The following is a 57,671-nucleotide window of genomic DNA, read 5'->3' as shown; positions in this document are numbered from 1 at the left end:
CAACATGCCGTGAATGCGGGGGATATTGCTGTCTTGGTTAGAACCGGTAGTGAGGGTCGTCTGATTAAGAACGCGCTGTCTGAGCAAGGTATCGCGAGTGTGTATTTGTCGAACCGAGATAGTGTGTTTACCAGCTTAGTCGCACAAGATATCCAACGCTTACTACAAGCTGTGCTGACACCTGAAAACGACCGTGCATTGCGCGCGAGTTTGGCCTCTGAGTTGTTTGCTCTGGATGCCGCATCATTGGATGAACTCAACAACGATGAAGTGGTGTGGGAGAACGTCGTTAACGAATTTCGAGAATATCGTAAGTTGTGGCTGCAGCGTGGCGTGCTACCAATGCTGCGTAGCGTTATTAGTAAACGCCATCTCGCGGAACGCTTACTAGAAGAAGAAAATGGTGAGCGCTCACTTACTGATTTGATGCACATAGGCGAATTGCTACAACAAGCAAGGCAAGAGCTTGATAGCGACTATGGCTTGTTGCGTTGGCTAGCAGAAGCGATTTCCGATGCTCAAAATGGTTTAGGCGGGAGTGAGGATGACATTCAGCGTCTTGAATCAGAAAGAAACTTGGTTCAAATCGTTACCATTCATAAGTCGAAAGGTTTGGAATATGACTTAGTATTCCTGCCATTTGTTACGAGTTATCGAGAAGCGAGTGAAGGCAAATTCTACGACCATGATTCAGATACCACAGTACTGGATATTACAGGTAGTGACAGTGCCTTAGCCCAAGCCGATAAAGAGCGATTGGCGGAAGATCTACGCTTGATTTATGTAGCGTTGACTCGTGCGGTTTATGGCTGTTTCATTGGCATGGCGCCACTGCGTAAAGGGCGTTCAACCAAAGAGCCGACAGGTGTGCATTTGAGTGCGATGGGCTATTTGGTTCAAAACGGTCAAGAGCAGGGTATTGCCGAATTGCACCAAGCTTTAGCGGCTATTGAAGGCAAAAATTCAAGTGTGCTGTTAGCCGAAACACCAACCGCCCACGAGCAAGTGTTTGTACAAACAGAGCAAGTGAGTGAAGACTTACATGCGAACGAGCTCAAGGCTTCAATCGACAGGGCTTGGCGTATCACCAGTTACTCGGGGCTTGTAAAGCAAGGCAGTCACGGTGCGAGCCATGACGCGACCATTGAGGTGTCTGGTTTTGATATTGACTCGGCTGATGAGCAGGATGAGTCTGAGTTGATTGAGCCTGAACGCTCTATCTTTACGTTCCCTCGTGGTGCTCGCCCAGGTACTTTCTTGCACACCTTGTTTGAGGAGGTTGAATTTACCGAGCCAGCAACCAGTGAACATAACACGCAAGTAATCACTCACTTATTAGAATCAGAGCAATATGAATTAGAGTGGCTACCTGTGCTTCAGCAATTGGTCGATACAGTGCTGAACACCGCATTAGACGGCAAGAACTTAAAACTAAGCGAGAAAGACTCAACACAACGCTTAGTTGAGATGGAGTTCTTACTGCCAATTGAAGTATTGGCCTCATCAGAGTTGAATCAAACCATTCAATATCATGATCCATTGTCAGCCAAAGCGGGCGACCTAGGTTTTCAAACCGTGCAAGGTATGCTGAAAGGCTTCATCGATTTGGTGTTCGAGCATCAAGGTAAATACTATGTTCTTGACTGGAAATCGAATCATTTAGGTGATGATGTTGCTGTCTACCATGGCGAGGCATTGAAATCGGCGATGGCCGACCATCGCTATGATCTGCAATATCAAATTTATGCATTGGCGTTGCACCGTTTCTTACGCAGCCGCGTTGCCAATTACAGCTACGAACAACATTTTGGTGGCGTGTACTACTTGTTCTTACGAGGAATGGACGGCCAATCTCTGCAAGGTATTTTCTCGGCGAAACCAACACAGGCGTTACTTGATGAAATGGATCAATTGATTGACGGTAAAGTGATAGACAGACGTTCAGCACAATTGAATGACGATGAAACTGGTCAGATGGGGCTTTTATAATGACAACAACGACCACTAATACCAGCATAGAAACAGCGAACACAACGAAGTCAGTTTCACTTATTCCTGAGCAACTTATGGATGTACTCAAGTTTCTTGCAGATAAGGGTTCGATTCGTCAGTTGGATTATCAGTTTGCCCGTTTTATTGCTCAGCAAGCCACGAGTTACTCTCAAGAAATCGGCTTTCTCGCGGGGGTAGTGAGTCATGAATTAGGCAAAGGGCACATTTGTTCTCAGCTTATACAGCAGCATACGATAGGCCCTGCACAAACGGCAGATCTAGCCCAGTTACTTGGGTTGTATGGTGAAACGGCGCTGCAATTGAATCAAAAGCTGTTAGGTATTGATTGGTTGGCGGTACTTCAATCGTCCAATTTAGTTGGAGCAACCAATGACTGTGTTAAGCCGCTGATGTTTGATGGACAGCGTGTCTACTTACAGCGTTACTGGAACTACGAGGTTGTACTGGCTGACACCTTAAACCGTTTAAGTAAGCCTGTAGAGTTCAATATTGAACAGAAAAAGGCGCTGACGGAAACACTCAATCAGCTCTTTGCACGCAGCTATCACTTCCTGTTTAACGCCTTAGCCAAGGCTGAAGCAAGCCAACAAACGTCTCAGGTGTTACGCCAACAATTGGTGTGTGATCATCTTGATATTGTCGATGAGCAATCTTTGAATTGGGGCGCAATTGACCAAGCGATTATCCAAGCCAAGCAGGTAACAGACTTAGATGTGCTAGACAGCTTGGTACCGTTGTCGGCATGTTTGAATTGGCAAAAAGTGGCGGCAGCGGTGGCGCTGAGTCGTCGCTTTGCGGTGATTTCCGGTGGGCCGGGTACTGGTAAAACGACCACAGTAACCAAGTTATTGTCGGCGATGGTCGAGCAATCATTAAGCCAAGGAAAAACACCTACGATTAAGCTAGTGGCACCAACGGGTAAAGCGGCGGCGCGTTTAACTGAGTCGATTGGTAAAGCGATTGAACAGTTGCCATTAGCGCCTGAAGTGAAAGCCAACATACCAACTGAATCGAGTACCTTACACAGATTACTCGGCGCGATTCCTAACCGTGCTGAATTTAGACATAACCGACGCAATCCACTCCACCTTGATATCTTGGTGGTGGATGAGGCCTCTATGGTTGATTTATCGATGATGTATAAGCTGGTGGATGCACTTCCTGAACACGCAAGGCTTATCTTGTTGGGTGATAAAGACCAACTCGCTTCTGTTGAGGCGGGCGCGGTGTTAGGTGATATCTGCTCATTTAATTCAACAGGCTATAGCACAGTGCAAGGCAACTTGATTGCGGAGATGACAGGCTTTGATGCGATAGCCAATACACAACAAGCAAAAGCGGGAGCCGTTAATCCTCCGGAGATTGCAGATAGCTTGTGTATGCTGCAGAAGAGTTATCGTTTCGATGCACGTTCAGGTATCGGGCAGTTAGCAAAAGCAATCAATAACGGCTCTGCGAATCAAGTAGACCAAGTGTTTGCCAAAGGGTTTGGCGATATTGAAAATCATCCTCTATCGAGTGACAGCTACAACTTGATGCTACGTACTTTGGTTCATGAGTATGGTGCGTACCTCAATAGAATGAACGTGCCGTTGGAAGAATTAGAAACTCAAGAATCGAGAGCCAAATTGGTACTCGATTTGTTTAGCCAATGCCGACTGTTGTGCTCTATTCGTGAAGGTGATTTTGGTGTTAAAGGTCTCAACCATCGTATTGAAAGAGCGCTTGCCGCAAGACGTTTAGTGAATCCACACAACGATGAATTGTGGTATCACGGGCGACCTGTGATGGTAACGCGTAACGATCATGGCTTGGGTTTATACAATGGTGATATTGGTATCTGCATGCTTGAATCGGATTCAAGCCAACCTGATTCATCACCTCGCTTGAAGGTCTATTTTGAGTTGCCTGATGGTAGCGTAAAAGCGGTGTTACCAAGCCGAGTGCCGGATCATGAAACCGCTTATGCGATGACGATACATAAATCTCAGGGTAGTGAATTTGATCTGACCTTAATGATCTTGCCGCCGGATTTCAGCCCTATTTTAACGCGAGAGCTTATCTACACAGGTATTACGCGAGCGAAGAAGCAACTGATGATGTTCAGTGATACTAATGTATTAAAGCGTGGGATTAAGGTGAAAACAGAGCGAGTGAGTGGTTTAGGAAGCCGCTTAACTAGCTAAAGGTGATTGAGGTACATGTACAAAGCAACCATCCCTGGTTGCTTTGAGCGTGCTAGGAATCAGTGCCTAAAAACGCTCGAGTAAACGATATGTGGTTTATCTTGTATTTTGCTTGGCAATTCAAAATAAACTCTTTTAGATTCTCGCTCACAGGGAACACGCAGTGTACGTCTAGCCCTTCTAAGAATTGGTTATCAGCCATATCCCAAAAACTTTGCAGCGAGTTACAAACAATGGTTCTCATATCAATGTTGCTCTTTTTGCTGTTTATATTAACGAGCAGAGCTAATGTTAGCGTGCTGACCGTCAACGGGTATAGCAATCCGTGCAGTGACCACCTCAATGCATGTGATATGACAACCGAGATGGTAATTCCAATAAAAACATTTGTTATTTTGTTAAAGCGACTAAATTCTATACAATTTTGCGTGTGAGTTAAAGTGCATAGTTAATAAATCTCATATAGAAAACGATTACGTTTGCAATTATTTTTATTTTGAAGTGAGATTCCGCTCCAAAAACTTTATTTATACGTTGAGCGCCAGGATCTTTGAGTTTCTCTGATAGTTGTATAGCCCTTGTTTTTCCATCGGTAACTCATCAACTGCTATCTCGTAAAAACCTTGTTCACGAAACCAATGAAGGCTGTGTGTCGTTAGGACAAATATTTGGTCGATATCGCGAGATTTTGATTGGTGGCGCATGTAATCCAGCAGTAATTGCCCACGATTTCCATCACGATAATCAGGGTGGATTGCAACACACGCCATCTCTGCCATGTGATCTTCCGGGTAGGCGTATAGCGCCGCGCAACCAATGATCAGTCCGTCTTTTTCGATAATGGTAAAGCGGTGGATCTCCTGCTCTAATTGCTCTCTTGAACGACGAACCAAGATGCCTTGTTCTTCTAAAGGACGAATGAGATCAAATATGCCACCAATATCGTCAATCTGAGCTTGTCTTACTTGCTCTGCACTCGCCATGACCACTTGGGTGCCAATACCATCAAAAGAGAACAGCTCTTGGATTAATGCGCCGTCGACTTTGTAGCTGATTAGATGGCAACGAGGGACTCCGGCACGACAAGCCGAGATCGCACCTTTCAAGAAGCGCAGTGTTCCTGTGCTCATGTCTTCGGCAGGTTTTTGAGATTCTGTTAAGCGTTCTAGAATTTGTTTGGCGTCTTTAGGGAAGAGTTCGGCGAGTACATTGCCGCTTTCATCTGTTACCCCTTGCTCGGAACAGAACCCAATCAGCTTGTCGGCCTTTAAACGAATAGCAACCTGAGTTGCGACTTCTTCTGAAAGCAGGTTAAAGCTTTCGCCAGTCACGGAGCTAGCTATGGGCCCAAGAAGGACTATGGAACCTTGGTCAAGTGTGCGATTAATCCCTTCGATATCGATTCGACGAATACGACCACTGTGGCAATAATCTGTACCATCATCGACACCTAGCGGTTGCGCGGTGATGAAGTTACCACTCATCACATTGAGTTGAGTGCCTGCCATAGGGGTGTTGTTCAAGCTCATTGAAAGGCGAGCTGTTATGGCTAGTTGTAGCTGGCCAGCTGCCTGCATAGCGACACCCAGAGAGTATTCATCGGTGACTCTAATATTCTTGTGATAAGGCGTATGGCAATCTTGTTTTTCTAACAGTTGGTTGATCTGTGGTCTTGCCCCGTGAACGAGAACAATCTTCACGCCAAGACTATGGAGTAGGGCAATGTCGCTAATAATGTTACCAAAGTTTCTATCGGCAACAGCTTCGCCTCCCAGCATAATGACCATGGTTTTGCCACGGTGAGCATTCACGTAAGGGGTTGATTGTCTGAAACCTTTTACTAGCGCTGTACTTCTTAATTTCACAGAACAAGTCCATTTGTGTTTATTTATTCGTTAATTTAGCATTTAAATTCAAATGTAAACAACACCTTTTTGGAATAAAGCGCAAACTATTCTTATCTAGACTTCAATATATAAACTGTCTCAGTGTAGAATGCGCATAGCATCCTTATGAGTCGTAAACGAATGCAGCAAGTTCCAGCTACAAAGAACAAAATCGATGAGATAACCAAAGGCCTCTACAGTGAAGCAGATCAGCGCAATCAATCTAAGTTGAAGCGTAAGATCATTGAGCGCTGCTTAATGGTTTTAGCCTTGGTGGGTTCATTTGCTGTGGTTTCTTTATTCGGTGATGTGCTTTCCCGAGTGCAAGATGCGGCGACGCCTGATCATCTAATATATGGTACTTGGATAGAGCAGGATGTTGCACATTATGCGACAGATGAGTTTGTACTGAATGCTAATGGTGTGTCAGTTCGTGGGTCTGTTATCTCGACGAACTTTGACTTTGATGGCCACTACTTCGAATATAAGGCCGGTGAAAAGACCTATCGCTACCGCATGACTAATTCTGACAATACAGAAATGGTGCTCGATTCTGACAGCCACTACAACCCTATCTTCCGCCTTAAAGGTCACATCGATAACTCCGTCCGGTAGGTTATCTTATTGTAAACTCTTACAATCTAAGATTGTGTTATCTGACTGTTTTTGTCATCCTCGATGCATAGAATTTTTAGGATGACTCTTGTGATTAAAAAATGGCTTCCCCTTGTTGCCGCCTCTTTACTATTTGGCTGTGCTCAACCCACCGATCTTGCTCAACAACATCTTGATGATGAATTTCCTCGCACCTTAAATAAGGTCGATCAGGTTGAATCCAATAAGCCAAGAGACTACACCGCATTCGCTGAACAAGCTGAGATGGTGGTATCTAAATCTCCTTCGATGGCGAAAATCTATGAGCCGCTTTATCAGCAACTCAATGAGTGGGCGCTGCAAAGCGGTGATCCAAGCCAACTAGCAAACTTTGGCGTTCAGACTGCTCAACTGGGTGGTGGCGATAAGCAAGGCAATGTTTTGTTCACGGGTTACTTCTCTCCTGTAATGGAGTTGCGCCATGAAGCCAATGAAGAATATCGATTCCCTGTTTATGGGCTTCCTGACTGCGATAAAAATTGTCCAACTCGTGAAGAGATCTACAATGGTGCTTTAGAAGGTCAAGGTCTTGAACTTGGCTACGCTGCTAACCGAATCGACCCATTTATGATGGAAGTGCAAGGCAGTGGCTTTGTGCATTTCGGAGATGATGACACGTTGCAGTATTTCGCTTACGCGGGTAAGAACAATAAGGCGTACGTGAGTATTGGCCGTGTGCTGATCGAACGAGGTTTGGTTCCCCGTGAAAAAATGTCGTTGAAAGCAATCAAAGAGTGGGTATTGGCGAACGAGCCTGAAGTTGTCAAAGAACTGCTTGAACAAAACCCTTCTTTCGTATTCTTTAGCGCGAGAGATGACTTATCGGTAATGGGCAGCGCAGGCATCCCACTGTTACCAATGGCCGCAGTTGCGGGTGATCGCTCTATCTTACCAATGGGAACGCCGATTCTTGCAGAAGTACCGCTGCTAAATGCCGACGGTACTTGGAGTGGAGCACACCAATTAAGATTGTTACTGGTTTTAGATACGGGTGGTGCGGTTAAGCAAAACCATTTGGATCTCTACCATGGCATGGGCCCACGAGCAGGTACTGAAGCGGGTCATTACAAGCATTTTGGTCGTGTGTGGAAGCTCGGGTTAGATGGCAGCGCAACCGAAGCTCCTTGGGCTTTGCCTCCTGAAAAGGTTGAGTAAGCGACAATAAAATAGGGCATTGAAAGCGAATCGTTAATCCCCTAGACTTTTTATTCAAGAGTGCGTATAAAACGCACTCTTTTCTTTTTCTCAGAAATAAATTGGCGGCAACAATGCGTGAATTGACCACTCCAGCTTCAGAAAACTATGACCAACGATTTGGTGGCACTCGTCGCCTGTATGGCAATAGTGAAGTCGACATACTTAGAGGAGCACACGTGTGTGTAATCGGTATTGGCGGTGTAGGTTCATGGGCGGTTGAAGCGCTTGCTCGTACTGGTTTAGGTGAGCTGACGTTGATCGATATGGATGACGTTTGCGTGACCAACATTAACCGTCAGATTCATGCTATGTCGGGTACCGTTGGTAAGAGCAAAATCGAAGTGATGGCAGAGCGCGTCAAGCTGATTAACCCTGAATGCAAAGTTAACCTGATTGATGACTTTATCGGCCCAGACAATCAGGCTGAATACCTATCGAAAGAGTTCGACTTTGTGTTAGATGCTATTGATAGCATGAAAGCGAAGGCTTCGCTGCTGGCGTACTGTCGTAGCAACAAAATTAAGGTGATCACTACTGGTGGTGCTGGTGGTCAAATCGACCCAACGCAAATTAAAGTGGCCGATCTGACCAAGACAATTCAAGACCCGCTAGCGAAGAAGCTAAAAGACACCCTTCGTCGTCATCATAATTTCCCTAAGAATCCAGCACGTAAGTTTGGTATCGATTGTGTGTTCTCAACTGAACAGCTGAAATATCCTCAAGCTGACGGCAGTGTATGCGCTGCGAAAGCAACAGCAGAAGGTCCAAAGCGCATGGATTGTGCGACGGGTTTTGGTGCGGCAACGGTGGTAACGGCGACGTTTGGTTTTGTGGCTGTTTCACGTATTGTAGAAAAGCTGATTCAAAAGCACGCTAAGTAACGTCTTCTATTCAATTAATAATCGACTGGATATTAAAATGACCACATTCCCAAGCTCTCCATTCGGCACTGAAATTACCAGTGATGATATTGTCGCGAAAATGCAGACATTCAGCGGCTGGGAAGACCGTTATCGCCAAGTGATTCAATGGGGAAAAAAACTACCTAACATGCCTGATGAACTGAAAAGTGAGCAGGTGATTGTCTCTGGTTGTGAAAGCCAAGTGTGGTTGGTTTCTCAAAATATCGATGGTGTTTGGCACTTTTGTGCTGACTCTGATGCTCGCATCGTTCGCGGTCTGATTGCATTAGTGATGGCTGCGTATGATGGAAAAACATCAGTGCAGATTCAAGGGTTTGATATTGACAGCTACTTTGAAAAAATCGGTCTAATCACTCACCTAAGCCCATCTCGCGGTAACGGCTTAAAAGCGATTGTTGCTCAAATCCAAGAGCTCAGTGCTTAACATCTCTTAGATACACAGAAACAAAAAGGGTTGACGCTAAACGCCAACCCTAAATAATTTCGCTCGTGACTCGGCTAAAGCATATCAACGGCTTTTTCTATCGCCGCTACGAGCCTTTCAACATCATCCATGTTGTTGTAAATGCCAAATGAAATACGAACCGTTCCTTTCACATTAAGAGCATCCATCAATGGGTGAGCACAATGATGCCCTGCACGCACTGCGATACCTTGCTGATCCAGTAGAGTCGCTATATCTTGATGGTGAACGCCATCCATTACAAACGTAATCACACTGGCGTTGGGTTGATAGCCCAAAATCTGAATGTCATCCAGTTTACTGAGCGCAAGGTAAGTCTCGTGCTGTAGCTGGTGGATATGATTTTCGACATCTTGCTGTGTAAAACCACTTAACCATTCTATTGCAGTACTTAATGCTATCGCTCCGGCAACATTTGGTGTGCCTGCTTCGAACTTACCAGGCAGTTCAGAAAACGTGGTGCCAGAAAAAGAGACGCGTTCAACCATTTTGCCACCGCCATGCCACGGCGGCATCGCTTCGAGCAATTCTAGTTTGCCGTAAAGCACACCAATCCCTGCAGGGGCGTAGAGTTTGTGTCCTGAGAATACGTAGAAATCTGCGCCCAAAGTGGCAACATCCACTGGTTCATGGACAATGCCTTGTGCGCCATCGACGACAACCACGGCATTCATCTCATGTGCTTTCTCGATAACTTGCTCAATAGGTTGGCGAGAACCCGTCACATTGGTTATCTGAGCCAGAGCAACAATTTTGGTTCGTTCAGTCAGCAGAGTATCAAAAGCGGCAAGATTAAACTCACAGTCAGATGTCATCGGGATTTTGATGACCTTAGCACCGGTTTGTTCTGCCACAATTTGCCAAGGCACTATGTTGGCGTGATGTTCCATCTCACTCACTAAGATCTCATCACCAGGTTGAAGCGTGCTTCTTGCATACGTTTGAGCGATAAGGTTGAGTGCTTCGGTGGCACCGCGAGTCCAGATAATCTCTTTCGATGAGGTTGCGCCAATAAACTGAGCGACCTTGTCTCTAGCGCCTTCAAATTGGCTGGTAGCGTGCGCGGTTAAACTATGACTGCCACGATGAACATTGGCATTTTGTTTGGAGTAATATTGGCTAATGGCATCAATAACTACCTGAGGTTTTTGTGTTGTTGCCGCGCTGTCTAAGTAAATCAATGGTTGTTGATTGATGGTTTGTGATAGCGCAGGAAACTGCTCTCGGATGTGATTGATATCAAGCATCTGTTCTTACCTAAAATCTTGGAAATTGGTGCTAGCGTTGTGCTTAGCGGTATTGTTATTTTATCGCGACTTGTTAACCGTTGCTGACTAATCTTGATGATTCCAGCTATTTTCTCGTTCTTTAACCTGATCGAAGAGCTTTTGGTTAACCGGAACTTCTATCTGATGCTTACGCGCGTTTTTTATTAGGTGTCCGGTAATGAAGTCGATCTCTGTCTTGCGTTGGTAAAACATATCCTGCTTCATGGATGAGTTGTTCTGGGCTGTGGCTTGGATTACCTGTTTGACGCTCGCTTCTAACTCTTCGATCGAACAATCAATACCTTCTGCCTGAATAACTTTTGTGAGCTCTTCAACGATAGAGCTTAAAGTATCTCCAAACTTTTGCTCTGCAAGTTCGCCATTCTTGACTTGCTCTAACCCAGTCAGTGGGTTGATAGCACAGTTGATGGCGAGTTTAGTCCAAAGCGCGATTTTTATTTGTGGGTTCCAACTCACAGCCGGGAGAGCATTATCCAATACATCAACTAAAAAAGTGCACTGTTGCCCATTGAGGTTAAAAGCACCCAGTTGAGTTTGGCCAAGTCCAGTGTGAGATACACTATTACGATCAGGTTTGAATGCTGCTTGGGTGGTGGTTGCCAATACTATCGGGTGAGCATCAATCTGAGTGGCTATCTCATCTACTGCTCCCATTCCGTTGTGCATGAACATAAGAATGGTATCAGGGTCGAGATATTGAAGTAACGGAGTGGTGGCTTCTTTTACTTGCCAAGCCTTGACCGTGAAAATCACTAAGTCACTCGCTGATAGCTTTTCGATATTGTTGTTACTGAAGTGAAGTGAAGTTTGCTCATCAAGTGATAGGTCAATTGAGGTTTCAGGGGAGCGGCTCCACAAAGAGACATTATGACCAGCTTGAAGTAGTTTTATTGCCCATAAAGAGCCAATTGCTCCAGGTCCAACAATCGTGATGTTCACAGCAATACCAAGATAAGAAAGTGATGCTGCAAGGATAGCGAGGCATTAAATGAAAGCAATAAAAAATGGCACCCGAGGGTGCCATTTTGGAAATTTTCTTAGAAGTTTGATTAGAACTTGTAAGTTACTGCTAGGTAGTGGCTCACACCTGAAGTTTTACCTGCGAATCCACCGTCTTCTAGACCGTAAATAGTTTCGTAAGCTTTAAGACCGTAACCTACAGCATAACGGTCTGAGTGCCAGTAGATACCGTTAAACATTGCGCCGCCGCTGCTTTCTGCGCTGTACTCGTCTTCCATCGCAAATTGCCAATCAATGTAACCTTGGTAAGAGATGAATGAACCGTTCTCAAAGAAGTAGAATGGTTTGAACCAGTTAGTCGAGATTTGGAAACCGTTCCAGTCTTTAATGTTTGAATCGTATGTACCGTAAAGGTTTAAGCCAATTTTGCCTAACCAAGGAACCATTACGTCAGAACCTAGACCGATTTTTTGTTGGTTAACACCAAAAGTACCATTGTCACCATTTGCGTCCGGTGCAATTGTATTCACTCCATCCCACGTGATTTCAGATGCAACGTAAAGCTCTTGTACTGGACCAAATGAAAGGTCTTTACCTGTTAGTCCGTCAAGAGACATACGTGGAGCAAACTTCATGAACATTTTTGCTTGGCTGTCTGCTTTATCGCTACCTGGATCCGAAAGTAGGTTAAATACATCAACATAGCCATATAGGTCGAAGATTCCTGAACGACCGCCAAATTCCATCTCTAGGTAATCATGTGATGATTCACCTGGAAGCTCATCAAATGCACCCATAAGGTTGAATTGCATCCATTTGTAATCGTTCTTATGGATGTCGCCGTCAGAATAATCCGCTGCCATTACAGGAGCAGAAGTTGCTGCAAGTAGGCCAAGAGTTAAAAGTGATTTACGCATAATGGAACTCTCTATGTTTGAAATAAGTAACCCGCTAATCCGTGCGTGTTTATGATGTCCGAATGCCGAGCATAATAGCGATTTTGTTCTCAAATAAAAGTGAGACAGAGTGAAAACTACAATTATTAAGGTGAGGTTGATCACACTAACGATCTAAATGATGGAACTTTAAAGTGGCAATGCATCTAGATGCACCTCTAATTCTATTGATTTTGTGAAATTTGATTATTTTGTGGATAAATAGGTGAAATACTACGCTAAGCAAACGATTCTACTAATTAGAGTGACATGCATATCAAAATCAACAGTATTCTTTTCTATGTAATTTACCCCCAGAAAACGACTAAATCTCTCCTCAGTTAGATCCACTCTTTGATCTATTTTTAACCAGCTCCGTAATGGTGGGGGAATCAATTGATGAACAACTCATGTGATGAGTAATTTGGAATGTCAGCCTTATTACTTTTCCCATCACAGATATTATTGAGACAGTTCACTGCACTAAATACTGAGAGAGTATTTAAAGATTTTTTACTGAGCTTATCTTTTGTGTGACGAACTGGTCTAACTTTTTGGAGAGAAGACCGATGAAATATTCACCATTACTAGCGGTAGCAATATCAGCGCTGTTCATTGTTGGGTGTGACGATGACGATGAACCTACTACACAACTTCAAGCCGTTCACGCATCACCCGATGCACCTTTGGCTAATGTTATCGTCAACAGTCAAGCTCGTTGGACTGGCGTCGATTATGCTCAAGCGTCTGGGTACGCGTCAGTGTCAGAAGGGCAGACTTCAGTGCAAGTTGACGTTCAGCTTCCTGGAGAGGCCGTCGCAACCGTCATACCTCAAAGCCAATTTAACCTGAGCAAAGACCTAGATTACACCGTGATGGTGGTCGGCGATGCTGATGGTTCTAATAACCCGGTTGAGGCTTTAGTTGTTACTCGTCCTGCTGCGGGCACGGCAACAAGTTCAAGTTTAGATGTGCAAGTAGTCCATGCGGCGACAGGTGTCGGCGATGTAAACTTGTATGTCACAGGTCCTAGCGATCCATTGGGTGCACCGTTGGGGACGTTGGCTTATAAAGATTTTACCGATGTGCTCAATATTCCTGCTGGTCAATATCGCGTGAGACTTGAAACAGTCACTGGTAGTGCTATCGCGTTTGATTCAGGAGAGATCACTCTGTCTGGCGGTAGCGAGCTAACGATTGCAGCTGTGCCAAGAGCTGACTCAAACAGTGCATCTCCAGTTAAGTTGATGGTGATGGATGGTAGCGGTTCCTCTTTAATATACGACATGTCAGAAACTGCCGAAGTGAGAGTCGGGCATTTGGTCGATGGCGCACCAGCTGTAGATGTATTTGTTAATTCTGCTAAGTTTGCTCCTCTTGATGGTTTAATGTTTAAAGAAATTCGCGGTTTCTTAGATTTAGCAGCAGGCAGTTATGATATTGATATATACGAAACGGGAACGACGTCTCCGACATTTATTGATGTTGATGGATTAGCTGTATTTGCTGGCATGGATTACAGCGTCTATGCGGTAGGGACAGTAAGTCCACTGAATTTGGAACCTTTGGTTGTTCCTGAAAACCGTCGTCCGGTTGCGACCAGTGCGGTGTTAAACATTACCCACGCCGCTGCTAACCCAATTGCAGCTTCGGTAGATATTTACTTGACCGAGAACACGGGTATTGCTGGTAGCACTCCGGCGCTAAGTGATGTGAAATTCAAAGATTATGCGAATGGCATTTATGTTGCAGCGGGAACTTATTATGTAACGATTACCGTTGCAGGTGACCCATCAACAATCGCTGTTAATTCAGCACAGGCGACCTTGGCTGATGGCGTGGTGTATCAAGTTGTGGCGATCGACGATTCGGCTGGCACAGGCTTCAACCTTATTGTGAGTGATACAACAGACTAGCGTTTACTAAATCAGTAGTGACAAAGTAAAAGAGGGTAGCGTGAAGCTACCCTCTTTCTATTCTGTCTTCTTTTTCTCTTATTCGTGGTTGGTTTTAGCTTTTTCTAGTAAATCTGTGAAAAAGTGGCGCAACGAATAGAGCATGATCAAACTTGGTATCACCATGAGAGCAGTAAGTATAAAGAAGGTTGACCAGTCATTGAGGTAATCAACCAACTCACCGCTGAAGGAAGCTAGTGTGGTGCGACCGAAGTTACCTAAGGATGCGAGTAAGGCGTATTGTGTTGCCGAAAACGCTTGGCCTGTTAATAACGTTAAGAAAGAGACAAAGGCTACTGTCGAAAAGGCGGTCGTGAAGTTATCGACAATGATGGTTGCCAAGAACAAGGTTTCACTAGGGCCTGTTTGAGCTATCCAAGCGAACATTAGATTACTGGCCGCCATTGCCACACCGCCAATCATCAGTCCGCGTACAATACCGAATTTCACATTGAAGACACTGCCTACCAAAGTGAAGAATATGGTTGCTCCCCAGCCAATTAACTTGGAGTAGTGACCGATCTGTTCGTTACTGAAACCTATCTCTTTATAGAAGGTGATCGACATGCGACCTAAGAAGGCTTCACCTATCTTAAATAGGAACACAAACAGCAATAGAGTAATGGCAACTTGAACGCCGTTTCTTTTGAAGAAGTCATAAAACGGTTCAATTACCGTTACACTGAACCAAGCGACAAGCTTTGAGCCGACCACTTTATTGTGGCGCTGCTGTGCTTGCTCTTGTAGGGCTTCACGTTGTGTGTTTGGCTCTCCGACAAAAAGAGTAAACAGCATTAATACAACAACGACACCTGCCATGCCGTAATACACGCCATTCCAACCGATTGAGTCTGCATTAATAAAGGCAAGGTAGCCTGGTAGAGAATACCCTGTCCACCAACCAATTACGGCCATTGCAGAAGCTTGCGGCAGTTTTGATGCTTCGGATTTTGGGAAGGTATCAATACGAAATGCATCAATCGCGATATCTTGCGTGGCTGAGGCAATAGCAATAGCGAGCGCCAACATTGAGGTAAACGCCAAATTTTCTGCGGGATTGACGCCTGCGATGAATAAGGTGCCAATCAAAACAATGGTTTGGCAGAAAAAGATCCAACTGCGGCGCTGGCCGAGTATTGCGTGAAGCACCGGCAGTTTTACTCGGTCTACCAATGGTGCCCATAGAAAGTTAATCGCATAGACGGCAAACACACTACCAAAGTAGCCAATGGCTGCTCGTGTTAAACCTGCATCTTTTAACCAACCAGACATGTTGGATCCAATTAGAACCCATGGGAAGCCGCTCGAACAGCCGAGCATAAACACCCAAAGTAGGCGTTTATCTAGGTAGCTGCGAAAAGTCTGCATCCAAGAAAGAGAGGGAGTGCCTGATGACATAGGGCGTCCTTGTATAGAAAAACGCCCTTAAGAAATAAGGGCGTTGCATTGGATTACTTAAGAAGGGTCACTTTAGTGATGACGATTGGGTCGACTGGAATGTCTGACATGCGGCCCATTCGTTTAGTTGGAATTGTTGCCATCTTTTGTACAACATCAAAACCTTCAGTTACTTTGCCGAATACTGCGTAACCTGGGTTACCACCTTTTGCGTTCAAAAAATCATTATCAGAGAAGTTAATGAAGAACTGGCGAGTTGCAGAATCTGGCGCATTAGTGCGAGCCATAGCGATCGTTGCTGTATCATTCTTTAGGCCGTTGCTGCCTTCATTTTTGATAGGAGCATAAGTCGCTTGTTGATTCATCTCTTGATCGAAGCCGCCACCTTGCGCCATAAAGCCAGGAATAACACGGTGGAAGATAGTACCTTCGTAGCTGCCGTCAGCAACGTACTTTAAAAAGTTCTCAGCACTAACTGGTGCTTGCTCTTGGTTAAGCTCGATAGTGAAGTCGCCTAATGTTGTTTCTACGTTCACTTTAGGACCAGCCCAAACGCTCACGCTCACTAGCATTAATGCAATAAAAGATAGAATGCGACCCATTAGAAACGTTCCTTCATGTAAGTTTGTAGCTCTTGGTCATTGGCAATCTCTTTCAATACCAAGTTGATTACATCGTTAAGCACCATCGCGATATCATCGTTTGAAGCGCTTAATGCACCTGTGCGAGTAGCAGTACCGTTGAATGTTTTAACGAGCTTACCTTCCGGTGTTTCAGCGGTAACTTCAAGCGTTACTTTACCGTCCATTTTGTTTTCCATAATGGTGTGTTCTACGGTAACGAGTGCTTCTTGAATTTCTAAAACAATTGAGTTTTCACTGTTTACGCTTGCACGAAAACCTTGAGACTCTAACTGTTGAGCCACAGCGTTTTCTAGAGAAATACGCATGTTTTGCTTAGCATGAATTGGCTGAATGTTTGAACGGCCACTATCAACCAATGCAACATATTGAGCGGCACGAACATCTTTACTGGTTAGTGTGTATGTTTTACCTTGTACAAGGTTGCTTGAGCTTAGTGAAGCTTCTGGCATTACATTGATCTGTTCTTGCTGAGGGGCTGAACATGCTGTCAAAGCCATAATAGAAGCAGCCAAAATCAGTTTTTTCATTCCTTTATCCTTTCTAAATTCACACCAGAAGCTCGGTATCTTAAATTCTTGTGAAGTCGTTTCTGCTTATTTATTAAAATTCGCAGGTTCTCTTGTTGCTTGTAATATCTCAAATTTTTGGTTTAGTTCAAGCGTTTCAACGTTAGCTTCACCAAATAGTCTTGCTAGTTTGACATCGTATCCGAGGTGTCGGTTGCCAATAACAATTAATTTGCCTCCATTGCTTAGAACATGCTTTGCATCACAGAACATTTGCCACGCAATGTGATCCGTAATCGCTTGTTGCTGATGGAATGGAGGATTACACATCACTAAGTAGGTGCTGTTTTTCTTGAAGCCATCTAAACAGTTGTTGGCGATGAACTGGAAGTTGCCTTCTTCACCAAGGTTATCCTTGACGTTTTGGCGTGCTGATTCCACTGCCATAAAGCTTTCATCCACACAAGTGATACGAGCTTGTGGGTTCAATTGCCCAGCTTTTACACTCAATACACCGTTGCCACAGCCTAGGTCGATGATATGACGCAGCTCAGGATCTTGAGGGATGTGCTCTAGCATATAGCGAGCGCCTTGATCGAGTGCTTCCCCTGAGTAAACATTTGGTAAATTTTTCAGGCGGATATCTTCACCGTCCACATCCCATTCAACAAAAGGCTCTACCGTTTGAATTGGCTGGCAGTTTGGAGACGAGAATACTAAGCGGTGTTTTTTCTTCGCTAGTGATGTTTTGGTTTCGCCTAGGTACTTCTCGAACAGGTTAAGCGTAGAAGTGTGAATCTCTTTTACCTTGTTGACACCGATCACTTGGCAGCCTTCAGGCAAAGCTTGGCGTAGCTGACTCAATTGCCAGATTAGGTGACGATTTGTTTTCGGCAGCTGCATGATCACAAGATCGATACCGTGTGGGATATCATCCATTGTGTTCAAGAAGTTCACTCGGTTACTTTGATTACGCTGTAAGTTTTTCAGAGCACCACGGTGAGAGATAAATGAGTCGCTCATCATAGTGACATCATGGTCTTTCGAGAACCAAGTCGATAGAGCACCGAAGCTGTCGTTCATGATCAGGATGTGTTTACCAGGTTCAAGGTTCATCTCTTCAACATGACTGATCAGGTATTCGTCGCCCGCATCCCAAGCTTGAAGGGTTTCATTTGAACGTTTAGGGAAACGATGTAAGGTCAAAGTTCTGTCGTGAAGGGTAAATTCGGTTTTCATTGCTTGAGATACTTATGTAAGAAATAACAAAGATATTGTCTCAAATGCAGCCTGAACAAGATAGAAAAAACTCAACCAAACCTATGCCATTTGCTATGAAATACTCAGACACTCGACCTGTTAGGGTTTATACTCACCCCACGGATAATGCCAATACGTTATTAAGGAATCACAATGATCCAAGAAGTTATCGAAACAAAATTGCACAATGAGTTTTCACCAAGTCATTTAAACGTGGTCAATGAGAGCTATATGCACAATGTTCCGGCTGGTTCTGAGAGTCATTTCAAAGTGATTGTTGTCAGCGATGTGTTTGAAGGTTTGCGTCTTATTGCTCGTCATCGAGCGGTAAATAAAGCCCTTTCAGAAGAGCTGGCGAACAATATTCATGCATTGTCCATTCACACTTATACAAAAGATGAATGGATGAAGCAGCTAGATAACGTGCCAGATAGCCCGATGTGTATGGGCGGCGGTAAGTAAGAAAGCTTACGAATACAGAAGAGGTGGCGATGCCGCCTTTTTTGTCGTCAAATTCATCTGTTTTTCGTTGTTATATCACTCAAACTGATGGTAAATCGAACGGCTGAAAATACCTACAATGAGTAATGTTTTTATTAACAGTGTTTCAACATAACTCGTAAAATATTAGTTTGTGACAGAGTATTAATCTCTTGTTTAAAACACGATTCAAAAGCCAATTTATCTGTGCGGCTCGTCAAATTTATACATATTTGAGAGTCCATATGCTTCAAATCTCACCAAATAAAGGCCGTATTCAAGTTATTGGTCATGGCATCAAGTTGTCAAAAAATGCTAGAATACGGCACCTGATAAATCTCACATAATTAGTGTGATGAATTTATTAAGATAATGTTGCGATTTTGGTATTTCAAATCTACCGAAACCGGACACTGTAATGTCGTGTCTAAGGGCGATTTTAAAACGTCCCGAATTTACGCAATTAAAAGAATCTTTTTCCCGATAAAGTAGTGCAAGTGCGTATGATTACAATAAAGAAGGGTTTGGATCTTCCTATCGCAGGAACTCCATCCCAGGTGATTAATGATGGTAAGTCCATCACTAAAGTCGCCTTGCTTGGCGAAGAGTACGTTGGTATGCGTCCTACGATGCATGCTCGCGTTGGTGATGAAGTGAAGAAAGGCCAAGTTCTTTTTGCAGATAAAAAGAACCCAGGTGTTGTATTTACTTCTCCAGCAAGCGGTAAAGTTATTGAAGTGAACCGTGGTGCTAAGCGTGTTCTTCAATCAGTAGTGATTGAAGTAGCAGGTAATGAGCAAATCACGTTCAATAGCTATGAAGCTAACCAACTAACAAGTCTTGACCGTGAAACGGTTAAAGCTCAGTTAGTTGAGTCTGGCGCATGGACCGCTTTGCGAACTCGTCCGTTCAGCAAGGTTCCAGCAGTTGATTCTGAAACTCAGGCTATTTTCGTTACTGCTATGGATACTAATCCACTAGCAGCTGAGCCAGAATTAATCATTAACGAGCAGTCTGATGCTTTCGTTGCTGGTTTAGATCTTCTTTCAACTCTGACTAACGGTAAAGTGTACGTTTGTAAAAAAGGTACTAGCTTACCTCGTTCAGCTCAGTCTAACGTTGAAGAACATGTTTTTGATGGCCCACACCCTGCAGGTCTTGCAGGCACGCATATGCATTACCTATATCCGGTAAATGCACAAAATGTAGCGTGGAGCATTAACTACCAAGATGTTATCGCATTCGGTAAGCTTTTCCTTACTGGTGAGATTTACTCTGAGCGTGTTGTTTCTCTGGCTGGTCCAGTGGTTAACAACCCACGTCTAGTTCGTACTCAAATTGGTGCTAGCCTTGAAGAGTTGACAGACAGCGAGTTAATGCCAGGCGAAGTTCGTGTGATTTCTGGTTCTGTACTTACGGGTACTGAAGCAACAGGTCCACATGCTTTCCTTGGTCGTTACCATCAGCAAGTTTCTGTTCTACGTGAAGGTCGTGATAAAGAGCTATTCGGCTGGGCTATGCCTGGTAAGAACAAGTTCTCTGTTACTCGTTCATTCCTTGGTCACCTGTTTAAAGGTCAGTTGTTCAACATGACAACGACGACAAACGGTAGTGACCGCTCAATGGTTCCAATTGGTAACTACGAGCGCGTAATGCCTCTAGATATGGAACCTACATTGCTGCTTCGTGATCTATGTGCAGGCGACATTGATAGTGCTCAAGCACTTGGTGCGCTAGAGCTAGACGAAGAAGATGTAGCATTGTGTACCTTTGTATGTCCAGGTAAGTACGAGTACGGTCAACTACTTCGTGAATGCCTAGATACGATTGAGAAGGAAGGGTAATTTTCATGGGCCTTAAAAAGTTTCTTGAAGACATCGAGCATCATTTTGAGCCAGGTGGTAAACACGAGAAGTGGTTTGCGCTTTACGAAGCAGCAGCGACAGTGTTCTACACGCCAGGTCTTATTACAAAGAAAAGCTCGCACGTTCGTGATAGCGTTGATTTAAAACGTATCATGATCATGGTTTGGTTCGCGGTATTCCCAGCAATGTTCTGGGGTATGTACAACGCGGGTGGCCAAGCTATCGCAGCACTTAACCATATGTACGCAGGCGCTGAACTAGCATCTGTTATCAGTGGTAACTGGCACTACTGGCTAACCGAAATGCTTGGCGCCTCCTTAGGAGCCGATGCAGGTGTTGGCAGCAAGATGCTACTTGGTGCGACATACTTCCTACCTATCTACGCAACGGTATTCATCGTTGGTGGTTTCTGGGAAGTTCTGTTCTGTATGGTGCGTAAGCACGAAGTAAACGAAGGCTTCTTTGTTACTTCTATCTTATTTGCGCTTATCGTTCCGCCAACACTTCCTCTATGGCAAGCAGCACTAGGTATTACCTTCGGTGTTGTAGTCGCTAAAGAGATCTTCGGTGGTACGGGTCGTAACTTCCTGAACCCTGCACTTGCTGGCCGTGCGTTCCTATTCTTTGCATACCCTGCACAGATTTCAGGTGACGTAGTTTGGACTGCTGCAGACGGTTTCTCTGGTGCAACTGCTCTTAGCCAATGGGCTCAAGGCGGCGGTAGCGCACTAATGAACGTAACATCTGGTGAAGCAATCACTTGGATGGACGCATTCATTGGTAACATCCCAGGTTCTATCGGTGAAGTATCGACTCTAGCACTTATGATCGGTGCTGCGATGATCGTATACATGCGTATCGCTTCATGGCGTATCATTGCTGGTGTAATGATCGGTATGATTGCAGTGTCTACGCTGTTTAACGTGATCGGTTCTGATACTAACGCAATGTTCAGCATGCCTTGGCACTGGCACCTAGTTCTTGGTGGCTTCGCGTTCGGTATGTTCTTCATGGCGACTGACCCAGTATCAGCTTCATTTACCAACAAAGGTAAGTGGTGGTACGGCATCCTAATCGGCGCAATGTGTGTAATGATCCGTGTAGTTAACCCTGCATACCCAGAAGGCATGATGCTTGCGATTCTATTCGCAAACCTATTTGCTCCTCTGTTTGACCACGTTGTAATCGAGAAGAACATTAAGCGGAGACTAGCGCGCTATGGCAAGTAATAACGATAGCATTAAAAAGACGCTGTTTGTTGTTATCGCATTGAGCTTAGTGTGCTCAATCATCGTTTCAACAGCTGCAGTTGTTCTTAAACCTAAGCAACAAGCTAACGCGGTTCTGGATCAGCAAACTAAGATCCTTGAAGTTGCGGGCATTGAACTTGCGGGTAACATTCCAGCACTGTACGCAGAGAACATTGAACCTCGTCTAGTTGATTTCGCTACTGGTGATTTCGTTGACGGCGACGCTGCTGCATACGACCAACGTAAAGCGGCAAAAGATCCAGCTCAGTCAATTAAGCTTTCAGCTGAAGATGACATCGCTAAGATCATTCGTCGTGCTAACACAGGTACTGTATACCTTGTGAAAGATGGCGCTGAAACTTCTAAAGTTATCATCCCTGTTCACGGTAACGGTCTATGGTCAATGATGTACGCATTCGTTGCGGTAGAAACTGATGGCAACACAGTTTCTGGTATCACTTACTACGAGCAAGGTGAAACTCCTGGACTTGGTGGTGAAGTTGAGAACCCAACTTGGCGCGCTCAATTCGTTGGTAAGAAATTATTCGACGAAAACCACAAACCTGCTATTCAGGTTGTTAAAGGTGGCGCTCCTCAAGGTTCTGAGCACGGTGTAGATGGCCTTTCTGGTGCAACACTGACTAGCGTTGGTGTTCAACATACATTTGACTTCTGGTTAGGTGATATGGGCTTTGGTCCGTTCCTAGCAAAAGTTCGTGACGGAGGTCTGAACTAATGTCTAGTGCAAAAGAAATTAAAAAGAGCATCTTAGCGCCGGTGTTGGACAACAACCCAATCGCGCTACAGGTTCTTGGTGTGTGTTCTGCTCTTGCGGTAACCACTAAGCTAGAAACAGCATTTGTTATGACTATCGCGGTAATGTTCGTTACTGCTCTGTCTAACTTCTTCGTTTCTTTGATCCGTAACCACATTCCTAACAGTGTGCGTATCATCGTTCAGATGGCAATCATCGCATCATTAGTAATCGTGGTAGACCAAGTGCTTAAAGCATACCTATACGATATCTCTAAGCAGCTATCTGTATTCGTAGGCCTAATCATTACTAACTGTATTGTAATGGGTCGTGCTGAAGCATTCGCAATGAAGTCTGCGCCAATCCCATCTCTAATCGATGGTCTTGGTAACGGTCTTGGTTACGGTTTCGTTCTTATCACTGTTGGTTTCTTCCGTGAGCTTCTAGGCTCTGGCAAACTATTTGGTATGGAAGTACTACCTCTAGTGAGCAACGGTGGTTGGTATCAGCCAAACGGCTTGATGCTTCTAGCACCTTCTGCATTCTTCCTAATTGGTTTCTTGATTTGGGCAATTCGTGTGTTCAAACCAGAACAAGTAGAAGCGAAGGGGTAAGGTAGTCATGGAACATTATATTAGTCTGCTAGTTAAATCGATTTTCATCGAAAACATGGCGCTTTCTTTCTTCCTAGGTATGTGTACATTCCTTGCGGTATCTAAGAAAGTTAAAACTTCTTTTGGTCTTGGTGTTGCGGTAGTTGTAGTACTTACAATCGCTGTTCCTGTAAACAACCTTGTTTACACACACATCCTGAAAGAAAACGCGCTTGTTGAAGGTGTCGATTTAAGTTTCCTTAACTTCATCGCATTCATCGGTGTTATCGCGGCACTTGTACAAATCCTAGAGATGGTTCTAGACCGTTTCTTCCCACCTTTGTACAACGCACTAGGTATCTTCCTTCCACTGATCACAGTTAACTGTGCAATCTTTGGTGGTGTATCTTTCATGGTAACTCGTGACTACAACTTTGCGGAATCTGTTGTTTACGGCTTCGGTTCTGGTGTGGGTTGGATGTTAGCTATCGTTGCTCTTGCGGGTATCCGTGAGAAGATGAAGTACTCTGACGTACCTCCAGGTCTTCGTGGCCTTGGTATCACGTTCATTACTGTTGGTCTGATGGCGTTAGGCTTTATGTCTTTCTCTGGTGTTCAACTGTAGGGTAAGCACCCAGTAATAAGGAATAACAAATGCAAAGCATTATTCTTGGCGTAGCGATGTTTACCATTATTGTATTGGCTCTAGTACTAGTGATTCTTTTCGCTAAGTCTAAGCTAGTACCATCAGGTGACATCACTATTGCTGTAAACGGCGACCCTGAAAAGGCGATCGTTACTCAACCTGGTAGCAAGCTACTTGGTGCCCTAGCTGGCGCTGGTATCTTCGTATCTTCTGCTTGTGGTGGCGGTGGCTCTTGTGGTCAGTGTCGTGTAAAAGTTAAGTCTGGTGGTGGCGACATCCTTCCAACTGAACTTGATCACATCACAAAAGGTGAAGCTCGCGAAGGCGAACGTCTTGCATGTCAAGTTGCTATGAAAACTGACATGGAGATTGAACTAGACGAAGATATCTTTGGTGTTAAAAAGTGGGAATGTACTGTTATCTCGAATAACAACGAAGCTACTTTCATCAAAGAACTTGCTCTAGCGATCCCTGAAGGTGAAGAAGTTCCGTTCCGCGCGGGTGGTTACATTCAGATTGAAGCTGAACCACATCACGTGAAATACGCAGATTACGATATTCCTGAGGAATACCGTGGTGACTGGGATAAGTTCAACTTGTTCCGTTACGAGTCTATCGTTAAAGAGCACTCGATCCGTGCTTACTCTATGGCTTCATACCCAGAAGAGAAAGGCATCATCAAGCTTAACGTGCGTATCGCAACTCCGCCGCCAAACAACCCTGACGTAGCTCCTGGTGTGATGTCTTCATACATCTGGTCTCTTAAAGAAGGCGACAAATGTACTATTTCTGGTCCATTTGGTGAGTTCTTTGCTAAAGACACAGACAATGAAATGGTATTCATCGGTGGTGGTGCAGGTATGGCGCCAATGCGTTCACATATCTTCGACCAACTTAAGCGTCTTAACTCTACTCGTAAGATGTCTTACTGGTACGGTGCACGTTCTAAGCGTGAGATGTTCTACATTGAAGATTTCGATGGCCTAGCGGCTGCAAACGAGAACTTCGTGTGGCACTGTGCTCTGTCTGATCCTCAACCAGAGGACAACTGGGACGGTTACACAGGTTTCATCCATAACGTATTGTACGAAAACTACCTGAAGGATCACGAAGCTCCTGAAGACTGTGAGTACTACATGTGTGGTCCACCAATGATGAACGCGGCTGTTATCGGCATGCTGAAAGATCTTGGTGTAGAAGATGAAAACATCCTACTAGATGACTTCGGTGGTTAATCCATTTAAGTGATTGATATTATGGCTGACTCTCACGAGTCAGCCATTTGTTTTTCTAAGACTATTTTTGACAACATACTGGCTTATATAAGAAAGAGTAAGGCATTCAAAATACCTATTTTTTACTCTTATTTTTCCTTATATAAATCCTTAACATTAGACAGGAGTAAGCAAGTGAGAATTTGGCTTGTTGCATTAACTTCTTTGATTTTTCTTGCGGGCTGTGATCAGGCAAGAGAGCAAGTGCATTTAAGTGGCCCAACAATGGGTACCAGTTACAATATTAAATATATCAATGGTGATGAATTTCCTGAATCTAATGAAGTTCATACTGAGATCGATCGTCTACTTGAAGAAGTGAATGATCAAATGTCGACTTACCGTGAAGATTCAGAGCTGAGCCGTTTCAATCAACACAAAGGTGCGGACGCATTCGAAGTATCTGAACAAACTGCTATCGTTGTGAAAGAAGCCATTCGTTTGAACGGTCTTACTGAAGGTGCGTTGGATGTTACGGTTGGCCCATTAGTTAATCTTTGGGGTTTTGGTCCTGAAGCGCGTCCGGAAGTCGTTCCATCAGATGAAGAACTTGCTGCTCGTAAAGCTAAGGTTGGTATTCACCACTTGAGCGTTGAAGGCAACAAGCTAACTAAAGACTTGCCTAATTTGTATGTCGACCTGTCAACTATTGCAAAAGGTTGGGGCGTTGATGTTGTTGCCGATTACCTTGATTCAATTGGTATTCACAACTACATGGTAGAAGTAGGCGGTGAAATCCGTTTGAAAGGCCTAAACCGTGAAAGTGTAGGCTGGCGTATTGCCATCGAAAAGCCAAGTATTGACGAACGTAACATCCAAGAGATCATCGAGCCTGGTGATATGGCGATCGCAACGTCTGGTGACTACCGCAACTATTTTGAGCGTGATGGTGTTCGTTACTCACACATCATCAACCCAGAAACAGGAAAGCCTCTTCATCATAAAGTGGTTTCTGTGACTGTTTTAAACCCGTCTTCAATGACTGCAGACGGCTTATCTACTGGCCTTATGGTCTTAGGTGAGGAAAAAGGAATGGAAGTCGCAAACCAGCATAACATCCCAGTGTTCATGGTGGTAAAAACAGCAGATGGCTTTAAAGAAATTGCTTCTGAAGCATTTAAGCCATACTTAGGTAAATAAGGTAAGCGAGATAATTATGAATACATTTCTGATTACATTTGGTGTTTTTCTTGCAGTAATCGCAGCGATGTCAATTGGCTACATTATCCAAAAGAAAGTTGTGAAAGGTAGCTGTGGTGGCTTAGGTGCTGTTGGTATTGATAAAGTATGTAACTGCCCTGAACCTTGCGACGCGCGTAAGAAGCGTGAAGCACGTGAAGCTTACCGTGAAGAGAAGCTGGCTGAGCGCCAACAAAAAGAAGCGGCTTGGAGTAAAGACCGTATCGCTTAATGGGTGACAGTCATAAGGGGTAGAGTTATCTATGCCCTTAAATTGAAAAGCTCAAGATTATCATCTTGAGCTTTTTTGGTTTTGAGGCTTAGTCATTTATCTTGGCAGATTAACGATGGAAACAAAAACGAATGACTATTGTTCGATTTGCATGCTGTTACGCGCAAACACTAGCTGATTCCTACCTTGCTCTTTTGCCGTATAAAGAAGCTCATCAGCGGCTTTGATCTGCTCATCTAACTTGGCGTCTAAATCGGTTACGCCGATGCTAATACTGACCTTGATTCTTTGAGAGTCATGCTCAACAACATGGCTTTCAATGGCTTCTCTCATGGACTCTAAGTTGTCAACAAAGCTCTCAAATGCACCGCATGACTGAATACAAAACTCTTCACCACCGAAGCGCACAGCGACATCGTCTTTGAAATGATCTTTGATGATTTTCCCTACATCGATCAGCACGGCATCACCACCATCGTGGCCAAAGGTATCATTCACTTTCTTAAAGAAGTCGATATCCATCATAGCGATGTTTCGTTGATCGCAGCCCTTACAAGGATGATTAAACAGGTAGCGACGATTCCATAAGCCAGTAAGAGCATCCTCGTTGGCATGTCGAAATAGCTCATTGGCCGCTTCTTTCATATCAAGCAGTTGATGGATACGGCAGAAAAACTCTTCTTGGTTAAAAGGCTTGTAAAGGAAATCGTTAGCACCCGCTTTAAGGAATCGCGCTGTCATGGTGCGGTCATCGCTACCTGATAGCCCTAAAATAGCCAACTGGTTTCTATCGTGATCGCGTCGAATTTCACGGATCATCGCTATACCGTCTTTGTTCGGCATATCATGGTCTGTAACAACGAATGTAATATCGGGATCGTTATGAAGAAGCTTTAATGCTTGTTCGCCGTCTTCGGCTTGGATAGTTTGGATATATTGGTGTTCTAGAAGTTGAGCTATGTAACGGCGAACAACCGCTGAATCATCGACAACCAATGCTTTGTGGTGGCGATTATTCGAAATTCTTTGAACCAGAGGGAGTAGGTAGCTTACTGATGACATACTGTCTTTAAGTATGTAGTCAATAACGCCTTTTGCTAGGACTTGCTCTCGCAGTTGATTGTCGAACATCCCGGTAAGAACAATTATTTTCTGTTGATAGCCTAATACGAGATCAATGATCTCACCGTCTTGCCCGTCAGGTAAGCAGTAATCTAATACGGCACATAAGAAATCCGTCTCTTGTTCCAAGATGTTTTTTGCTTCTGCAATAGATTCAGCAAGTGCGACCTCATAACCGCTATTTTTAAGCTGTTGGTACAGGTAGTTGCGGAATGCTCGGCTATCTTCCACCACTAGTATTTTTTCACTCACAAGCGATCCCTACTTATAGACTAAATACTCGTTAACAATAGTATCAGAAGAGCTTATGACTATTGAAGCGAAACCTTTTTAGCTGGACTCGAGATCGTTTTAAATCTGATAAAATTTGGATTATACTGTTTATTGATACAGTTGTAAGGTCGAGTCATTCCTAGATGTGTAGCGCAGGCGAAGAGAAAATAAGAAAAATAATTCATGTCGATATGGATTGTTTTTATGCGGCTGTAGAAATGCGTGATAACCCTGCTTACCGAAATCGCCCGTTAGCTGTTGGTGGGCATGAGAAGCAACGCGGTGTTTTGAGCACATGTAATTATGAAGCCCGCAAGTTTGGTGTTCGCTCTGCAATGCCGACCGGAAAAGCGCTACAGCTTTGTCCTAATCTATTGGTTGTGCCGGGAAGAATGTCGGTCTATGTCGAGATATCTAAAAAGATCCGTGAAATCTTCTCTCGATACACGTCTGTCATAGAGCCTCTTTCCTTAGATGAAGCGTTTCTTGATGTCACCGATTCTACGCAGTGTCATGGTTCAGCAACACTTATTGCTGAGTCGATTCGCCGTGATATCTGGAATGAACTCAACCTGACCGCTTCGGCTGGCATTGCCCCGATCAAGTTCTTAGCCAAAGTTGCCTCGGATCTGAATAAGCCCAATGGTCAGTTTGTTATCCCTCCACAAGACGTACAATCAGTGATTGATGAGTTGCCACTAGAAAAGATTCCCGGTGTCGGCAAGGTGAGCATTGAAAAGCTGCATCAAGCAGGTTTCTTTACTTGTAAGGATATTAAAGAGTCTGACTATCGAGACCTCCTACTCAAGTTTGGCCGTCAAGGTGCATCACTCTGGAAGCGCAGTCATGGCATTGATGATCGAGAAGTTATCATCGAGCGCGAGCGAAAATCGGTAGGCGTAGAGCGCACCTTCACTCAAAATATTTCAACTTACGCTGAATGTTGGCAGGTGATAGAAGACAAGCTATTTCCTGAACTCGAAACTCGCTTAGAAAAAGCCAGCCCAAGTAAAGCGATCATCAAGCAGGGAATCAAACTCAAGTTCGCCGACTTTCAGCAAACCACGATTGAACATATCCACGCCTCTTTAGATCGTGAACACTTCAAAGAACTGCTAAGTGAAATACTGAAAAGACAACAGGGGCGAGAGATACGCCTGCTTGGTTTAAGCGTAATGCTGCAACCCAAAGACCAAATGCGTCAGTTGAGTTTCTTTTAGGGAAAGGCTCTGAGAGGTTCGGCTTAGAAATATTGTTGAAAGTGTTGTTGGTGTTTGAATACCGACTAGACTTCACAGCCTAATCGGTTTTTACCTAAGTATGGAAGTTGGCTTACCTAGGAAGCTGTTTAACTCGCGTTAAGGTATCACTGAATGGTTGTTGCTCTAACTTTCCGTAGCCAACCATTTTGCTGGCTTTGAGTTTGGTTGAAAGTGGGGTGGCGATTCCACATAAGAAGCGAGTAATTGCCTCGTCGGTAATCAGTTGTTGGCTAGCCGAAACAAACTCATGTATCCATGTCATCACCCTCTCATCATCGACAAGTTCAACATCAACGGTTGGTAAGATTGCCACTTCTCCTCGACATACAGAGCAATGACCGCAGTTTGCTGGCGCCTTATCATCGGCAAAGTAACTTGCAAGGCGCGAGCTTAGGCAGGTGTCGGCTTCAAAGAAGCTCAGCATCTGATTAAGACGATTGATTTCACTGTTCTCTTTTGCCTTAAACAACTCAGTTAGACGCTCTGACAGCTGCATCATATCTTCTGAGGTATTGTGGATCGCATAGACATCCGTGATCTGTTTGCTTTCCAGTTCAATCCAACCTTGTTCATTGAAGTAGTCGATAGCCGCAATCACGCGCTGACGATCAGCTTGGAAATGAGTCCAAAGCGCATCGAAGTCGACTTGGCACCACACTCTTGCCTGAGGAGAGCATTGGAAAATCGCTTCGACAAATTGACGGCGTTCACTTTGGAACTGTTCGGTGATTTGCTGTTGCGGGCGAATGAACTTAAATTTGTAATCCGCAAAGTAGCTGTACTTTGGCTCAATCACCCCTTCAATTTCGAGATACACCAGCAGTGTTTTTAGCGGTAACTGACGAATGTTGGATTCACGTGATAGTTGGTTAAGCATGATCTCCCATTGATTAGAGCCAGAAGCGCCAATGTTTTGATTTTCGTAGATCTCTTTTAATACCGCTTGGATCGATATGTTGTCGGGTGTATCACCAAAAACGAAGTTCTCGAGTGTGCTTAAACCATGTTTGTTAGCGAGTAGAATACATTCAGACGCTTGTCCGTCTCGGCCAGCTCTGCCGATCTCTTGTGAGTAGTTCTCGATCGATTTTGGTAAATCAAAGTGAATCACTCGGCGAATGTTGGACTTATCTACGCCCATACCAAACGCAATGGTTGCTACGATACAGTTCACGTCATCGTTCATGAATTGATGTTGAATAGCATCTCTATTTTCAGGCTTAAGACCCGCATGGTAAGCCACCGCATTAACGCCAGCATTACGAAGTTGCTGAGCCACCATCTCTGCTGTTTGTTGGAGGGTGACATAAACAATAGTCGGAGCGAGAGAAGCTTGGTTAGCGACGTTACACAAGGTTTCTAGCTTGCTGGTTTGTTCGCAAGGTTGAATCGACAGGTCGAGGTTTTGACGATAGAACCCCGTAACCACAACGCGTTCCTCATCAATTTCAAACTTCGACTTCATATCTTGAATAACAGATGTCGTCGCGGTTGCTGTCAGTAGCAGCACTTGAGGAATATTGAGCTGTTTCTGGTATTGAGGAAGCTTCAGGTAATCGGGTCTGAAGTTGTGTCCCCATTCTGAAATACAGTGCGCTTCATCGACCACAAGCAGTGAGATCGGTACTTGAGAGATAAACTGACGAAAGCGCTCGTTCTTCAAGCGTTCAACGGAGATCATGAGGATTTTTGTGTCACCGTTACGTACCGACTGCATGACCTGTTGTGTGGTTTGTCTGTCTTGGCTTGATTCGATTGCTGCCGCGCTAATGCCTTTACTGTGCAGGAAAGCGAGTTGGTCTTTCATCAAGGCTAACAGCGGTGATATCACCAAGGTTAAGTGCGGCAATTCTAATGCTGGTAATTGATAACACAGAGATTTACCTGAGCCTGTAGGGAATATGGCCGCAGTTGAGTGACCAGATAGAACATTATCAATGACTTGCTTTTGCCCATTACGCAGTGAGTCGAATCCGAATACTTGTTTTAGCTTCTGCTCAATCATTTATGTTCTACCTGAGTTATTAAGTGTCGTATTGATGCTAAAGCGGGCGCCTATTCATGATAGCGTCGCTTGATGAATCAAATGTCTTGCACCTGATTGTACCTAATTCTATTCTGTAGCTCCTATAGAAAAGCACCCCAATAGTATGAATAAGTCTGAGCTTCGCCAAATAATTATAGAGCAACTCGAATCCCGATTACGTATCGCACAGTCTGCCACTCAACGCGCGATTGACGCTGCGACAGATGAAGAGACAGTGCCTGAGCATAAGTACGATACATTGGCGCTAGAAGCTTCATATCTTGCCCATGGTCAAGCGGTGAGGGTGCAAGAGTGTGAGGACGACATTCAGTGTTATCGTAACTTAGTGCTGCGTGATAGTGAGAAGATTACGGTGAGCAGCTATGTTGTGGTCATTGACGAGCGAGATAAATATAAACACTTCTTTATGGGGCCGAGAGTTGGGGGGCTGTCTGTCACGTGGAATGATAATGAAGTCGCTATCGTGACGGCAAATGCACCTTTTGGTCAGGCGTTAATGGGTAAAGAAGTCGGTGATGAAATTGAATTTAAAGTTGCTGATAAACAGTTTTGCTACGAAGTGGTATCGGTTTGCTGAATAATTGGCTAAGGAATATAAGACGTTGCTCTGACAAAGAAGCATAAACCCAAGGTATAGTAATTCGTCAGATTGATGAGAGGATGTTATGAAAAGCAATGTATTTATGAAAAACAATCTATTAATCGCATCGTTAACAGCGGTAATCTCTGTTGTGAGCCTGCCAACTTTTGCTGCTCAGTGTCGCGTTGATTTGAAGAATGAATTACGAATCGATGATCAAAAAGTCGAAATCCATCAAGTGAATGGCGATACTGCCGTTTTTGATGGTAACAACGATCTCTATATTCATGGTGAGAAGGTTGAGCTTGATGCCAACCAACAAGCGGCGATAGAGAAATACCGCGAAAACATGAGTGAGTACTTACCACGCGCAAAACAAATGGCAAACGATAGCCTAGCGTTAGCTAATGACGTGATTGATGATATTGCGGCTAGTCTGGATTCACCTGAGTCATTTGATAATGTAAAAGAATCAATGAAAACCTACTTTGCTGAGCTGGAAGCGCGTTACTATAAAGATGGCGAGTTAGTGCTACCAGCAGAAAGCTTTGATTCGATGGCCAATGGTTGGTCTGAAGATTTCGAGAAGGCGAAAGAAATCTTTAACCAAGAATTTATCTCTAGTGCTTTTAATGCGATGTCAGAAAAAATGAAACAAGACGGTGGTCTAAACCTTACCGAACTGGCTGACAGTATGGCTGAATTAAAGCTTAAAGTTGAAGAGCGAATGAAAGAACACTCTCAACAAGTACAAGAAGAAGCAAACGAGTTCTGTGATTCTCTTGATGAGATGGCGGAACAAGAGCAAGAGTTGCATGAAATCATTCCGAACCTAAAAGACTATCAAGTCTTCACGATCTAATTCGAGTCTAGTGATGAATAGCAAGAGCACCGATGGGTGCTCTTTTTGTTTGTATAAATGGAACCACACGGCGAGTATTTATCTCAATTTAATCCATTCCCTTATCAAGCCTGCCACCTCGCTTTATTGCTTTTAATTGAACGATAAGACTGGTTATTTGTTAATTTTGTGGTTCTAAATAGCGCATTGATTGTAAAAATCAGAGAATTGTTCATTTATTTGTTGTGCCTATCATTGCTTTTTATTACTGTACTCCTCAACTAGTTCACTGATTTTTAATGCGGGCGATATGGACCAACAATCTTCCTCTTCAAGAGAGCACTTTAGCTCTCGTTTAGGCTTCATTTTAGCAGCGGCTGGTGCAGCGGTTGGCTTGGGTAATATTTGGGGTTTCCCGACTCAAGTTGCCAGCAATGGTGGCGGTGCTTTCCTTTTGGTCTATTTGATCATGATCTTCGTGGTTGCTTTCCCTATGCTGGTGGTAGAGATGGCTATCGGCCGTCACGGCCAAGCAAACCCAGTTGATAGCATGCGATCTTTGACGACAAACCCTTTGGGTAAGAAAGTCGGTGAGTTTGTCGGTTGGATTGGATTGAGTGTACCAAGCGCCGTGTTGGCGTTTTACAGTATTGTTGGTGGCTGGTTAATCTGCTTCCTAATTGGTGCAGTCGCGGATCTTATCGGTCTAGAGGCTGCTGCTGATTGGTTTAAAGGCTTCAGTGTTGAGCGAAACGTATTTGGTACCGTCGCGTTCTATGTTCTGACTATCTTGATTGTTCAGGGCGGTGTTAAGCAAGGCATTGAGAAATGGTCGACTCGTTTGATGCCTGCGCTATTTGTTTTATTTGGCTTATTGTTTGTTTACATTATGACGCAATCTGGCGCGATGGAAGGCTTAAAACATTACCTAGTGCCAGACTTTGAGAAAGTGTGGGATAGAAAACTGATTCTGGCGGCAATGGGACAGGGCTTCTTCTCGCTCACTATTGGCGGTTGCTCTATGTTGGTTTATGGCTCTTACTTAAGCAAGAAAGAGAACCTGCCAAAAATGGCAATGAACGTTACTCTGGTTGATACCGCGGTTGCTTTTATTGCTGGTTTAGTAGTGATGCCTGCGATGTTTGTTGCGATGCAAAAAGGCGTTCAAATCTACGCTGAAGACGGCTCACTATTAAGTTCTGACACGCTAGTGTTCACGGTTCTGCCGTTGATGTTTGATAGTTTAGGTGTGCTTGGCCAGATCTTCGCAATTGTGTTCTTCTTATTACTAACGATTGCTGCACTGACTTCTTCTATTTCGATGCTTGAAGGCCCGGTTGCGCTAGTGAGTGAGCGTTTCAATACTAGACGTACGCCAACAAGCTGGGTAATTGGTGGTGCTATCGCGCTGTTTAGTGTGGTGATTGTTTACAACTTTGCTACGATGTTTGGCATGGTAGCGATGATTGCAACTCAGTACCTTCAACCAGTCGCTGCTCTGATGTTCTGTGTGTTTGGTGGTTGGGTATGGAGCCGATCTTCAAAAGTGAAAGAGCTTGAGCACGGTTGTCCTGATTTCCAATTGGGCTGGTTTGGTAAGGTTTGGCCAATGTATGTGAAGTTTGTGTGCCCAATCTTAGTCGCAACGGTTATCTGGGCTTCTTTCGGATAGTGACCAGCTAACGGCTACATCATTATATTTGCTATTCAAGGCCACTCTTAATGAGTGGCTTTGTTGTTTTTAGCGGCACCAAGAAGATAGAAAAAAGGCGCTGAACATAATATTCAGCGCCTTTGTATTTTTAGTTAAGCAATCGTGATTACTTAATTTCCATACCTTGAGCTTGTAGATCTGCATGGTAAGAAGAGCGTACAAACGGGCCACAAGCTGCGTGAGTGAAGCCTAGCTCTAGAGCAATCTCTTTCAGCTCATCAAACTCAGAAGGCGGCACGTAGCGTTCTACTGGTAAGTGGTGGCGGCTTGGTGCTAGGTATTGGCCTAGTGTCAGCATAGTCACACCATGTTCGCGAAGGTCTTTCAGTACTTGAACAATCTCTTCTTTCGTCTCACCAAGACCCATCATCACACCTGATTTTGTTGGGATATCAGGGTGCTGTTCTTTGAATTTCTTCAGTAGATCAAGAGACCACTTGTAGTTCGCACCTGGACGCGCTTTACGGTATAGACGTGGCGCTGTCTCTAGGTTGTGGTTGAAAACATCTGGCGGGTTGTCTTTCATTAGATCAAGCGCAACATCCATACGACCGCGGAAGTCTGGAACCAGTGTTTCGATACGAATATTTGGGTTTAGTTCGCGAATCTCACGGTTACAGTCAGCAAAGTGCTGAGCACCGCCGTCACGCAAGTCATCACGGTCAACTGAAGTGATTACTACGTACTTCAGTTTCATGTCTTTAATCGTCTTAGCCAGTTTCTTCGGCTCTTCTGCTTCAGGAGCAACAGGACGACCATGGGCAACATCACAGAACGGGCAGCGACGAGTACAGATAGCGCCAAGAATCATAAACGTTGCCGTACCGTGGTTGAAACACTCGGCTAGGTTAGGGCAAGACGCTTCTTCACAAACTGAGTGCAGGTTGTTTTTGCGCATTGCTGATTTGATTTCTTGAATACGATGGCTGTCTGATGGAAGTTTAATCTTCATCCATTCAGGCTTACGTAGAACTTCTTTCTGTTCAGCAGGCATATTCTTTACGGGAATTAATGCCATTTTGTCAGCGTCACGATATTTAACGCCTTTTTCCATTTGGATTGGTTTGCTCATGATTTTATGCTTCTGCTGTAATGTTACTGGTGGCTTGAATGTCTACTTGGTCATAGCCGAGTAGATCTACGAGCTCTTGTATTAACTGTTGCTCAACGTCTTCTAGTTCACTTGGTCCGCCAAGTTGGCTGACCTGCGCCATTTCCATACCTTGGTAACCACATGGGTTAATGCGTAGGAATGGAGACAGGTCCATATCGACGTTGAGTGCTAACCCGTGGAACGAGCAGCCACGTCGAATACGTAATCCAAGTGAACAGATTTTCTTGCCATCGACATAAACACCAGGAGCGTCAGGTCGGGCAGCTGAATCTATATTGTAAGCTTTCAGAGTATTGATTACGAGGTTCTCGATATGAGTAACCAAATCACGTACTCCGAATTTCTTGCGGCGGATGTTAATCAGAAAGTAAGCAACTAATTGGCCTGGGCCGTGGTAAGTCACTTGGCCACCGCGATCGCTTTGTATCACAGGGATATCACCGGCATTTAATACATGCTCAGCTTTGCCTGCTTGTCCTTGAGTGAAGACAGGGTTGTGTTCAACCAACCAAATTTGGTCTACGTCTTCTTCCGTGCGTTCGTCTGTGAACTTATGCATGGCTTTCCATACAGGTTCGTAATCCTGACGGCCTAATTTTTTTACGATTAGCTTATTTTGCAAAGCGGCACTCCCTCAAGGATTAATAAAGTGAACGCATTATAAACGCGAAACATGATTCTAACTACAGACGGACTGCAAGGTTTTTCAACTTTCTTTGTGTTTATTGAAAATTAAGTTGAATGAATTTGAACTCGTTAGGGGGCTTTAAACAAAAACAGCGGCAATAAGCCGCTGTTTTTCATGTGTAATCGGAGATTACAGAACCATACGAACGATTTCGATCTCGCCCAGTTCTTTATAAAGAGTTTCTACTTGCTCGATTGAAGTCGCAGTAATATTGATAGAAACAGAGTGGTAGTTACCTTTCGCACTTGGTTTTAGTGTTGGGCTGTAGTCACCAGGAGCATGGCGCTGGATCACTTCTAGCACTAGCTCAGTTAGTTCTGGCTTAGCGTGGCCCATTACTTTGTAAGTAAATGAACAAGGGAACTCTAAGAGATCTTTTAGTTTTGCATCAGAATTGATGTTCATGATTAGCTCCAAAAGGCTAGACTCTCGCAAATTGGCGAAATGTCGATAAAAAGCGTGTTCGGTCAACAGACACGAGTAATAAGGCGGAATATTACGTGTAAATATCACTGAACTCAAGATCAACAAAAGCCGCACATGGCGGCTTTTGGCTCACTAATGAGTAAATCATGAACTTACTCATTAGGTTAGCTATACAACAAGCTTAGGTTTTACTTAGAACAAACCTTTGGCTGGTTTAGAATAACCCCTTGAACAGAAGAACTAGGTAGTCCCATAGGCGGCTGAATAGGCTGCCTTGGTCTACATCTTCAAGTGCTAGTAGTGGGTATTCAGCAACGTCTTCACCGTCGACTTGGTAGAATAGTTTACCAACTACATCGCCTTTGCTGATTGGCGCTTCTAGCTCTTTCTCAAGTACGAAGCTTGCTTTTAGGTTCTTAGCTTGGCCACGAGGTAGAGTTACGAAAGTATCTTCATCGACACCTAGCGCAACTGTGTCCTTGCTACCCATCCAGATTTTCTCTTCTACGAAGGTTTCACCCGCTGTGTGTGGTGCCACTGTTTCGAAGAAACGGAAACCGTAGCTAAGCAGCTTTTTACTTTCTGTTTTACGAGCATTAGCATTCTTGGTGCCCATAACTACAGCAACTAGGCGCATTTTGCCTTCGGTCGCTGAGCTTACTAGGCTGTAACCTGCATTGCTTGTGTGGCCCGTTTTGATGCCATCAACGTTCATGCTCTTATCCCATAACAGACCGTTACGGTTGTATTGGGTGATGCCGTTGTAAGTGAATTTTTTCTGCGAGTAGATACGGTACTCATCAGGAACGTCACGAATCAGCGCCTGACCAAGTAGCGCCATATCGTAAGGCGTTGAGTATAGGTTCGGGTTGTCTAGACCGTGCACGTTAGCGAAGTGCGTGTCTTTCATACCGATAGAGCTTGCCCATGCGTTCATTAGGTCAACGAATGCATCTTCAGAGCCGGCGATGTGTTCAGCCATGGCAACACAAGCATCGTTACCTGACTGAACAATGATACCGCGGTTCAGTTCTTCAACTTTAACCGTTGTACCTACTTCAACGAACATCTTAGATGAATCTGGGAAGTTTTTAGCCCAAGCATTTTCACTGATTACAACATCGTCGTTTAAGTTGATGTTGCCACGCTCTAGCTCTTGGCCTATTACGTAGCTCGTCATCATCTTGGTTAAACTTGCTGGAGAAAGTTGAGTATTCATCTCTTTCTCTGCTAGTACTTTGCCTGAATGGTAATCCATCAGAACAAAACCTTTAGCGGCGATTTGAGGTGCATCAGGAACAACAATAGGAGCGGCGAATGACGATGTAGCTATCGTTGCAGAAAGAGCAACAGAAGTAGCAAAAATCGATTTAACAAGTTTATTAGATTTAATCATTTTGAATGCAATTATTTGGTGAACTATTCATATATTAACAGAATCACTCTGTCACACCAGAGCGCTGATTACCAGAAGTAACTGTTAGATTAATTAGCGAGTTAGGGTGTGTTTTTTTATATAAGCTGACGGGTAACCCATTAGCTTAACTTGTTCTAATTTTTCTTGAGTCAGAGCATAGTCATGAAATGGCCCAATCATCAGACGGTAGTTGTCATCATTTGACTGCAAGAACGTTGCTACTTCTAGTTTTTCGGCTAGATCTTTAGCTAACTTCTCTGTTCTATCTTCATGTGGAGATGTGGCAACTTGAATAATAAATTGTGGCAAAGCGGCCTTTTTCTTAGCGTCGGTTGGCATAGCTACAGTAATGACTTCTATCTCAACATTTGCAGTGCCGGTTCTTAATACATCGAGCTTGTAAGCGGCCGCATAACTAAGGTCAATGATTCGGCCTTCATGGAATGGACCACGATCATTGATACGAACAATAGTGGTTTTGTTATTGTCGGTATTGGTCACTTTTACGTAGCTTGGAATCGGCAATGTTTTGTGTGCTGCAGACATCGAATACATGTCGTAGATTTCGCCATTAGACGTTAAATGACCATGAAATTTCTTACCGTACCAAGAGGCTTTTCCTTTCTCGGTAAATCCTTCCGTCTCCTTGACGATCTTATAGTCTTCGCCACGCAGAGTGTAATCCGTGTTACCACCTAAACTATAAGGTTCATACTGAGGGTGAGCATCTTCTAAATGCTCTACCGAGATCGGTGCGTCTGGCGCAATATCTGAATCAATATCGTAGCGACCTGTTGGCTTCTGCGAAGAACACCCATTGATTAAAATCGCTAGCCCTAAGATAGAGACTATTTTTTTGATTGGCAGCTCATCAACCAGGGATGCTTTTTTTGAGAACGTTGTAATAGACATCGATTAGGTCGCCTTTGAGAATGCTTTTCTGTGTGTATGGATTGACATTAAAATACCAAAACCAGCCATAAGGGTAACCATTGAAGTACCGCCATAACTGACTAGAGGAAGAGGAACACCAACCACAGGTAGAATGCCACTTACCATGCCAATGTTTACAAAAATGTAGACGAAGAAGCTCAGTACAATACTGCCGCCCATCATTCGGCCGAATGCGGTTTGAGCTTGGCTAGCAAGCACTAAGCCACGTCCAATAATAAACAAATAGATAGCAAGCAAGAACAAGATACCAATCATGCCCCACTCTTCGGCAATTACCGCAAAAATGAAGTCGGTGTGGCGCTCTGGGATGAACTCTAGTTGAGATTGAGTACCTTGCAGCCAACCTTTTCCTGATATACCACCAGAACCTATCGCAATCTTACTTTGAATGATGTGGTAACCCGCACCTAATGGATCTGATTCAGGGTCAAAAAGGGTTCTTACACGTACTTTTTGATATTCACGCATCAAGAAGAACCATAAGATTGGGATAAACGCCCCCAACGCGATTGCCGCACTAGCAATGATTTTCCAACTGATACCTGCCAGGAATATCACGAAGATACCGGATGCGGCGATAAGGATAGATGTGCCTAGGTCGGGTTGCTTTGCGATTAGAATCGTCGGTACAAATACCATCACTAGCGAGATCGCTAATGTTTGGAAGGTGGGGGGAAGTGAGCGCTTACCGATAAATCGCGCCAACATCAAAGGTACCGCCAGCTTTAACAGCTCTGAGGGTTGGAATCGAACAAAGCCGAAGTTTAACCAACGCTGAGCACCTTTCGAGGCTTCACCAAAGAACAACACACCTAATAGCAAGATGACGCCACCCGCAAACAGCAGTGGTGCCAAGGTCTCGTAAGTACGAGGTGAGATTTGCGCTAGGAAGATCATTACACCTAAAGACAGAGCCATACGCATCGCTTGGCGATCCATCATCGCAAGGCTTTGTCCGCTTGCGCTGTACATGATCAGTAGGGCAAAGCCCATTAAAACCAGAATGCCAAGCAAAAGCGGCAGGTCGATATGCAGCCTTTCGAATAGGGCTCTATTTCGTCCAGTTGAAGGATCAAGTTTCATTATTTAATTGGCTCACTTTGATAATCTTCTGCAAGGATAATATGGTCTAAAATCCTTCTTACTACTGGTCCGCCGTTAGACGAACCGCCACCTGCGTTCTCTAGAACGATAGTCACGACGGCTTCAGGATCTTCAAAAGGCGCATAACCCGTAAAGAGGGCGTGATCGCGTAAGTGCTCTGCGATTTCATCCGCGTTGTACTCTTCATCTTCTTTCAGGCCGAATACCTGCGCGGTACCCGATTTACCCGCGGTTTGGTAAGACATCTTCTGGAATGAACGTCTTGCGGTGCCTTTCTTACCGTGGTTAGCCAGCCTCATGCCTTCCTGAGCGATGTCCCAATACTTCTTCTTAACCCCAGTTAGCGGTGGGTAAGTTTCAATATCCGACATAATTTGTTCATCGAATGGGCGGCCGTTATCAATGGTTGAACGAAGTAGATGAGGGGCTGTTACTTCACCTTCATTCACCAAAACTGATGTGGCTTTTGCAATCTGCATTGGTGTTGCTGTCCAGTAGCCTTGTCCAATGCCAACAGGGATGGTGTCACCTTGGTACCAAGGCACACGGTGTCTTGCCATTTTCCAATCACGAGTTGGCATATTGGCTTTGCTTTCTTCATAAATATCGATGCCAGTGTAGTCACCAAAACCGAACATCATCATCCATTTGGATATGCGGTCAATTCCGAGATCATAAGCAATTTGGTAAAAGAAAGTATCCACTGACTCTTCAATCGCTTTCTCTATATCAACGACACCGTGCCCCCAACGCAACCAGTCACGGAATGGTCTGGTTTTTGAATTAGGGATCTTCCAATAACCTGGGTCATTACGCGTTGTATTTGGCGTAATCACACCTTCTTGCAAAGCCGCAACAGCAATGAATGGCTTGATCGTCGATGCTGGTGGATAAATACCTAGCGTTGCACGGTTAACTAAAGGTCGGTCTTTGTCTTGGAGTAGTGCGTTGTAACCTTTAGAGGATATACCATGTACAAATGCATTTGGGTCGTAGCTTGGGCTAGATACCATAGCTAACACGCCATTGTCTTTCGGGTCGAGAACGATAGCTGAACCACGGCGGCCATCAAGTAACTTATGTACGTATAGTTGTAGCTTGATGTCCAAGTTGAGCACGATATCTTTACCCGGAACCGAAGGTACAAACTTAAGGGTACGGATCACTCGTCCACGGCTGTTTACTTCGACTTCTTGATAGCCAGCGGTACCGTGCAACATGTCTTCGTAGTAGCGTTCAATGCCAAGTTTACCGATGTCGCGAGTCGCTTGGTAATTGGCGTCTTTCTCTTCTCGTGCTAGGCGCTGCATATCACGGTCATTGATGCGCGATACATAACCAATAACGTGAGTCAGCACATCACCATAAGGGTAAAAACGTTTTAACGTGCCAGTGACCTCAACACCAGGGAACTTATGTTGGTTTACAGAAAAGACCGCAACCTGTTCTTCTGTAAGTTGGTTCAGAATCGGTACTGACTTGAAGCGTCGTGAATTACGACGATCACGATTAAAACGCTCGACACGTTCTGGTGGGATCTCGATTAACGCTTGTAGGCGGGCGAGCGTGTCATCCATATCTTTTATTTTTTCTGGTGTGATTTCTAGATTGAAAACAGGGCGGTTTTCTGCAAGAAGTACACCGTTGCGATCGTAAATCAAACCTCGGTTGGGTGCGATTGGAACGACCTTGATACGGTTGTCGTTAGAGCGGGTTTTATAATCCTGATATTGGTTGATTTGAATGTTGTAAAGATTCATAACCAACATCGACATCATCACTATGATCCCTGCAAACGCAACAAAAGCACGGCTAGTAAATAGTCGTGCTTCTGCTTTGTAGTCACGGATTTGGCTACGTTTACGTAACATTAACGCTTATTCTCGATGATAAGGGTGGTTAGCAGTGATGCTCCAAGCTCGATACAAGCTTTCAGCCATGATAACGCGTACTAATGGGTGAGGGAGAGTAAGTGCCGATAGAGACCAACTTTGATCTGCTGCCGCTTTACATGCAGGTGCTAGTCCTTCAGGCCCGCCAATAAGGATAGAAACGTCGCGTCCATCCAATTTCCAACTTTCCAATTGCTCTGCCAGCTGAGGGGTATCCCATTTTTTACCTGGGATATCAAGCGTGACAATGCGGTTACCTTTCGGAACCGCTGCCAACATTGCTTCGCCTTCTTTTTGAAGAATACGTGCAATATCCGCATTTTTACCGCGTTTACCCGCAGTGATTTCAATGAGTTCTAATGGCATATCATGAGGGAAGCGGCGTTTATATTCTTTAAAGCCTTCTTCAACCCACTTTGGCATTTTTGTACCAACTGCGATTAACTGGATCTTCAAAGCTTAGCCCCAAAGTTTTTCTAGTTGGTACAGTTCACGATGCTCTTCTTGCATAACGTGGAGCATGCTTGTGCCCATATCTAGAACAACCCATTCACCTTCTTGCTGGCCATCCATGCCTAGTGGTTGCATGCCTGCTTTACGTACTTCATCAGCAACATGCTGTGCAATAGAAGCAACATGGCGCTTAGAGGTGCCAGTACAAACAATCATGTAATCAGTCACACTTGATTTGCCTTCTACATCGATAGTCACAATCGATTCTGCTTTCATGTCGTCGGCTTTGTCTGCAAGAAAATCTTTTAGTTCTTCACGTAACACGGGGTGTTCCTTTAATCTGAATTTAGCTTTTTAGGGGCTGTTGACCCTAGAATATACCACGCTTTTATGCGTGAAATGGTATTGAAGCTGAAGGGATACAAAACTCTACGCTTAACTGATGAATTAGTGGCCAAGGCGACTGCTCATATTGAGTCTTTGTCATCAATTCAGCTTGGGTGAGCAACGCGAACAAAGAGTGCAATTGAGAAATCGAAACTCTTGTTAGCGCGGCGTTATAAAGAGGCTTTTTAGATTGCCAGATGCGGTGTTTGTCGAAGACTTGACCAATCGGCATCTGTTTCATTTGTTGCTGCATTTGCAACAACAGGGCAAGTTCACGTTGGATACTACGCAGTAAAATGACTGGCTCTATACCCTCGGCTTCTAGCTGACGCAGGATCCGTTGTGCTCGGTTTCCTTTGCCTGCTAATAACGCATCACTCCAATGGAATGGAGTAAAATGGTTATGGCGACTCAGCGATTCTTCTAAGCGTACTAGTGTGAGCTTTCCATCTGGGTATTGGAGAGCCAGTTTTTCTAGGCTTTGGGTTAGTGCAAATAGGTTACCCTCATGCCATTGTGCCAGCATTTGAATCGCTTCAGGATCTGGCGTCAAACCGATTTGACGGCAGCGAGCTTGGACAAACTGAGGAAGTCGACTGACATCTGGAGTCAAGCAACTGACCCTGTGACCTTGATTCGAGAGCGCCTTAAACCACTTCGCGCTCTCTTGAGCTTTGGTTAGCTTAGTGCCGACCAAGATCAATAGGATATCACTGTGGATATGCTCGGAGATCGCGAGTAGCTCTTTTGCTATCGCGGCATTGACGCCTGACTCTGGTAATTCAAGTTCGATGACTTGACGGCTAGAGAATAAGCTCAGTGCTTGAGTGCAGTCGTAGACTTGATTCCAGTCCAGACTGCTATCAATAGCAAAGCGGTGACGTTCTTCAAAACCTTGTTGTTTTGCAGCTTTTTGAATTGCTTCTCGGCTTTCTTGTAATAGCAGAGGCTCGTTACCAAAAATGAGGTAAACACTGCTTAGCTGTTTAGCAAGTTGCTCTGATAAGCGGTCAGCAAAAATACGCATCAAATAAACCTATTACTCAGTCGATTCGCTAAGTGTTGGTTGCTCTTCTGAAGCCGGTACGATCTCAACGTCTTCAACTTCGATGTTTTTAATGTTGTATTGCTTTTCAAGTTCTTTTACTTCAACGTGCTCTAGTTCTTCTAGGTTCATGTTACCAGCGGCAATAGTCGCTTTAAGGCGAGCCATTTGGCGAAGAATTTGGCTTGTTGCCAACTTGCGCATCTCATCTTCAATCATGTCTCGTTCAACCGACTTCGCAAGTGCTGTCAGTGGGTTGTCTAGGTAACTGCGGGTTACGCTGGTTGAGAATGTCTTTGAGCCTAGATCTGGGATCGTTACGCGATATGAAGCGCGAAATGTCAGTTCTTTTTCTGCTGCACGAGTGTTTTGGTATAGAGAAAGGGTACGCTCACCAACGCTCTCACTAATAATGTGTAGGTTAGGGGTATTTTCAGCAGGTGGCACGATTTCTACATCATTCATGCGTAGCTGACCTTTCATCATACGTGTAAACGTACTGTATTGGTCATAACTGGTTACGGAGATCTTGTTGAGTTCTTCTGGTACGGAGTAATCACCACGCAGGTGGAAACCACACGCACTTAACAGGCTGACGGTTAAAACAACAATAGTAACTTTCAATGAAGATAGTGAAATCAGGCGCATTATTTGATGGCTCTCATGAAGGTAGAATACTTATTTAAAGGCTTTAGCTAGATTGAGTTGTTAGGCTCAAATCTAAAGCGCTTAAATAAGTAGACAGGGCAATTAGCTCCCCTGTCTACAGACTGCTTTTGATGAATTAAGTTCGTTAATTCTTTAGCAATTGCACTGTACTAACGAAATTAGTTAGCAACGATGTTTAGAAGCTTACCAGGAACGAAGATAACTTTACGAATCGTTAGGCCATCTAGGAACTTCTTAGCGTTCTCATCGTTTAGACCAAGTTCACGAACTTGCTCTTCTGTCGCGTCAGCAGCAACCGTTAGCTTCGCTCGTAGCTTACCGTTGATCATTACAACGATAGTCTTCTCGTCTTCAACTAGCGCTTTCTCATCGAAAGTTGGCCATGTTGCTGAGTCTACGTTTGATTCACCAAGTGCAATCCACATTTCGTAAGAGATGTGTGGAGTCATTGGGTAAAGCATACGAACTACTGCTTTTAGCGCTTCATCAAGAATTGCACGATCTTGTACAGACTCTTGAGGTGCTTTCGCTAGCTTGTTCATCAGTTCCATGATTGCAGCGATAGCTGTGTTGAACGTTTGGCGGCGGCCAATATCGTCCGTTACTTTCGCGATAGTCTTGTGGATATCACGACGAAGTGCTTTTTGGTCGCCAGATAGCGCAGAAGCGTCAACAGATTCAGCTGCACCTTTAGAAGAATGAGCGTGAACCAATTTCCAAACACGTTTAAGGAAGCGGTTAGCTCCTTCAACGCCAGACTCTTGCCACTCAAGCGTCATGTCTGCAGGTGATGCAAACATCATGAATAGACGTACTGTATCAGCGCCGTACTTGTCTACCATCTCTTGTGGATCGATACCGTTGTTCTTAGACTTAGACATTTTGATCATGCCTGAGTGTTCAACTTCGCGGCCTTGATCGTCGACTGCTTTTTCGATGCGACCTTTACCGTCACGTTCAACCGTTACGTCAGTCGGTGCAATCCACTCTTTGGTGCCTTTTTCGTTTTCGTGATAGAACGCGTCAGCCAGAACCATGCCTTGACATAGTAGTTGCTTGAACGGTTCGTCAGACGTCACGTAACCAGCATCACGTAGAAGCTTGTGGAAGAAACGAGAGTAAAGCAGGTGCATACAAGCGTGCTCGATACCACCAACGTATTGGTCAACTGGTAGCCAGTAGTTTGCTTTCTCTGGATCTAGAATGTCGTCTGCTTGTGGTGAACAGTAACGTGCGTAGTACCAAGAAGACTCCATAAACGTATCGAACGTGTCAGTCTCACGTAGAGCTGGTTCGCCGTTGAACGTTGTCTCAGCCCAAGATTTGTCTGCCTTGATTGGGCTAGTTACGCCATCCATTACCACATCTTCAGGAAGAATTACTGGTAATTGGTCTGCTGGGACAGGGTGAACTTCACCGTCTTCAGTGGTTACCATTGGGATTGGAGCACCCCAGTAACGCTGACGAGATACACCCCAGTCACGTAGACGGAAGTTTACTGTCTTTTTACCTTTACCTTCAGCTTCAAGCTTCGCAGCAATTGCATCGAATGCTTCTTGGAACGCAAGACCATCGAACTCACCAGAATCGAACAATACGCCTTTCTCGGTGTAAGCCGCTTCAGACACATCTAGCTCAGAACCGTCTTCAGGTTTGATTACTGGGATAATGTCGATGCCGTACTTAGTTGCGAATTCGTAGTCACGTTGATCGTGAGCAGGAACCGCCATTACCGCACCTGTGCCGTAATCCATAAGAACGAAGTTTGCTACGTAAACAGGAACAACACGACCGTTAAGAGGGTGGATAGCCGTTAGGCCAGTATCCATACCTTTCTTTTCCATCGTTGCTAGTTCAGCTTCAGCAACTTTAGTGTTACGACACTCTTCAACGAATGCAGCAAGCTCTGGGTTGTTCTTCGATGCTTTCTCTGCAAGAGGGTGACCTGCAGCGATACCCACGTAAGAAACACCCATCAGTGTGTCTGGACGAGTTGTGTAAACTTCCAGTGGCGCTTCTTCGCCGTTGACAGCGAAAGACAGCTCAACACCTTCAGAGCGGCCGATCCAGTTGCGCTGCATGGTCTTAACCATTTCAGGCCAACCTTCAAGGTTGTCGAGATCGTCTAGTAGCTCTTGAGCGTACTCCGTGATTTTAATGAACCACTGTGGAATTTTCTTTTGCTCTACTGGAGTATCACAACGCCAGCAGCAACCGTCTTCTACTTGCTCGTTTGCTAGTACTGTTTGGTCGTTTGGACACCAGTTAACAGAAGATGTCTTCTTGTAAACCAGGCCTTTTTCGTAAAGCTTAGTGAAGAACTCTTGTTCCCAACGGTAGTACTCTGGAGTACATGTTGCGAATTCACGGTTCCAGTCGTAACCAAAGCCTAGAAGTTTAAGCTGGTTTTTCATGTACTCAATGTTTTCGTAAGTCCATGGTGCAGGCGCTGTGTTGTTTTTAACAGCTGCGTTTTCTGCAGGTAGGCCGAATGCATCCCAACCAATTGGCTGCATTACGTTTTTGCCTTGTAGACGTTGGAAACGAGATACCACATCACCGATGGTGTAGTTACGCACGTGACCCATGTGCAGTCGGCCACTTGGGTAAGGGAACATAGAAAGACAGTAGAATTTTTCTTTGTTTGGGTCTTCACTTACAACGAAAGTTTCGCTGTTATCCCAGTGTTGTTGAACCTTTTGTTCAATCTCTTGCGGGTTATATTGTTCTTGCATCGATGGTATCCGGTTATCTTGGAATTTGTGAGTTCGGTTAGAACAGAATCTTACAGATCGTCATAGAATACCTAAAGGAGCTGAGTACAACAATAGTTATACCCTTCATACTTGCAGTTGCTACCTAGTAGATTGTGTAATTTTCACTGAATTTCGCAGGGCAACTATACTTAAGAGTATGAATTGCATTTGTTTGTGAGCGGGAGTGCATTGCAGCGCACCCGTTTGCTCACTAAAAGGTTGGTTATCTTAAGGAGGTTGTTATGCCGAAGAAAAAAGCGCTCTATGAAGAAGTAGTCGAAGAGGTGATTGAAACGCTGAAGCATAGTCCTGAAGAGCTCAACAACAAAATCGAAACGTCAGGCAAGTATGCGAAAGCAGCCAACGACATGACCAAAGATGAACTATCGCTGATTTCTGCCTACGTGAAGTCGGACTTAAAAGAGTTTTCTGAAAGCTATGAAGAGAGTAAAAGTGGTCCATTCTATTTGATGATTGCAGACTCTATTTGGCAAGGACTGTTGGATATCACTGACCGCACTAAGGTGGAGTGGGTTGAACTGTTCCAAGATTTAGAACATCAGGGGCTGTATCAAGCGGGTGAAGTCATAGGCTTAGGAACCTTGGTATGTGACGAGTGTGGTCACCAAACTGAATATAACCACCCAACCAATATCATTCCATGCATTAAATGTGGTTCTAAAGGGTTTAGTCGTAAAGCCCTTAAGCCGTAAGCTCCTGAACCATAATACAGTATCAACGTAAAACCACAGCAATAAAAAGGGTTGACCCAGTCAGTCAACCCTCCAATCACCTTTCGTCGAATCTCGAATCTCGAATCTCGAATCTCGAATCTCGAATCTCGAATCTAGCTTTTTGGCTTTCTTATTAGCCAACCAATCACCAAGCTGAGCATCGCCCATATATACAGTGGCCAAGTACCTATTGTGTGATAAGGCGTTTGACCATCCGTTGAAATGAGTTCAGCTTTTAATACGGCCGTTTCAAACTGAGGCACTTGTTTGATGATGTTGCCTTTGTAATCTGTCACCGCCGTCACACCATTGTTGGTAGAGCGAATAAGCGGCTTACCAAGCTCCAGAGCCCGCATTTGTGCGATTTCCATATGTTGCAATGGCCCAATCGAACGACCAAACCACGCATCGTTGGAGAGCGTGAGGATAAAGTCAGTCTCATCAGTCACATTCTGTCTAACTTGATCATTAAAGATGATCTCGTAACACAACGCAGGCGCAAGATGACGACCGTTGGCCACGATGTTTGGTTGGATGAAATCACCACGACTGAACGAAGACATTGGCAAGTTAAAGAATGGTGCCAATGGGCGCAATATGTCCTCAAACGGTACAAACTCACCAAATGGCAGTAGGTGATGTTTATGATAGCGCTCGTCTGGATCGTAGCTGTATTCACCGTATGGGTTTACACCAAGTGAGAGAACGCTGTTGTAGTACTTCTTGTCTTCAGACTGATTCAGTACACCTGTGATGATTGAGCTGTTATTCATCTTAGCAGCGCTGTCTAAGTTGCGCAGAAAAGAGGGTATCTCGACTTCAAAAGCAGGAATAGCGGCTTCAGGCCAGATGATGATATCCGCATCCCAGTTTTCTCTGCTGAGGTCGGTGTATTTCATCATGGTCGGCCAGCGATGACTTGGTAGCCATTTACTGTCTTGATCGACGTTGCCTTGTATTAAAACGACTGACGTAGTTTTTTCCGGGTTCGGCGTGACCCAATCGATATTTCGAATACCAAAACCTGCGCTAAATACGACGGCGGGAATGATAGCGATACTCCAAGCCCTGTTAACAATCGCATAAGCGAATGCAGAGGCTGAAACAATGATCGCTAGAGTTACTAGCTCTACGCCGCCAATCGGTGCAAACGAACTTAATGGCGAATCGATTTGGCTGTAGCCCAACCAAAGCCAAGGGAAGCCCGTCATTACCCATCCACGTAGCCAATCACTGACTAACCACAATGCTGGAGCAGCGAGGAAAAAGCGGCTTAGATTATTAACAGGGAAGAACTTGTTCAAACTCCAGGTAAACAGACCTGAATAAACAGCTAGGTAGCCAACGAGCAATGCCATCAAAAATAGATTAGCCGCCAGTGGCATGCCACCAAAACCATCAATGCTGACGTATACCCAGCTGATACCTGTCGTGAATTGGCCTAAACCCCATGCGTAGCCAATCCAAAGCGCGCTTTTAGGAGAGCGGTTGTGGATCAGTAACAGCAACAAAGCTGGGCTGAGAATAGCAAGAGGCCATATGGAGTATGGAGCGAATGAAAGGGTGGTTATAGCGCCAACAAAAACGGCCGCAAGCGGCCGTAATAGGCGATGAATAAAGGTCTTAGTCATCTAATTTCTGTCATCTCTTTAGAGAGAAGTTGTTATTCTTCGATAGTCGGAAGAGGCTGTTCGTCAGGAATGGTTACCTGTAGCTGAATTACACGACGGTTATCTGCTGATGTTATCTTGAAATGGTAGTTTTCAATTTCTACAATTTCGCCACGAACCGGCAGGTGACCGAGTGCTGTCATAACCATGCCGCCTACTGTATCTACTTCATCATCACTAAAGGCAGTGTTAAACGTATCGTTGAACTCTTCAATAGTGGTTAAAGCTTTTACAGAAAAGGTATGCTTACTCAGCTTACGAATATCTAACTCTTCTTCATCGTCGAACTCGTCTTCAATTTCACCAACGATTTCTTCGAGGATATCTTCAATGGTTACTAGGCCAGAAACTCCGCCAAACTCATCGACAACGATAGACATGTGGTAACGCTCTTCTTGGAACTCCTTAAGCAGGCGATCAACTCGCTTACTTTCAGGAACAACTACGACAGGGCGAATCACTTGTTCGATATCAAATGGGGCACTTTCTGAACCCAAATACTTAAGTAGGTCCTTCGCTAATAGAATGCCTTCAACATGGTCTTTATCTTCACTGATCACTGGGTAGCGAGAGTGTTGAGCATCAGTAATAAGCGCAATCAATGTATCTAAATCATCGGTGCGTTCAACTGTAACCATTTGAGAGCGAGGCAGCATGATATCGCGTACTCGCATCTCTGAAATTTCCATTACACCCTCGAGCATGTCGCGCGTGTCGTGGTCAATTAGGTCATTAATTTCTGAGTCGCGGATTACATCCACGAGCTCTTGGCGATCTTTTACTTCACCTTGAAATAGTTGGCCTAGGCGTTCAAAGAAGGACTTTCTACTCGGACCTTCAGATTTTTTACTTCCCTCAGAAGTGGGGGGGTTACCTTCGTTCATGATTTCTCAAAAAATAACGCTATCAGAAGTGTGATAGCACACGTTACAACTCAGATTCCTGCGGAAATCACAGGTTCGATGAGTTATTGTTTCTCTGCAACCTACTTTACTAGAATCAATTTACTTTTCTAGAATATACGGGTCTTCAAACCCCATAGTTTGCATGATTTCTGTCTCGAGTGATTCCATCTCTTCAGCTTCATCATCTTCGATATGATCATAACCTAGCAGATGCAGACTGCCATGTACAACCATATGAGCCCAGTGTGCTAGCAGAGGCTTACTTTGCTCTTCTGCTTCTTTTTCGACAACTTGACGGCAGATAATGAGGTCGCCTAGCAGATCTAGCTCGATCCCTGGAGGAGCCTCGAATGGAAAAGACAGCACGTTAGTTGGCTTGTCTTTGCCACGGTATTCATGATTGAGCTGGTGGCTTTCTTGCGTATCAACGATACGAACCGTCAACTCAGCGTTCTCTTGAAACTGAGGAATTGTCTTGTCCAACCAAAGCTGAATATCTTGCTCAGTTGGAAGACCTTGCTCATTTTCGACTGCTATTTGCAGGTCTAGTTCAATAGACATCTATTTATCACCTTGTTCTGTAATCACAGAACTATTTTGTGTTGCTAATTGTGTCGTAACTGCCTGCTGAGCCTCAAGAAGTTTGGCTTCGCGCTCTTCACGTTTACGCTTTTCAAACTCTTTGCGCTCTTTCTGGTCTTTCGCTTCCCATTTCTCGTAGGCGTTGACGATACGAGCAACAACAGGGTGACGAACCACATCTTCAGACATGAAGAAATTAAAGCTGATGTCATCCACTTCACTCAGCACTTCAGTTGCATGACGTAGACCAGACTTCGCTCCACGAGGTAAATCGATTTGCGTAATGTCACCTGTGATAACTGCACGCGAATTAAAACCGATACGGGTTAAGAACATTTTCATCTGTTCTACCGTGGTGTTTTGGCTCTCATCAAGAATGATAAATGCATCATTTAGTGTACGGCCACGCATGTAAGCCAGTGGAGCGACTTCAATCACGTTACGTTCAATCAGCTTTTCAACACGCTCAAAACCGAGCATCTCAAACAGTGCATCGTAAAGTGGGCGCAAATATGGGTCGACTTTCTGGCTTAAATCACCCGGTAGGAAACCAAGCTTCTCACCGGCTTCTACAGCAGGGCGAGTCAGTAGGATCCGGCGAACCTCTTGGCGTTCAAGTGCATCAACTGCTGCTGCAACGGCTAAATAGGTTTTACCTGTACCTGCTGGCCCAATACCAAAGGTGATGTCATGGGTGACCATGTTCATTAGGTACTGTGCTTGGTTTGGCGTACGAGGTTTGATGACGCCTTTTTTAGTCTTAATGGTCACTTCTTTGCCGTAGTCGATTTCAGACTCGACGTGTTGTTCCAAAATGCCAGATTCGGTGACCGCCAGATGCACTTGCTCTGGTTCGATATCGATTATGTTGCCTTTAACTGGAGCCGTTTCAACATAGAGGTGTTTGATGATGTCTAAAGCAGCGGCTGCTGTGTGAGGCTTACCAACGATGGTGAAGAAGTTGCTTCGGTAATTAATCTCAACGCCAAGACGACGCTCAAGGTGCTTGATGTTGTCATCGAATGGTCCGCATAAGCTAGCCAAGCGCTTGTTGTCGGCTGGCTCTAGATTTATCTCTAAGGTAACGATTTTATTGCTCAAATTAGCCTCTCATTTTGTGCCACTCGCTCTTAAATAAAACAAAGAGCAAAAAGCCCGATTTAGACCGGGCTTTTGATTGTGATATCCCTATTTCTAAGATGGTCACTTAGTTAGGTAATTTCAAGCTTTGTGTTTGCGCTTTGTGCTCAAACAGTTGTATTGCCTACGGCGTAAATGTCGCTACACCTAGCTCGTCTTCACGTTTTGTTTTTTCCATCATTTCTGCTGGAGTCATAACAACGCGTAGACCCATGTCTTTTTCTGTGCGAACTAGCTCACCACGTAGTGAGTTGGTGTAAACCTCAGTGATCTTCACATCTACGAACTGGCCGATTAGGTCTGCAGAACCTTCGAAGTTCACAACACGGCTGTTTTCTGTACGGCCGCGAAGTTCCATTAGGTTCTTTCTTGATGGACCTTCAACAAGGATACGTTGCTCTGTGCCTAGCATTAGACGAGAGAAGCGCATAGCTTGTGTGTTTACCGTTTGTTGCAGTTCGTACAAACGATCTTTCTTCTCTTGTGCTGGTACGTCACATGGGTAATCTGCCGCTGGCGTACCCGGACGAGGAGAGAAAACAAAGCTGAAGCTCATATCGAAATCAACTTCTTTAATTAACTTCATTGTATCTTGGAAGTCTTGTTTAGACTCACCAGGGAAACCAACGATAAAGTCAGAACTGATTTGAATATCAGGACGAGCTTTACGCAGCTTACGGATAATAGACTTGTACTCGATAGCCGTGTGTGGACGCTTCATCATCGTAAGGATACGGTCACTACCACTTTGTACTGGTAGGTGAAGGAAGCTCACTAGTTCAGGAGTATCTTTGTAAACTTCAATGATGTCGTCACCAAACTCAAGCGGGTGGCTGGTTGTGAAACGAATTCGGTCGATACCATCGATAGAAGCAACAAGACGAAGCAGTTCTGCGAATGAACAGATATCGCCTTCGTGTGTTGGACCGCGGTATGCGTTTACGTTCTGACCTAGTAGGTTAACTTCACGTACGCCTTGCTCTGCAAGTTGAGCCACTTCGAACAGTACATCATCCATTGGACGGCTAACTTCTTCACCACGTGTGTATGGTACAACGCAGTAAGTACAGTATTTAGAACAACCTTCCATGATAGAAACGAATGCCGTCGCACCTTCAGCTTTTGGCTCAGGCAGGTTATCGAACTTTTCGATCTCTGGGAAAGAGATGTCCATTACTGGCTTTTCGTTAGACAGTGATGATTTAATCATCTCTGGCAGACGGTGCAGTGTTTGTGGGCCAAAGATAACGTCTACGTAAGGTGCACGTTGACGAATGTGATCACCCTCTTGAGTCGCTACACAGCCACCCACACCGATCACCACACCTTCTTTCTTATCTTTAAGCGTTTTCCAACGACCAAGCTGGTGGAATACTTTTTCTTGTGCTTTTTCGCGGATAGAACAAGTATTCAATAGTAGTACGTCTGCTTCCTCAGGTACTTCAGTTAGCTCATAGCCATTTGCAGCGTTAAGCAGGTCGGCCATTTTTGATGAATCGTATTCATTCATCTGACAGCCCCAAGTTTTAATTAGCAGTTTCTTACTCATTATATGTTCGCTCGATCGTTAGTTTAATTTAAGGGAGCAAATCGCCCATTATTCATCCGCTAGCTCCATATGTCATAATTCAGTATTCAGTTTTATGACAGGCTCTAGCGGCAAGCGGCGTATTGTACTGGTTTCAAAACCGACTGACTAGTAGTCTGAACAAATCTCTTATGTAGTGGTTTTTATTATCGTTAACGCCATATGCCATAAGGGATAACCCTTTTTTCGAATAAGGTTTTTGGTTACAAGTTAGTTATGAAAAAGTACAATCAAAAACAGTCAAAGAATCAAACTGATAAGTACAAAATATGAACAGTTACGATATTGTAGTAGTCGGTGGCGGCATGGTTGGCGCAGCAACAGCTATCGGTTTTGCAAAGCAAGGTCTGAGTGTTGCGGTAATCGAAGGTTTTGCCCCACAAGCTTTTGATGAGTCACAAACGATGGACATTCGTGTGTCAGCGATTTCTCAAGCATCGGTCGAGTTGCTTGAAGATCTTGGTGCATGGCAAAGTATTGCAGCGATGCGAGTGTGTTCATATAAGCGTTTAGAGACGTGGGAACACCCAGAGTGTCGTACTCGGTTTGATGCTGCATCACTGGACCTTCCTCGTTTGGGCTATATCGTTGAGAACAGACTCATTCAATTAGGTTTATGGTCTCAATTTGCTGAACACGACAACCTCGAATTGCTATGTCCAGAAAAGCTCGATGAGATTGAGTTTGGTGAAATCAATATCGTTAAGCTTCAATCTGGGGCTGAGCTATCCGCGAAATGGGTGATTGGCGCGGATGGCGCCAATTCAGCCGTTCGTCAACAAGCTGGTATCGGTATTACTGCTTGGGACTACCGCCAGCACTGTATGCTTATCAACGTAGAAACCGAGCAGCCTCAGCAAGATATTACTTGGCAGCAATTTTTACCAAGTGGTCCTCGTTCATTTTTGCCTTTGTGTTCTCTAACCTCTGACGGTCAAGAAATCGGGCAGGGGTCATTAGTTTGGTATGATTCTCCACTGCGTATTAAGCAACTGTCAGCAATGACCCCTGAAAAACTACGTAACGAAGTACTTTCTCACTTTCCTAAAGAGTTAGGTGATATTAAAGTCTTGAATTCGGGTTCTTTTCCTCTGACACGACGTCATGCTCAATCATATTCGAAGAATAACTGTATTTTAGTCGGGGACTCTGCACATACGATCAACCCATTGGCAGGGCAGGGTGTTAACTTAGGCTTTAAAGATGTATCAGTACTGTTGGATGTCACCAACGAAAAGGGTGAATTGAATCAGTTTGTAGCAAGACGTTATGAAGTGATGAGAAGAGGCGACAACCTAATGATGCAGAGTGGCATGGATTTTTTCTACAAGACATTCAGCAACGACATTGGTCCGCTCAAGTTTGCACGTAATGCTGCGCTAAAATTAGCAGAGAACTCTGGGCCGATTAAAACCCAAGTATTGAAATACGCCTTAGGCCTTTAATTTATTAGTTCAGATTATCTATATAGAGAAGGAGAGCAGATGCTCTCCTTTTTTGTTTGGTGCTGAGTGCTATAACTGCTGTGTAACGCAAACCGGTGCATCGATCTCTAAAGAGTATCCTGTATAAACCAAAGACCCATCCTCATTATTTCGTTTGAATGAGGTGATGTTATTGGAGTGTTGGTTTGCTGCGATAACCCATCGTCCGCAGTCAGTAATATGAAAATCGCGAGGGAAGTTGCCTTCAGTATTATAGCTATCAATAAAAATAGGCATTTTTGTTGTAGGCTCGATTCTGAAGCAACTGATCCTTGATTGGTGTCGACAAGATACATAGAGGAATTGCTCATCCGGCGATAGTTTTATCGCAGCCGTAGCTTCTCCTTTCTCCATATTGGGAAGCGCATCAATTTCTTCTACGATATTCCATACACCCAAAACCTTTTCCAACATAAGTATTGATTCAGAGAGCTCGCAGATCACATAGGCTCTGTCTTCTGCTTTGTTAAAGATTAAATGGCGAGGTCCATTGCCAGCTGGCACTTTAATAGACTGCATAGGCCCGTCTAGAAACTCTTCCTGTTCTTCATCGAAGCAATAGAAGTTGATTCGATCGGTGCCGAGATCGACAGTCACAAACTGTGGCGAGTTTTGTAAGAACAGACATTGGTGGGCGTGCGGGCTAGTTTGTCTCTCTTTGTTTGGCCCGGAACCAACCATCTTGATTGTTTTGAGGCGCTTATCGATGTTGCCATTGATACTTAAGCTAAAAATATCGAATGTGCCTGATGAGTATTGCGACGTGATAGCAAACTTATTGTGTGGATCTATCGTGATGTGACAGGGGTGACCGCCAGCGATAGTACCGAAGTTCTTAACCGTCTTTGAGTTAGGGCTAGGAATATGAATCAGCTGCGGCTGTTTTGGCTGATCAATTTCAGACGCGGTATAGATGCCAAGTTTTGTCGCTACGACAAAAGACGGGTTAGTGCACTCTGCAACGAGCTCTAAAGGTAATAGCTTTCCGCTTTCCAAGTCTAATTGAGCCTGATATACGCCTTGGCTTTTACTGGGAGTGTCTGTGTAGCAACCGAGCGTTAGAGTGAGGTTTTTCATAGGGAAGTCATACTCAATTAGAAAATGGAGCAGACATTGTCTTATAAAAAAGTCATGAAGTGATTAGATAGAGAGAAATACTTGGTGACGGAGTTATCAGATTTACATATTCCAGATAAAACAAAACCCAGCTAAAAAGCTGGGTTTCATTCAATGATGGTGCGGTCGGAGAGACTTGAACTCTCACACCTCTCGGCGCCAGAACCTAAATCTGGTGCGTCTACCAATTCCGCCACGACCGCAGCAAATCTTTGTAGTCATATCGAATATTGGTGCTTCAATAAGACATTGTATAAGTGGTGGCTACTGCGGGATTTGAACCTGCGACCCCATCATTATGAGTGATGTGCTCTAACCAACTGAGCTAAGTAGCCATAATAAATCTAATAGATTCATTATTTGTTCTCTAATTAAAGAGAAATAATGGTGCGGTCGGAGAGACTTGAACTCTCACACCTCTCGGCGCCAGAACCTAAATCTGGTGCGTCTACCAATTCCGCCACGACCGCAGCAAAGCTTTATAGTTATATCGACATTGGTGATTCGATGTAACGTTGTGCTCTTAGTTAACTACTTAAGTAATAAAACAAAGAGTTTAAATAGTGGCTGGGCTACCTGGATTCGAACCAGGGAATGCTGGCATCAAAAGCCAGTGCCTTACCGCTTGGCGATAGCCCAACAATGATATCATTTAAGATATCTAAATAATGGTGCGGTCGGAGAGACTTGAACTCTCACACCTCTCGGCGCCAGAACCTAAATCTGGTGCGAACTCTCACACCTCTCGGCGCCAGAACCTAAATCTGGTGCGTCTACCAATTCCGCCACGACCGCAGCAAAGCTTTATAGTTATATCGACATTGGTGATTCGATGTAACGTTGTGCTCTTAGTTAACTACTTAAGTAATAAAACAAAGAGTTTAAATAGTGGCTGGGCTACCTGGATTCGAACCAGGGAATGCTGGCATCAAAAGCCAGTGCCTTACCGCTTGGCGATAGCCCAACAATGATATCACTTAAGATATCTAAATAATGGTGCGGTCGGAGAGACTTGAACTCTCACACCTCTCGGCGCCAGAACCTAAATCTGGTGCGTCTACCAATTCCGCCACGACCGCAGCAAATCTTTATAGTTATATCGACATTGGTGATTCGATGTAACGTTGTGCTCTTAGTTAACTACTTAAGTAATAAAACAAAGAGTT

General features: G+C 44.4%; 51 protein-coding genes and 7 tRNA genes (1 of these 58 running past the window's edge). 22 read left to right on the top strand and 36 right to left on the bottom strand.

The annotated features are described in order from the left end of the window. Positions 1 to 1,989, top strand: the 3' portion of a protein-coding gene (gene recB, locus CWO08_RS15545) for an exodeoxyribonuclease V subunit beta (protein ID WP_108020739.1). Its footprint begins 1,686 nt before the window's first position; only the last 1,989 of its 3,675 coding nucleotides appear in the window; its start codon lies beyond the left edge, outside the window; its stop codon occupies positions 1,987 to 1,989. Continuing rightward, positions 1,989 to 4,199 (top strand): exodeoxyribonuclease V subunit alpha, encoded by a 2,211-nt coding sequence (gene recD, locus CWO08_RS15540; RefSeq protein ID WP_108020738.1) that lies wholly within the window; start codon positions 1,989 to 1,991, stop codon positions 4,197 to 4,199. Before recB ends, recD begins: the two co-directional genes overlap by 1 nt. Positions 4,200 to 4,251: 52 nt before the next feature. On the opposite strand, the gene CWO08_RS15535 is transcribed toward recD, so the two are convergent. Beyond that, entirely contained in the window at positions 4,252 to 4,443 is a 192-nt protein-coding gene (locus tag CWO08_RS15535) for a hypothetical protein (RefSeq protein ID WP_008223046.1), read from the bottom strand. Positions 4,444 to 4,726: 283 nt separating this feature from the next. Further along, a complete protein-coding gene (argA, locus tag CWO08_RS15525; protein ID WP_048663694.1) occupies positions 4,727 to 6,064 on the bottom strand; it encodes an amino-acid N-acetyltransferase in 1,338 nt (445 codons plus the stop codon). Positions 6,065 to 6,226: 162 nt separating this feature from the next. Between argA and CWO08_RS15520 the strand changes: the two genes are divergently transcribed. The 4 genes from CWO08_RS15520 (at position 6,227) to csdE (ending at position 9,283) form a co-directional block, all read left to right on the top strand. Then, positions 6,227 to 6,700: a DUF2850 domain-containing protein gene (locus CWO08_RS15520; protein ID WP_048657893.1), complete on the top strand. Its 474-nt coding sequence runs from the start codon at positions 6,227 to 6,229 to the stop codon at positions 6,698 to 6,700. A gap of 81 nt (positions 6,701 to 6,781) precedes the next feature. Continuing rightward, positions 6,782 to 7,894, top strand: a complete 1,113-nt coding sequence (mltA, locus tag CWO08_RS15515; RefSeq protein WP_108020737.1) for a murein transglycosylase A — start codon at positions 6,782 to 6,784, stop codon at positions 7,892 to 7,894. 113 nt (positions 7,895 to 8,007) lie between these two features. Further along, a complete protein-coding gene (gene tcdA / locus CWO08_RS15510; RefSeq protein ID WP_048657895.1) occupies positions 8,008 to 8,817 on the top strand; it encodes a tRNA cyclic N6-threonylcarbamoyladenosine(37) synthase TcdA in 810 nt (269 codons plus the stop codon). Between the two features lie 37 nt (positions 8,818 to 8,854). Then, a complete protein-coding gene (gene csdE, locus CWO08_RS15505; protein WP_107899048.1) occupies positions 8,855 to 9,283 on the top strand; it encodes a cysteine desulfurase sulfur acceptor subunit CsdE in 429 nt (142 codons plus the stop codon). 74 nt (positions 9,284 to 9,357) lie between these two features. Here the strand turns inward: csdE and csdA are convergent, their stop codons facing one another. The 3 genes from csdA to CWO08_RS15490 all read right to left on the bottom strand — a co-directional run bounded on the left by csdA (position 9,358) and on the right by CWO08_RS15490 (position 12,488). Beyond that, positions 9,358 to 10,569 carry a cysteine desulfurase CsdA gene (gene csdA / locus CWO08_RS15500; protein WP_108020736.1) on the bottom strand — a complete coding sequence of 404 codons (1,212 nt, stop codon included), beginning with the start codon at positions 10,567 to 10,569 and terminating at the stop codon, positions 9,358 to 9,360. An 87-nt stretch (positions 10,570 to 10,656) separates the two neighbouring features. Continuing rightward, complete coding sequence (gene panE, locus CWO08_RS15495; RefSeq protein ID WP_108020735.1) at positions 10,657 to 11,550, bottom strand: 2-dehydropantoate 2-reductase; 894 nt, start codon at positions 11,548 to 11,550, stop codon at positions 10,657 to 10,659. Positions 11,551 to 11,660: 110 nt separating this feature from the next. Next, positions 11,661 to 12,488: an outer membrane protein OmpK gene (locus CWO08_RS15490; RefSeq protein WP_108020734.1), complete on the bottom strand. Its 828-nt coding sequence runs from the start codon at positions 12,486 to 12,488 to the stop codon at positions 11,661 to 11,663. Positions 12,489 to 13,075: 587 nt separating this feature from the next. Here CWO08_RS15490 and CWO08_RS15485 point away from each other — a divergent pair. Next, positions 13,076 to 14,422, top strand: coding sequence for a DUF4397 domain-containing protein (locus CWO08_RS15485; protein WP_108020733.1), 1,347 nt, complete (start codon positions 13,076 to 13,078; stop codon positions 14,420 to 14,422). A gap of 78 nt (positions 14,423 to 14,500) precedes the next feature. Here CWO08_RS15485 and CWO08_RS15480 read toward each other — a convergent pair whose 3' ends face one another. The 4 genes from CWO08_RS15480 to CWO08_RS15465 all read right to left on the bottom strand — a co-directional run bounded on the left by CWO08_RS15480 (position 14,501) and on the right by CWO08_RS15465 (position 18,248). Beyond that, positions 14,501 to 15,859 carry an MFS transporter gene (locus CWO08_RS15480; RefSeq protein ID WP_048657901.1) on the bottom strand — a complete coding sequence of 453 codons (1,359 nt, stop codon included), beginning with the start codon at positions 15,857 to 15,859 and terminating at the stop codon, positions 14,501 to 14,503. Positions 15,860 to 15,912: 53 nt separating this feature from the next. After that, entirely contained in the window at positions 15,913 to 16,461 is a 549-nt protein-coding gene (locus CWO08_RS15475; protein WP_102480753.1) for a peptidylprolyl isomerase, read from the bottom strand. Next, positions 16,461 to 17,030, bottom strand: coding sequence for a YajG family lipoprotein (locus CWO08_RS15470; protein WP_048663688.1), 570 nt, complete (start codon positions 17,028 to 17,030; stop codon positions 16,461 to 16,463). The genes CWO08_RS15475 and CWO08_RS15470 overlap by 1 nt, the downstream gene beginning before the upstream one ends. A 66-nt stretch (positions 17,031 to 17,096) precedes the next feature. Then, the gene (locus tag CWO08_RS15465) at positions 17,097 to 18,248 is read right to left on the bottom strand and encodes a methyltransferase (protein ID WP_108020732.1); all 1,152 of its coding nucleotides are present in this window, start codon (positions 18,246 to 18,248) and stop codon (positions 17,097 to 17,099) included. Positions 18,249 to 18,422: 174 nt separating this feature from the next. Here CWO08_RS15465 and bolA point away from each other — a divergent pair, with 174 nt between their 5' ends. From bolA to nqrM, 9 genes are all read left to right on the top strand, one after another. Next, positions 18,423 to 18,731, top strand: a complete 309-nt coding sequence (gene bolA, locus CWO08_RS15460) for a transcriptional regulator BolA (RefSeq protein WP_017064186.1) — start codon at positions 18,423 to 18,425, stop codon at positions 18,729 to 18,731. 521 nt (positions 18,732 to 19,252) lie between these two features. Next, positions 19,253 to 20,593 (top strand): Na(+)-translocating NADH-quinone reductase subunit A, encoded by a 1,341-nt coding sequence (locus tag CWO08_RS15455; RefSeq protein WP_048657905.1) that lies wholly within the window; start codon positions 19,253 to 19,255, stop codon positions 20,591 to 20,593. Between the two features lie 5 nt (positions 20,594 to 20,598). Next, a complete protein-coding gene (locus CWO08_RS15450) occupies positions 20,599 to 21,843 on the top strand; it encodes an NADH:ubiquinone reductase (Na(+)-transporting) subunit B (RefSeq protein WP_017067139.1) in 1,245 nt (414 codons plus the stop codon). Then, positions 21,833 to 22,600, top strand: coding sequence for a Na(+)-translocating NADH-quinone reductase subunit C (locus CWO08_RS15445; RefSeq protein ID WP_004735209.1), 768 nt, complete (start codon positions 21,833 to 21,835; stop codon positions 22,598 to 22,600). Before CWO08_RS15450 ends, CWO08_RS15445 begins: the two co-directional genes overlap by 11 nt. Further along, a complete protein-coding gene (locus tag CWO08_RS15440) occupies positions 22,600 to 23,232 on the top strand; it encodes an NADH:ubiquinone reductase (Na(+)-transporting) subunit D (protein WP_008223083.1) in 633 nt (210 codons plus the stop codon). The genes CWO08_RS15445 and CWO08_RS15440 overlap by 1 nt, the downstream gene beginning before the upstream one ends. 7 nt (positions 23,233 to 23,239) lie before the next feature. Further along, positions 23,240 to 23,836, top strand: a complete 597-nt coding sequence (gene nqrE / locus CWO08_RS15435) for an NADH:ubiquinone reductase (Na(+)-transporting) subunit E (RefSeq protein ID WP_009848375.1) — start codon at positions 23,240 to 23,242, stop codon at positions 23,834 to 23,836. 29 nt (positions 23,837 to 23,865) lie between these two features. Continuing rightward, complete coding sequence (nqrF, locus tag CWO08_RS15430; RefSeq protein WP_017631923.1) at positions 23,866 to 25,092, top strand: NADH:ubiquinone reductase (Na(+)-transporting) subunit F; 1,227 nt, start codon at positions 23,866 to 23,868, stop codon at positions 25,090 to 25,092. Between the two features lie 174 nt (positions 25,093 to 25,266). Further along, positions 25,267 to 26,271, top strand: coding sequence for an FAD:protein FMN transferase (locus CWO08_RS15425; protein ID WP_048657906.1), 1,005 nt, complete (start codon positions 25,267 to 25,269; stop codon positions 26,269 to 26,271). A gap of 16 nt (positions 26,272 to 26,287) precedes the next feature. Next, complete coding sequence (nqrM, locus tag CWO08_RS15420; RefSeq protein ID WP_009848378.1) at positions 26,288 to 26,542, top strand: (Na+)-NQR maturation NqrM; 255 nt, start codon at positions 26,288 to 26,290, stop codon at positions 26,540 to 26,542. A 135-nt stretch (positions 26,543 to 26,677) separates the two neighbouring features. Here nqrM and CWO08_RS15415 read toward each other — a convergent pair whose 3' ends face one another. Beyond that, positions 26,678 to 27,916, bottom strand: coding sequence for a response regulator (locus CWO08_RS15415; protein WP_048657907.1), 1,239 nt, complete (start codon positions 27,914 to 27,916; stop codon positions 26,678 to 26,680). A gap of 164 nt (positions 27,917 to 28,080) precedes the next feature. On the opposite strand from CWO08_RS15415, the gene dinB reads away from it, so the two are divergent. Then, a complete protein-coding gene (gene dinB / locus CWO08_RS15410; protein WP_057623801.1) occupies positions 28,081 to 29,157 on the top strand; it encodes a DNA polymerase IV in 1,077 nt (358 codons plus the stop codon). 112 nt (positions 29,158 to 29,269) lie between these two features. Here the strand turns inward: dinB and CWO08_RS15405 are convergent, their stop codons facing one another. Next, entirely contained in the window at positions 29,270 to 31,204 is a 1,935-nt protein-coding gene (locus CWO08_RS15405; protein WP_108020731.1) for an ATP-dependent DNA helicase RecQ, read from the bottom strand. A 145-nt stretch (positions 31,205 to 31,349) separates the two neighbouring features. Here CWO08_RS15405 and CWO08_RS15400 point away from each other — a divergent pair, with 145 nt between their 5' ends. The 3 genes from CWO08_RS15400 (at position 31,350) to CWO08_RS15390 (ending at position 34,339) form a co-directional block, all read left to right on the top strand. Next, complete coding sequence (locus tag CWO08_RS15400) at positions 31,350 to 31,823, top strand: GreA/GreB family elongation factor (protein ID WP_108020730.1); 474 nt, start codon at positions 31,350 to 31,352, stop codon at positions 31,821 to 31,823. Between the two features lie 88 nt (positions 31,824 to 31,911). Beyond that, positions 31,912 to 32,688 (top strand): YggN family protein, encoded by a 777-nt coding sequence (locus CWO08_RS15395; RefSeq protein WP_108020729.1) that lies wholly within the window; start codon positions 31,912 to 31,914, stop codon positions 32,686 to 32,688. A gap of 289 nt (positions 32,689 to 32,977) precedes the next feature. Further along, a complete protein-coding gene (locus tag CWO08_RS15390; RefSeq protein ID WP_108020728.1) occupies positions 32,978 to 34,339 on the top strand; it encodes a sodium-dependent transporter in 1,362 nt (453 codons plus the stop codon). A gap of 148 nt (positions 34,340 to 34,487) precedes the next feature. Here the strand turns inward: CWO08_RS15390 and lipA are convergent, their stop codons facing one another. The 12 genes from lipA to leuS form a co-directional block, all read right to left on the bottom strand. Next, on the bottom strand, positions 34,488 to 35,453 hold the full coding sequence (gene lipA, locus CWO08_RS15385) for a lipoyl synthase (RefSeq protein WP_017059920.1): 966 nt from the start codon (positions 35,451 to 35,453) through the stop codon (positions 34,488 to 34,490). Positions 35,454 to 35,457: 4 nt separating this feature from the next. Next, on the bottom strand, positions 35,458 to 36,117 hold the full coding sequence (gene lipB, locus CWO08_RS15380; protein ID WP_108020727.1) for a lipoyl(octanoyl) transferase LipB: 660 nt from the start codon (positions 36,115 to 36,117) through the stop codon (positions 35,458 to 35,460). A gap of 195 nt (positions 36,118 to 36,312) precedes the next feature. Beyond that, positions 36,313 to 36,591 (bottom strand): DUF493 family protein YbeD, encoded by a 279-nt coding sequence (ybeD, locus tag CWO08_RS15375; protein ID WP_026084358.1) that lies wholly within the window; start codon positions 36,589 to 36,591, stop codon positions 36,313 to 36,315. A gap of 232 nt (positions 36,592 to 36,823) precedes the next feature. Continuing rightward, positions 36,824 to 38,005, bottom strand: a complete 1,182-nt coding sequence (locus CWO08_RS15370) for a serine hydrolase (protein ID WP_017067140.1) — start codon at positions 38,003 to 38,005, stop codon at positions 36,824 to 36,826. 93 nt (positions 38,006 to 38,098) lie between these two features. Beyond that, positions 38,099 to 38,938, bottom strand: coding sequence for a septal ring lytic transglycosylase RlpA family protein (locus tag CWO08_RS15365; RefSeq protein WP_048657914.1), 840 nt, complete (start codon positions 38,936 to 38,938; stop codon positions 38,099 to 38,101). Positions 38,939 to 38,941: 3 nt separating this feature from the next. Next, positions 38,942 to 40,063 carry a rod shape-determining protein RodA gene (gene rodA / locus CWO08_RS15360; RefSeq protein ID WP_048607962.1) on the bottom strand — a complete coding sequence of 374 codons (1,122 nt, stop codon included), beginning with the start codon at positions 40,061 to 40,063 and terminating at the stop codon, positions 38,942 to 38,944. Beyond that, complete coding sequence (gene mrdA, locus CWO08_RS15355) at positions 40,063 to 41,955, bottom strand: penicillin-binding protein 2 (RefSeq protein WP_060983366.1); 1,893 nt, start codon at positions 41,953 to 41,955, stop codon at positions 40,063 to 40,065. Before mrdA ends, rodA begins: the two co-directional genes overlap by 1 nt. 6 nt (positions 41,956 to 41,961) lie before the next feature. After that, on the bottom strand, positions 41,962 to 42,432 hold the full coding sequence (gene rlmH, locus CWO08_RS15350) for a 23S rRNA (pseudouridine(1915)-N(3))-methyltransferase RlmH (RefSeq protein ID WP_004735246.1): 471 nt from the start codon (positions 42,430 to 42,432) through the stop codon (positions 41,962 to 41,964). Between the two features lie 3 nt (positions 42,433 to 42,435). Then, positions 42,436 to 42,753 carry a ribosome silencing factor gene (rsfS, locus tag CWO08_RS15345; RefSeq protein WP_004735247.1) on the bottom strand — a complete coding sequence of 106 codons (318 nt, stop codon included), beginning with the start codon at positions 42,751 to 42,753 and terminating at the stop codon, positions 42,436 to 42,438. 64 nt (positions 42,754 to 42,817) lie between these two features. Then, positions 42,818 to 43,843, bottom strand: a complete 1,026-nt coding sequence (holA, locus tag CWO08_RS15340; RefSeq protein ID WP_108020726.1) for a DNA polymerase III subunit delta — start codon at positions 43,841 to 43,843, stop codon at positions 42,818 to 42,820. A gap of 12 nt (positions 43,844 to 43,855) precedes the next feature. Beyond that, positions 43,856 to 44,509: an LPS assembly lipoprotein LptE gene (lptE, locus tag CWO08_RS15335; RefSeq protein WP_108020725.1), complete on the bottom strand. Its 654-nt coding sequence runs from the start codon at positions 44,507 to 44,509 to the stop codon at positions 43,856 to 43,858. Between the two features lie 179 nt (positions 44,510 to 44,688). Further along, positions 44,689 to 47,265, bottom strand: a complete 2,577-nt coding sequence (leuS, locus tag CWO08_RS15330; RefSeq protein ID WP_017068503.1) for a leucine--tRNA ligase — start codon at positions 47,263 to 47,265, stop codon at positions 44,689 to 44,691. Between the two features lie 263 nt (positions 47,266 to 47,528). Here leuS and CWO08_RS15325 point away from each other — a divergent pair, with 263 nt between their 5' ends. Further along, positions 47,529 to 47,999, top strand: a complete 471-nt coding sequence (locus CWO08_RS15325; protein ID WP_009848479.1) for a zinc ribbon-containing protein — start codon at positions 47,529 to 47,531, stop codon at positions 47,997 to 47,999. Positions 48,000 to 48,133: 134 nt separating this feature from the next. Here the strand turns inward: CWO08_RS15325 and lnt are convergent, their stop codons facing one another. The 5 genes from lnt to miaB form a co-directional block, all read right to left on the bottom strand. Continuing rightward, complete coding sequence (gene lnt, locus CWO08_RS15320; protein ID WP_102432278.1) at positions 48,134 to 49,651, bottom strand: apolipoprotein N-acyltransferase; 1,518 nt, start codon at positions 49,649 to 49,651, stop codon at positions 48,134 to 48,136. 32 nt (positions 49,652 to 49,683) lie between these two features. After that, entirely contained in the window at positions 49,684 to 50,574 is an 891-nt protein-coding gene (corC, locus tag CWO08_RS15315; protein ID WP_012603382.1) for a CNNM family magnesium/cobalt transport protein CorC, read from the bottom strand. A gap of 120 nt (positions 50,575 to 50,694) precedes the next feature. Continuing rightward, a complete protein-coding gene (ybeY, locus tag CWO08_RS15310) occupies positions 50,695 to 51,156 on the bottom strand; it encodes an rRNA maturation RNase YbeY (RefSeq protein WP_048657923.1) in 462 nt (153 codons plus the stop codon). Then, on the bottom strand, positions 51,157 to 52,278 hold the full coding sequence (locus CWO08_RS15305; RefSeq protein WP_048663673.1) for a PhoH family protein: 1,122 nt from the start codon (positions 52,276 to 52,278) through the stop codon (positions 51,157 to 51,159). Positions 52,279 to 52,441: 163 nt separating this feature from the next. Continuing rightward, on the bottom strand, positions 52,442 to 53,866 hold the full coding sequence (gene miaB, locus CWO08_RS15300; RefSeq protein ID WP_012603385.1) for a tRNA (N6-isopentenyl adenosine(37)-C2)-methylthiotransferase MiaB: 1,425 nt from the start codon (positions 53,864 to 53,866) through the stop codon (positions 52,442 to 52,444). A 308-nt stretch (positions 53,867 to 54,174) separates the two neighbouring features. On the opposite strand from miaB, the gene CWO08_RS15295 reads away from it, so the two are divergent. After that, entirely contained in the window at positions 54,175 to 55,350 is a 1,176-nt protein-coding gene (locus tag CWO08_RS15295) for a 2-octaprenyl-3-methyl-6-methoxy-1,4-benzoquinol hydroxylase (protein ID WP_108020724.1), read from the top strand. Positions 55,351 to 55,419: 69 nt separating this feature from the next. Here CWO08_RS15295 and CWO08_RS15290 read toward each other — a convergent pair whose 3' ends face one another. The 8 genes from CWO08_RS15290 to CWO08_RS15260 all read right to left on the bottom strand — a co-directional run bounded on the left by CWO08_RS15290 (position 55,420) and on the right by CWO08_RS15260 (position 57,584). Then, positions 55,420 to 56,466, bottom strand: coding sequence for a lactonase family protein (locus tag CWO08_RS15290; protein WP_102432281.1), 1,047 nt, complete (start codon positions 56,464 to 56,466; stop codon positions 55,420 to 55,422). Between the two features lie 157 nt (positions 56,467 to 56,623). After that, positions 56,624 to 56,708: transfer RNA gene (locus CWO08_RS15285), tRNA-Leu, on the bottom strand. Between the two features lie 55 nt (positions 56,709 to 56,763). Further along, a tRNA-Met gene (locus CWO08_RS15280) sits at positions 56,764 to 56,840 on the bottom strand. 50 nt (positions 56,841 to 56,890) lie between these two features. Then, positions 56,891 to 56,975 (bottom strand) — tRNA-Leu (locus CWO08_RS15275). A gap of 94 nt (positions 56,976 to 57,069) precedes the next feature. Further along, positions 57,070 to 57,144: transfer RNA gene (locus CWO08_RS15270), tRNA-Gln, on the bottom strand. 30 nt (positions 57,145 to 57,174) lie between these two features. Further along, positions 57,175 to 57,300: transfer RNA gene (locus CWO08_RS24015), tRNA-Leu, on the bottom strand. Between the two features lie 94 nt (positions 57,301 to 57,394). Beyond that, positions 57,395 to 57,469 (bottom strand) — tRNA-Gln (locus CWO08_RS15265). A 30-nt stretch (positions 57,470 to 57,499) separates the two neighbouring features. Continuing rightward, positions 57,500 to 57,584 (bottom strand) — tRNA-Leu (locus tag CWO08_RS15260). Between the last annotated feature and the right edge of the window lie 87 nt (positions 57,585 to 57,671).

The organism is Vibrio sp. 10N.286.48.B8, from assembly GCF_003050085.1.
GTDB classification, from domain to species: Bacteria; Pseudomonadota; Gammaproteobacteria; order Enterobacterales; family Vibrionaceae; genus Vibrio; species Vibrio crassostreae.
The sequence above is the reverse complement of the archived record's forward strand: the minus strand, read 5'-3'. Positions and strand labels throughout refer to the sequence as shown.

Coding starts and splice junctions, on each gene's coding strand:
- miaB (WP_012603385.1), bottom strand. CDS start 53,866: ATGAGTAAGAAACTGCTAATTAAAACTTGGGGCTGTCAGATGAATGAA.
- rodA (WP_048607962.1), bottom strand. CDS start 40,063: ATGAAACTTGATCCTTCAACTGGACGAAATAGAGCCCTATTCGAAAGG.
- CWO08_RS15535 (WP_008223046.1), bottom strand. CDS start 4,443: ATGAGAACCATTGTTTGTAACTCGCTGCAAAGTTTTTGGGATATGGCT.
- CWO08_RS15365 (WP_048657914.1), bottom strand. CDS start 38,938: ATGTCTATTACAACGTTCTCAAAAAAAGCATCCCTGGTTGATGAGCTG.
- CWO08_RS15440 (WP_008223083.1), top strand. CDS start 22,600: ATGTCTAGTGCAAAAGAAATTAAAAAGAGCATCTTAGCGCCGGTGTTG.
- mltA (WP_108020737.1), top strand. CDS start 6,782: ATGACTCTTGTGATTAAAAAATGGCTTCCCCTTGTTGCCGCCTCTTTA.
- CWO08_RS15390 (WP_108020728.1), top strand. CDS start 32,978: ATGGACCAACAATCTTCCTCTTCAAGAGAGCACTTTAGCTCTCGTTTA.
- CWO08_RS15520 (WP_048657893.1), top strand. CDS start 6,227: ATGCAGCAAGTTCCAGCTACAAAGAACAAAATCGATGAGATAACCAAA.
- dinB (WP_057623801.1), top strand. CDS start 28,081: ATGTGTAGCGCAGGCGAAGAGAAAATAAGAAAAATAATTCATGTCGAT.
- ybeY (WP_048657923.1), bottom strand. CDS start 51,156: ATGTCTATTGAACTAGACCTGCAAATAGCAGTCGAAAATGAGCAAGGT.
- csdE (WP_107899048.1), top strand. CDS start 8,855: ATGACCACATTCCCAAGCTCTCCATTCGGCACTGAAATTACCAGTGAT.
- nqrM (WP_009848378.1), top strand. CDS start 26,288: ATGAATACATTTCTGATTACATTTGGTGTTTTTCTTGCAGTAATCGCA.
- CWO08_RS15325 (WP_009848479.1), top strand. CDS start 47,529: ATGCCGAAGAAAAAAGCGCTCTATGAAGAAGTAGTCGAAGAGGTGATT.
- corC (WP_012603382.1), bottom strand. CDS start 50,574: ATGAACGAAGGTAACCCCCCCACTTCTGAGGGAAGTAAAAAATCTGAA.
- holA (WP_108020726.1), bottom strand. CDS start 43,843: ATGCGTATTTTTGCTGACCGCTTATCAGAGCAACTTGCTAAACAGCTA.
- csdA (WP_108020736.1), bottom strand. CDS start 10,569: ATGCTTGATATCAATCACATCCGAGAGCAGTTTCCTGCGCTATCACAA.
- lptE (WP_108020725.1), bottom strand. CDS start 44,509: ATGCGCCTGATTTCACTATCTTCATTGAAAGTTACTATTGTTGTTTTA.
- leuS (WP_017068503.1), bottom strand. CDS start 47,265: ATGCAAGAACAATATAACCCGCAAGAGATTGAACAAAAGGTTCAACAA.
- CWO08_RS15470 (WP_048663688.1), bottom strand. CDS start 17,030: ATGAAAAAACTGATTTTGGCTGCTTCTATTATGGCTTTGACAGCATGT.
- CWO08_RS15485 (WP_108020733.1), top strand. CDS start 13,076: ATGAAATATTCACCATTACTAGCGGTAGCAATATCAGCGCTGTTCATT.
- CWO08_RS15400 (WP_108020730.1), top strand. CDS start 31,350: ATGAATAAGTCTGAGCTTCGCCAAATAATTATAGAGCAACTCGAATCC.
- CWO08_RS15490 (WP_108020734.1), bottom strand. CDS start 12,488: ATGCGTAAATCACTTTTAACTCTTGGCCTACTTGCAGCAACTTCTGCT.
- CWO08_RS15370 (WP_017067140.1), bottom strand. CDS start 38,005: ATGATTAAATCTAATAAACTTGTTAAATCGATTTTTGCTACTTCTGTT.
- CWO08_RS15455 (WP_048657905.1), top strand. CDS start 19,253: ATGATTACAATAAAGAAGGGTTTGGATCTTCCTATCGCAGGAACTCCA.
- CWO08_RS15295 (WP_108020724.1), top strand. CDS start 54,175: ATGAACAGTTACGATATTGTAGTAGTCGGTGGCGGCATGGTTGGCGCA.
- tcdA (WP_048657895.1), top strand. CDS start 8,008: ATGCGTGAATTGACCACTCCAGCTTCAGAAAACTATGACCAACGATTT.
- CWO08_RS15480 (WP_048657901.1), bottom strand. CDS start 15,859: ATGTCATCAGGCACTCCCTCTCTTTCTTGGATGCAGACTTTTCGCAGC.
- lipA (WP_017059920.1), bottom strand. CDS start 35,453: ATGAGCAAACCAATCCAAATGGAAAAAGGCGTTAAATATCGTGACGCT.
- nqrE (WP_009848375.1), top strand. CDS start 23,240: ATGGAACATTATATTAGTCTGCTAGTTAAATCGATTTTCATCGAAAAC.
- CWO08_RS15465 (WP_108020732.1), bottom strand. CDS start 18,248: ATGAAAACCGAATTTACCCTTCACGACAGAACTTTGACCTTACATCGT.
- nqrF (WP_017631923.1), top strand. CDS start 23,866: ATGCAAAGCATTATTCTTGGCGTAGCGATGTTTACCATTATTGTATTG.
- lnt (WP_102432278.1), bottom strand. CDS start 49,651: ATGACTAAGACCTTTATTCATCGCCTATTACGGCCGCTTGCGGCCGTT.
- CWO08_RS15445 (WP_004735209.1), top strand. CDS start 21,833: ATGGCAAGTAATAACGATAGCATTAAAAAGACGCTGTTTGTTGTTATC.
- mrdA (WP_060983366.1), bottom strand. CDS start 41,955: ATGTTACGTAAACGTAGCCAAATCCGTGACTACAAAGCAGAAGCACGA.
- CWO08_RS15405 (WP_108020731.1), bottom strand. CDS start 31,204: ATGATTGAGCAGAAGCTAAAACAAGTATTCGGATTCGACTCACTGCGT.
- CWO08_RS15395 (WP_108020729.1), top strand. CDS start 31,912: ATGAAAAGCAATGTATTTATGAAAAACAATCTATTAATCGCATCGTTA.
- bolA (WP_017064186.1), top strand. CDS start 18,423: ATGATCCAAGAAGTTATCGAAACAAAATTGCACAATGAGTTTTCACCA.
- CWO08_RS15475 (WP_102480753.1), bottom strand. CDS start 16,461: ATGGGTCGCATTCTATCTTTTATTGCATTAATGCTAGTGAGCGTGAGC.
- CWO08_RS15450 (WP_017067139.1), top strand. CDS start 20,599: ATGGGCCTTAAAAAGTTTCTTGAAGACATCGAGCATCATTTTGAGCCA.
- CWO08_RS15290 (WP_102432281.1), bottom strand. CDS start 56,466: ATGAAAAACCTCACTCTAACGCTCGGTTGCTACACAGACACTCCCAGT.
- recD (WP_108020738.1), top strand. CDS start 1,989: ATGACAACAACGACCACTAATACCAGCATAGAAACAGCGAACACAACG.